Origin of the sequence: Micromonospora sp. NBC_00860, assembly GCF_045207375.1 — a bacterium.
Taxonomy (GTDB): Bacteria; Actinomycetota; Actinomycetes; order Mycobacteriales; family Micromonosporaceae; genus Micromonospora; species Micromonospora vinacea.
The window spans coordinates 4,229,549-4,286,651 of record NZ_CP108825.1; the positions used below are offsets into that span (position 1 = coordinate 4,229,549).

The 57,103-nt window shown below is 73.0% G+C and carries 50 protein-coding genes and 5 tRNA genes (2 of these 55 cut by a window edge); 33 read left to right on the forward strand and 22 right to left on the reverse strand.

Translation table 11 applies throughout. The features are described 5' to 3' along the window. From OH804_RS19350 to OH804_RS19370, 5 genes are all read left to right on the forward strand, one after another. A protein-coding gene (locus OH804_RS19350) for a carbohydrate ABC transporter permease (protein ID WP_196921816.1) crosses the window boundary here: on the forward strand, positions 1-9 show its 3' portion. It extends 873 nt beyond the left edge of the window; only the last 9 of its 882 coding nucleotides appear in the window; its start codon lies beyond the left edge, outside the window; its stop codon occupies positions 7-9. After that, positions 6-2,141 carry an alpha-galactosidase gene (locus tag OH804_RS19355; protein WP_406058625.1) on the forward strand — a complete coding sequence of 712 codons (2,136 nt, stop codon included), beginning with the start codon at positions 6-8 and terminating at the stop codon, positions 2,139-2,141. Before OH804_RS19350 ends, OH804_RS19355 begins: the two co-directional genes overlap by 4 nt. A 95-nt stretch (positions 2,142-2,236) precedes the next feature. Continuing rightward, the gene (locus OH804_RS19360) at positions 2,237-2,638 is read left to right on the forward strand and encodes a YciI family protein (protein ID WP_196921814.1); all 402 of its coding nucleotides are present in this window, start codon (positions 2,237-2,239) and stop codon (positions 2,636-2,638) included. Between the two features lie 4 nt (positions 2,639-2,642). Further along, positions 2,643-3,905, forward strand: coding sequence for an RNA polymerase sigma factor (locus tag OH804_RS19365; RefSeq protein ID WP_406066590.1), 1,263 nt, complete (start codon positions 2,643-2,645; stop codon positions 3,903-3,905). Between the two features lie 636 nt (positions 3,906-4,541). After that, a complete protein-coding gene (locus OH804_RS19370; protein ID WP_196921813.1) occupies positions 4,542-4,862 on the forward strand; it encodes a multidrug efflux SMR transporter in 321 nt (106 codons plus the stop codon). A 55-nt stretch (positions 4,863-4,917) separates the two neighbouring features. On the opposite strand, the gene OH804_RS19375 is transcribed toward OH804_RS19370, so the two are convergent. After that, positions 4,918-6,279, reverse strand: a complete 1,362-nt coding sequence (locus OH804_RS19375; protein WP_406058627.1) for a cellulase family glycosylhydrolase — start codon at positions 6,277-6,279, stop codon at positions 4,918-4,920. A gap of 375 nt (positions 6,280-6,654) precedes the next feature. Between OH804_RS19375 and OH804_RS19380 the strand changes: the two genes are divergently transcribed. From OH804_RS19380 to OH804_RS19390, 3 genes are read left to right on the forward strand one after another with little or no spacing between them, the layout of a single operon-like run. Then, positions 6,655-7,617 (forward strand): TIGR03557 family F420-dependent LLM class oxidoreductase, encoded by a 963-nt coding sequence (locus OH804_RS19380; RefSeq protein ID WP_406058629.1) that lies wholly within the window; start codon positions 6,655-6,657, stop codon positions 7,615-7,617. Then, positions 7,614-8,489 (forward strand): alpha/beta fold hydrolase, encoded by an 876-nt coding sequence (locus tag OH804_RS19385; RefSeq protein WP_406058631.1) that lies wholly within the window; start codon positions 7,614-7,616, stop codon positions 8,487-8,489. The genes OH804_RS19380 and OH804_RS19385 overlap by 4 nt, the downstream gene beginning before the upstream one ends. Further along, entirely contained in the window at positions 8,486-8,614 is a 129-nt protein-coding gene (locus tag OH804_RS19390) for a hypothetical protein (protein ID WP_256443305.1), read from the forward strand. Before OH804_RS19385 ends, OH804_RS19390 begins: the two co-directional genes overlap by 4 nt. A 12-nt stretch (positions 8,615-8,626) precedes the next feature. On the opposite strand, the gene OH804_RS19395 is transcribed toward OH804_RS19390, so the two are convergent. The 7 genes from OH804_RS19395 to OH804_RS19425 all read right to left on the reverse strand — a co-directional run bounded on the left by OH804_RS19395 (position 8,627) and on the right by OH804_RS19425 (position 14,806). Next, positions 8,627-9,454 (reverse strand): hypothetical protein, encoded by an 828-nt coding sequence (locus OH804_RS19395; RefSeq protein WP_406058633.1) that lies wholly within the window; start codon positions 9,452-9,454, stop codon positions 8,627-8,629. Between the two features lie 64 nt (positions 9,455-9,518). Next, positions 9,519-10,328 carry an endonuclease/exonuclease/phosphatase family protein gene (locus OH804_RS19400; protein WP_406058635.1) on the reverse strand — a complete coding sequence of 270 codons (810 nt, stop codon included), beginning with the start codon at positions 10,326-10,328 and terminating at the stop codon, positions 9,519-9,521. 11 nt (positions 10,329-10,339) lie between these two features. Beyond that, positions 10,340-11,830 carry a phosphatase PAP2 family protein gene (locus OH804_RS19405; RefSeq protein WP_406058636.1) on the reverse strand — a complete coding sequence of 497 codons (1,491 nt, stop codon included), beginning with the start codon at positions 11,828-11,830 and terminating at the stop codon, positions 10,340-10,342. A gap of 69 nt (positions 11,831-11,899) precedes the next feature. Beyond that, positions 11,900-12,901 (reverse strand): YihY/virulence factor BrkB family protein, encoded by a 1,002-nt coding sequence (locus tag OH804_RS19410; RefSeq protein WP_196921808.1) that lies wholly within the window; start codon positions 12,899-12,901, stop codon positions 11,900-11,902. Then, a complete protein-coding gene (locus OH804_RS19415; protein ID WP_406058638.1) occupies positions 12,894-13,898 on the reverse strand; it encodes a diacylglycerol/lipid kinase family protein in 1,005 nt (334 codons plus the stop codon). The genes OH804_RS19410 and OH804_RS19415 overlap by 8 nt, the downstream gene beginning before the upstream one ends. Positions 13,899-13,991: 93 nt before the next feature. After that, entirely contained in the window at positions 13,992-14,570 is a 579-nt protein-coding gene (locus tag OH804_RS19420; RefSeq protein ID WP_406058640.1) for a Clp protease N-terminal domain-containing protein, read from the reverse strand. After that, positions 14,570-14,806: an HTH domain-containing protein gene (locus OH804_RS19425; protein ID WP_030336062.1), complete on the reverse strand. Its 237-nt coding sequence runs from the start codon at positions 14,804-14,806 to the stop codon at positions 14,570-14,572. The genes OH804_RS19420 and OH804_RS19425 overlap by 1 nt, the downstream gene beginning before the upstream one ends. A gap of 144 nt (positions 14,807-14,950) precedes the next feature. On the opposite strand from OH804_RS19425, the gene OH804_RS19430 reads away from it, so the two are divergent. The 6 genes from OH804_RS19430 to OH804_RS19455 all read left to right on the forward strand — a co-directional run bounded on the left by OH804_RS19430 (position 14,951) and on the right by OH804_RS19455 (position 22,273). Then, positions 14,951-15,490 carry a PadR family transcriptional regulator gene (locus tag OH804_RS19430; protein WP_406058642.1) on the forward strand — a complete coding sequence of 180 codons (540 nt, stop codon included), beginning with the start codon at positions 14,951-14,953 and terminating at the stop codon, positions 15,488-15,490. A gap of 35 nt (positions 15,491-15,525) precedes the next feature. After that, entirely contained in the window at positions 15,526-16,215 is a 690-nt protein-coding gene (locus OH804_RS19435; RefSeq protein ID WP_406058644.1) for an ABC transporter ATP-binding protein, read from the forward strand. 1 nt (position 16,216) lies between these two features. Further along, positions 16,217-17,980 carry an FtsX-like permease family protein gene (locus OH804_RS19440; RefSeq protein WP_406058646.1) on the forward strand — a complete coding sequence of 588 codons (1,764 nt, stop codon included), beginning with the start codon at positions 16,217-16,219 and terminating at the stop codon, positions 17,978-17,980. Between the two features lie 102 nt (positions 17,981-18,082). Next, positions 18,083-18,943 carry a universal stress protein gene (locus OH804_RS19445; RefSeq protein WP_406058648.1) on the forward strand — a complete coding sequence of 287 codons (861 nt, stop codon included), beginning with the start codon at positions 18,083-18,085 and terminating at the stop codon, positions 18,941-18,943. Between the two features lie 67 nt (positions 18,944-19,010). Beyond that, the gene (locus tag OH804_RS19450; RefSeq protein WP_406066592.1) at positions 19,011-21,404 is read left to right on the forward strand and encodes a phosphoketolase; all 2,394 of its coding nucleotides are present in this window, start codon (positions 19,011-19,013) and stop codon (positions 21,402-21,404) included. Between the two features lie 11 nt (positions 21,405-21,415). Continuing rightward, complete coding sequence (locus OH804_RS19455; protein WP_406058650.1) at positions 21,416-22,273, forward strand: universal stress protein; 858 nt, start codon at positions 21,416-21,418, stop codon at positions 22,271-22,273. A 49-nt stretch (positions 22,274-22,322) separates the two neighbouring features. Here the strand turns inward: OH804_RS19455 and OH804_RS19460 are convergent, their stop codons facing one another. Then, entirely contained in the window at positions 22,323-24,668 is a 2,346-nt protein-coding gene (locus OH804_RS19460; protein ID WP_406058652.1) for a heavy metal translocating P-type ATPase, read from the reverse strand. A gap of 230 nt (positions 24,669-24,898) precedes the next feature. Here OH804_RS19460 and OH804_RS19465 point away from each other — a divergent pair, with 230 nt between their 5' ends. Beyond that, the gene (locus tag OH804_RS19465; protein WP_406058654.1) at positions 24,899-25,882 is read left to right on the forward strand and encodes an Acg family FMN-binding oxidoreductase; all 984 of its coding nucleotides are present in this window, start codon (positions 24,899-24,901) and stop codon (positions 25,880-25,882) included. A gap of 97 nt (positions 25,883-25,979) precedes the next feature. Beyond that, a complete protein-coding gene (locus OH804_RS19470) occupies positions 25,980-27,653 on the forward strand; it encodes a GAF domain-containing protein (RefSeq protein WP_406066594.1) in 1,674 nt (557 codons plus the stop codon). Between the two features lie 15 nt (positions 27,654-27,668). Here the strand turns inward: OH804_RS19470 and OH804_RS19475 are convergent, their stop codons facing one another. Then, positions 27,669-28,307 (reverse strand): response regulator transcription factor, encoded by a 639-nt coding sequence (locus OH804_RS19475; protein ID WP_196921800.1) that lies wholly within the window; start codon positions 28,305-28,307, stop codon positions 27,669-27,671. Positions 28,308-28,501: 194 nt separating this feature from the next. Between OH804_RS19475 and OH804_RS19480 the strand changes: the two genes are divergently transcribed. Next, positions 28,502-29,476, forward strand: a complete 975-nt coding sequence (locus OH804_RS19480) for an Acg family FMN-binding oxidoreductase (RefSeq protein WP_406058657.1) — start codon at positions 28,502-28,504, stop codon at positions 29,474-29,476. Positions 29,477-29,488: 12 nt separating this feature from the next. Here OH804_RS19480 and OH804_RS19485 read toward each other — a convergent pair whose 3' ends face one another. Beyond that, positions 29,489-30,481, reverse strand: a complete 993-nt coding sequence (locus OH804_RS19485) for an NAD-dependent epimerase/dehydratase family protein (RefSeq protein WP_406058659.1) — start codon at positions 30,479-30,481, stop codon at positions 29,489-29,491. Between the two features lie 156 nt (positions 30,482-30,637). Here OH804_RS19485 and OH804_RS19490 point away from each other — a divergent pair, with 156 nt between their 5' ends. Genes OH804_RS19490 through OH804_RS19505 form a run of 4 tightly spaced genes read left to right on the forward strand, consistent with a single transcriptional unit; the run spans position 30,638 to position 38,211 of the window. Next, positions 30,638-31,570, forward strand: coding sequence for an ABC transporter ATP-binding protein (locus OH804_RS19490; protein WP_196921797.1), 933 nt, complete (start codon positions 30,638-30,640; stop codon positions 31,568-31,570). Further along, positions 31,567-32,289, forward strand: coding sequence for an ABC transporter ATP-binding protein (locus OH804_RS19495; RefSeq protein ID WP_406058661.1), 723 nt, complete (start codon positions 31,567-31,569; stop codon positions 32,287-32,289). The genes OH804_RS19490 and OH804_RS19495 overlap by 4 nt, the downstream gene beginning before the upstream one ends. Before the next feature lie 7 nt (positions 32,290-32,296). Beyond that, entirely contained in the window at positions 32,297-35,461 is a 3,165-nt protein-coding gene (locus tag OH804_RS19500) for a permease (RefSeq protein ID WP_406058663.1), read from the forward strand. Then, positions 35,458-38,211, forward strand: coding sequence for an FtsX-like permease family protein (locus OH804_RS19505; protein ID WP_406058665.1), 2,754 nt, complete (start codon positions 35,458-35,460; stop codon positions 38,209-38,211). Before OH804_RS19500 ends, OH804_RS19505 begins: the two co-directional genes overlap by 4 nt. A gap of 112 nt (positions 38,212-38,323) precedes the next feature. On the opposite strand, the gene OH804_RS19510 is transcribed toward OH804_RS19505, so the two are convergent. Both OH804_RS19510 and OH804_RS19515 read right to left on the reverse strand, forming a co-directional pair. Beyond that, positions 38,324-38,398, reverse strand: a tRNA-Val gene (locus tag OH804_RS19510). Between the two features lie 26 nt (positions 38,399-38,424). Continuing rightward, positions 38,425-38,497 (reverse strand) — tRNA-Gly (locus OH804_RS19515). A 147-nt stretch (positions 38,498-38,644) separates the two neighbouring features. Here OH804_RS19515 and OH804_RS19520 point away from each other — a divergent pair. Then, the gene (locus OH804_RS19520) at positions 38,645-38,887 is read left to right on the forward strand and encodes a DUF6458 family protein (protein ID WP_091400768.1); all 243 of its coding nucleotides are present in this window, start codon (positions 38,645-38,647) and stop codon (positions 38,885-38,887) included. Between the two features lie 102 nt (positions 38,888-38,989). On the opposite strand, the gene OH804_RS19525 is transcribed toward OH804_RS19520, so the two are convergent. Continuing rightward, positions 38,990-39,805: an isocitrate lyase/phosphoenolpyruvate mutase family protein gene (locus OH804_RS19525; RefSeq protein ID WP_406058667.1), complete on the reverse strand. Its 816-nt coding sequence runs from the start codon at positions 39,803-39,805 to the stop codon at positions 38,990-38,992. A 70-nt stretch (positions 39,806-39,875) separates the two neighbouring features. On the opposite strand from OH804_RS19525, the gene OH804_RS19530 reads away from it, so the two are divergent. Further along, on the forward strand, positions 39,876-40,856 hold the full coding sequence (locus OH804_RS19530) for a DUF5937 family protein (protein ID WP_196921792.1): 981 nt from the start codon (positions 39,876-39,878) through the stop codon (positions 40,854-40,856). 52 nt (positions 40,857-40,908) lie between these two features. On the opposite strand, the gene OH804_RS19535 is transcribed toward OH804_RS19530, so the two are convergent. Together OH804_RS19535 and OH804_RS19540 are read right to left on the reverse strand one after the other, a co-directional pair. Continuing rightward, entirely contained in the window at positions 40,909-41,865 is a 957-nt protein-coding gene (locus OH804_RS19535) for an NADP-dependent oxidoreductase (RefSeq protein WP_196921791.1), read from the reverse strand. 47 nt (positions 41,866-41,912) lie between these two features. Next, positions 41,913-42,494: a TetR/AcrR family transcriptional regulator gene (locus OH804_RS19540; protein WP_406058670.1), complete on the reverse strand. Its 582-nt coding sequence runs from the start codon at positions 42,492-42,494 to the stop codon at positions 41,913-41,915. 117 nt (positions 42,495-42,611) lie between these two features. On the opposite strand from OH804_RS19540, the gene OH804_RS19545 reads away from it, so the two are divergent. Together OH804_RS19545 and OH804_RS19550 are read left to right on the forward strand one after the other, a co-directional pair. Further along, positions 42,612-43,346 (forward strand): GNAT family N-acetyltransferase, encoded by a 735-nt coding sequence (locus OH804_RS19545; protein ID WP_406058673.1) that lies wholly within the window; start codon positions 42,612-42,614, stop codon positions 43,344-43,346. Positions 43,347-43,506: 160 nt separating this feature from the next. Beyond that, on the forward strand, positions 43,507-43,989 hold the full coding sequence (locus OH804_RS19550) for a winged helix-turn-helix domain-containing protein (protein WP_406066596.1): 483 nt from the start codon (positions 43,507-43,509) through the stop codon (positions 43,987-43,989). A 64-nt stretch (positions 43,990-44,053) separates the two neighbouring features. On the opposite strand, the gene OH804_RS19555 is transcribed toward OH804_RS19550, so the two are convergent. From OH804_RS19555 to OH804_RS19565, 3 genes are all read right to left on the reverse strand, one after another. Then, positions 44,054-44,128 (reverse strand) — tRNA-Val (locus OH804_RS19555). Between the two features lie 13 nt (positions 44,129-44,141). Continuing rightward, positions 44,142-44,212: transfer RNA gene (locus OH804_RS19560), tRNA-Cys, on the reverse strand. A gap of 34 nt (positions 44,213-44,246) precedes the next feature. Beyond that, positions 44,247-44,319, reverse strand: a tRNA-Gly gene (locus tag OH804_RS19565). Positions 44,320-44,740: 421 nt separating this feature from the next. Here OH804_RS19565 and OH804_RS19570 point away from each other — a divergent pair. The 3 genes from OH804_RS19570 to OH804_RS19580 all read left to right on the forward strand — a co-directional run bounded on the left by OH804_RS19570 (position 44,741) and on the right by OH804_RS19580 (position 49,277). Then, positions 44,741-45,343, forward strand: a complete 603-nt coding sequence (locus OH804_RS19570; RefSeq protein WP_196921788.1) for a TetR/AcrR family transcriptional regulator — start codon at positions 44,741-44,743, stop codon at positions 45,341-45,343. A 101-nt stretch (positions 45,344-45,444) separates the two neighbouring features. Continuing rightward, a complete protein-coding gene (locus tag OH804_RS19575) occupies positions 45,445-46,026 on the forward strand; it encodes a TIGR03086 family metal-binding protein (protein WP_196921787.1) in 582 nt (193 codons plus the stop codon). Between the two features lie 320 nt (positions 46,027-46,346). Further along, entirely contained in the window at positions 46,347-49,277 is a 2,931-nt protein-coding gene (locus OH804_RS19580) for a M36 family metallopeptidase (RefSeq protein ID WP_406058676.1), read from the forward strand. A gap of 43 nt (positions 49,278-49,320) precedes the next feature. On the opposite strand, the gene OH804_RS19585 is transcribed toward OH804_RS19580, so the two are convergent. Beyond that, on the reverse strand, positions 49,321-50,214 hold the full coding sequence (locus OH804_RS19585) for a hypothetical protein (protein WP_406058678.1): 894 nt from the start codon (positions 50,212-50,214) through the stop codon (positions 49,321-49,323). 150 nt (positions 50,215-50,364) lie between these two features. On the opposite strand from OH804_RS19585, the gene OH804_RS19590 reads away from it, so the two are divergent. The 5 genes from OH804_RS19590 to OH804_RS19610 all read left to right on the forward strand — a co-directional run bounded on the left by OH804_RS19590 (position 50,365) and on the right by OH804_RS19610 (position 54,901). Beyond that, positions 50,365-51,033, forward strand: a complete 669-nt coding sequence (locus OH804_RS19590; RefSeq protein ID WP_406058680.1) for a class I SAM-dependent methyltransferase — start codon at positions 50,365-50,367, stop codon at positions 51,031-51,033. 9 nt (positions 51,034-51,042) lie between these two features. Continuing rightward, entirely contained in the window at positions 51,043-52,233 is a 1,191-nt protein-coding gene (locus OH804_RS19595) for a cytochrome P450 (RefSeq protein WP_406058682.1), read from the forward strand. Between the two features lie 24 nt (positions 52,234-52,257). Further along, positions 52,258-53,106 carry a polysaccharide deacetylase family protein gene (locus tag OH804_RS19600; protein WP_406058684.1) on the forward strand — a complete coding sequence of 283 codons (849 nt, stop codon included), beginning with the start codon at positions 52,258-52,260 and terminating at the stop codon, positions 53,104-53,106. Positions 53,107-53,195: 89 nt separating this feature from the next. Next, positions 53,196-54,128 carry an ABC transporter ATP-binding protein gene (locus tag OH804_RS19605; protein ID WP_406058686.1) on the forward strand — a complete coding sequence of 311 codons (933 nt, stop codon included), beginning with the start codon at positions 53,196-53,198 and terminating at the stop codon, positions 54,126-54,128. After that, a complete protein-coding gene (locus tag OH804_RS19610) occupies positions 54,125-54,901 on the forward strand; it encodes an ABC transporter permease subunit (protein ID WP_406058688.1) in 777 nt (258 codons plus the stop codon). Before OH804_RS19605 ends, OH804_RS19610 begins: the two co-directional genes overlap by 4 nt. Before the next feature lie 36 nt (positions 54,902-54,937). On the opposite strand, the gene OH804_RS19615 is transcribed toward OH804_RS19610, so the two are convergent. Next, on the reverse strand, positions 54,938-55,555 hold the full coding sequence (locus OH804_RS19615; protein WP_238658164.1) for a response regulator transcription factor: 618 nt from the start codon (positions 55,553-55,555) through the stop codon (positions 54,938-54,940). Between the two features lie 59 nt (positions 55,556-55,614). After that, positions 55,615-57,103 carry the 3' portion of a sensor histidine kinase gene (locus OH804_RS19620; RefSeq protein ID WP_406058690.1) on the reverse strand. The gene runs 83 nt beyond the window's last position, so 1,489 of the gene's 1,572 nt are visible here — the last part of the coding sequence; its start codon lies beyond the right edge, outside the window; the stop codon is at positions 55,615-55,617.

Consider the following 57,103-nt stretch of genomic DNA (forward strand, 5'->3'; position numbering starts at 1 on the left):
AAGGGATGACGATCCTGCACCTGCGCCGCGCGCGGACCAGCCTGGTGCTCGACGCGCGCGGCCCGGGGCTGCCCCGGGTCGTGCACTGGGGCGGCGACGTGGGCGCCCTCGACGACGACGGCCTGCGCCAGCTCACCGACGCGACAGTACCGCCGGTGGTGCCGAGCAGCTTTGACCAGCCGACAGTGCTGTCAGTGCTGCCGGAGGCGAGCGCCGGCTGGAGCGGACGGCCAGGCCTGGCCGGGCACCGCGACGGGACCGGCTGGTCCACCGCGTTCCGGTTGGACGGTCTCGACGTCGACCAGCCCGCCGACGGCCCGGCGCGGGTGACGGTGCGTGCGTCGGACCCGGCCGCCGGGCTGACAGTGACCATCGAGATCACGCTCGACCCGTACGGCCTGCTGACCGTTCGGCACCGGCTGCGCAACGACGGCGACGGCGCGTACGAGCTGCGGGAGCTGACGCCGGTGCTGCCGGTGCCGGCGGTCGCCACCGAACTGCTCGACCTGACCGGCCGGTGGTGTCGGGAACGGTCCCCGCAGCGGCACCCCTGGCAGCACGGCGCCTGGGTCCGCGAGGGCCGGCACGGCCGTACCGGGCACGACGCCACGCTGCTGCTGGTGGCCGGCACCACCGGGTTCGGCTTCGGCCACGGTGAGGTCTGGGCGGTGCACACCGCGTGGAGCGGCGACCACGTCACGTTCGCCGAGCGTCGCCCCACCGGCGAGTCGACCCTCGGTGGCGGCGAGCTGCTGGCACCCGGGGAGATCCGGCTCGACCCCGGCGAGTCGTACGAGACTCCCCTGCTCTACGCGGTCTGGTCCGATGCCGGGCTGGACGGGCTCAGCGACGTGCTGCACACCCACCTGCGGGCCCGCCCCGGGCACCCGCGCTCCCCGCGTCCGGTGACCCTGAACGTCTGGGAGGCGGTCTACTTCGACCACGACCTGGACCGGCTGCGAGCGCTCGCCGACCGGGCCGCGCAGATCGGCGTGGAGCGGTTCGTGCTCGACGACGGCTGGTTCCGGGGCCGGCGCGACGACACCGCCGGGCTCGGCGACTGGTACGTCGACGAGGGCGTCTGGCCGGACGGCCTGCAACCGCTGATCGACCACGTCACCGGTCGGGGCCTCCAGTTCGGCCTCTGGGTCGAGCCGGAGATGGTCAACCCCGACTCGGACCTGTTCCGCGCGCACCCCGACTGGGTGCTCGCCGTGCCGGGGCGGCTACCGCCGGCCTGGCGTCACCAGCAGGTGCTCGACCTGGGCCGCCCCGAGGCGTACGACCACGTGCTGGAACGTCTCGACACGCTGCTCACCGACCACCCTGGCATCCGGTACCTCAAGTGGGACCAGAACCGGGACCTCACCGAGGCCGGGCACCATGGCCGCCCCGGGGTGCACGGGCAGACCCTTGCCGTCTACCGGCTCTTCGACGAGTTGCGCGGTCGCCACCCGGGCGTGGAGATCGAGAGCTGCTCGTCCGGCGGGGCTCGGGTGGACCTGGCCATCCTGGCGCGTACCGACCGGGTCTGGGCCAGCGACTGCAACGACGCGCTGGAACGGCTCAGCATCCAGCGCTGGACGGGGCTGCTGCTGCCACCGGAGCTGATCGGCACCCACGTCGGCCCGGAACGCTCGCACACCACCAACCGCGTACACGACCTGGGTTTCCGGGCGGCGACGGCGCTCTTCGGTCACCACGGCATCGAGTGGGACATCGCCTCGATCAGCGCTGCCGAGCAGACCGAACTGGCCGCCTGGGTGGCGCTGCACAAGCGACTGCGCCCGCTGCTGCACGCTGGCCGGGTGGTCCGGGTCGATCACCCCGACCCGGCCGTCTGGGCGCACGGCGTGGTCGACCACGACAACACCCGGGCGGTGTACGCGGTGGCCCGGTTGGCCACCTCGGTGACGCAGGTGCCCGGCGCGGTGCGGCTGCCCGGCCTCGACCCGGGCCGGCGGTACCGGGTGCGACAGGTGTCGGGCGTACCGGCCCCGGCGACCATCGACCTGTCCGCGCCCACCTGGCTGGCGGCTGGTCTCACCCTCAGCGGGGCGGCGCTGGCCCGGGTGGGTGTGCAGCTGCCCGCCCTGCACCCGGAGCAAAGTCTGGTGCTGGAGGTCGACTCGGTCGGCTAGAAATTTCTTTGCTCGGGGTGTCGAGAACGGTGTCGGCGGCTTCTACCTCACTGTGAGAGCACCGACAATGGTGCGCGGTCGTGAGGAGCAAGACGATGAAGTACATGCTGCTGATGCAGTTCAGCGCCGCTGGCACCGACTTCCCGAGCATCGACACCTGGACCCAGGACGAGGTCCGGGCACACATCGCCTTCATGGGCGAGGTCAACGCCAAGCTGACCGCCGCCGGTGAGTGGGTCGACGCGCAGGGTCTCGGTGGCCCGCAGCAGGCACGGATCGTCCGGGCTGGCGAGGGCGGGACGCCGGTGGTCACCGAGGGTCCGTTCGCCGAGACGAAGGAGTTCCTGGCCGGCTACTGGATCGTCGACTGCGAGAGCCCGCAGCGGGCCGTGGAGTTGGCCGCGCACATCTCCACGGCGCCCGGCCCCGGCGGCCGGCCGCTGAACATGCCGGTCGAGGTGCACCCGGTGATGTCCGCCCCGGCACAGGAGCTGTGAGGGGCTGAACACCGATCCCCGCGTCGAGGACCTGCTGCGCGAGTTGGCGCCGCAGGTCCTCGGCGTGCTCAGCCGCCGCTTCGGTGACTTCGCCACGGCGGAGGACGCTGTGCAGGAGGCGCTGCTGGCCGCCGCCACCCAGTGGCCGACCGATGGACTGCCGGCGAACCCCCGTGGCTGGCTGATCCAGGTCGGTTACCGCCGGATGATCGAACTGGTCCGCGGTGAGCAGGCCCGACGCCGCCGGGAGGACCTGGTCGCCCGCCGGGATCCGGACGACCAGCGGTACGCGCCAGCCCCGGACGAGGAGTTGACCGCCGAGCGGGACGACACGCTGGTCCTGCTCTTCCTCTGCTGTCACCCGGCACTCGCCCCGACGACGGCGGTGGCGCTGACCCTGCGCGCCGTCGGTGGGTTGAGCACCGCCGAGATCGCCCGCGCGTTCCTGGTGCCCGAGGCGACGATGGCGCAGCGGATCAGCCGGGCCAAGCAGCGCATCCGGTCATCCGGGCTACCGTTCCGGATGCCCGAGCCGGCGGAGCGGGCGGACCGGTTGGTCGCCGTCCGACAGGTGCTCTACCTGGTCTTCACCGAGGGGCACACCAGCACCACCGGCCCGGACCTGCGCCGCATCGACCTCGCGGCGGAGGCGATCCGGCTGACCCGCGCGCTGCACACGCTGCTACCGAACGACAGCGAGTCGGCCGGGCTGCTGGCATTGATGCTGCTCACCGAGGCCCGTGGCCCGGCGCGGACCGGGCCGTCCGGCGAGCTGATCTCACTGGCCGATCAGGACCGTGGTCGCTGGGACGCGGCGGCGATCGCCGAGGGCGTCGCACTGGTCACCCGGGCCCTGCCGCGTGGGCCGGTCGGCCCGTACCAGGTACAGGCCGCCATCGCCGCCCTGCACGACGAGGCGCCGAGCACCGAGCAGACCGACTGGCCGCAGATCCTGGCGCTCTACGAGGTGCTGGAGCGCATGGCCGGTAGCCCGGTGGTGGCCCTCAACCGGGCCGTGGCGACGGCCATGGTGCACGGACCGGCCGCCGGCCTGGCCGCCCTCGACGCGTTGGCCCACGACCCGCAGATGGCCGGACACCACCGGCTGGCCGCCGCCCGCGCCCACCTGCACGAGATGGCCGGTGACCAGGCCCAGGCGATCGCCGACTACCGGACCGCCGCCGCCCGTACGAGCAGCCGCCCCGAACAGCTCTACCTGACGATGCGGGCAGCCCGACTGGCCGCCCAGCCCGTTGATCTCCCTTGAAGACAGAGATCAACTGATCCTCCGCGGCGAGAACCAGGCAGCTTCACCCGCCACAGCTGGCAATCTTGGACAGTTTCCGTTAGCGCGCCCGCGGAACGGAAACTGTCCAAGATCTACCCTGCGAGCCTCTCCCACGCCACTACCGGGGGCGACAGCGCGAGGAACGGCGGCGCGGCCCGCAGCGGCGGCGCGGCCCACAACAGCGGCGCTGGTGGGTGGGTTGTGCCGGACCGGCTTTGGAGCTGATGCCGTAAACGATTCATCCACTGGGCGGGTGCCGGGCGCAGGGTGCCGGGCACCGGACGCCGGGCCGGGCGCAGGGCCAATCTGATGGCGAAGTCTGATTCGTCAATGGGGTCTGATTCGTTGGCGAGGTCTGCTTCGTCGCCACAACCGATTCGTTTGTGACATCAGCTCCAAAGGCGTTCTGTGACAGGTGCCAAGGCCGCACGGACACCACCCGGCCCGCACGGACACCACGCGACGGGTCGGCCGCTGCTGTGGCCGCGGGCCAGATGAGCCGGCAGGGGATGCCCACGGATCGATTCGACGTCGACAGGTCGGGCGGGCGGGGACATCGCGGGCACTAGCCTGGGCGGCGACGGCTTCATCGACCACGAAGGACCAAGGGGACGCATGGCGTACGTGCTGCTGGGGATCGCCATCATCGCCGAGGTGGTGGCGACCAGCCTGATCAAGAGCACCGCCGGGTTCAGTCGGCTCTGGCCGACTGTGGCGTGCCTCGGCGGCTACGCGGTGGCGTTCCTCCTGCTGGCCCAGGCCGTCAAGGAGATCCCGGTGGGGGTGGCGTACGCCCTCTGGTCGGGTCTGGGCACCGCGGCCATCGTGGCGATCGGGGCGGTGTTCCTGGGTGAGTCGGTGGGGCTCGCCAAGCTCACCGGCATCGCGCTGATCATCGCCGGGGTGGTCATCGTGAACCTGGCCGGGGAGCACTGACCAGGACGGTTTCCGGTGGCCGGGTCCGACGCGGACCCGACCACCGGTCCGACGGTCAGCTCGCCGTGCAGCTCACCGCCGGCGGGCTGTTGGTGCCGGTCCAACTGCCGAGGAAGCCGAAGCTGGCGCTGGCCCCGGCGGCCAACCGTCCGTTGTAGTCCGTGTTGCGGGCGCTCACGGTGGTTCCGCTGCTGGTGAGGGCCACATTCCAGGACTGGGTGACGCGCTGGCCGTTGGCGAAGGTCCAACCGGCGGTCCAGCCGGTGATCGCCCTCGCGCCGGCGGTCACCCGCACCTCACCCTGGAAGCCGCCCTGCCACTGATTGGTCACCGTGTACGTCGCAGTGCAACCACCGGCGGGCGGGGGCGTCGTGGGTGGCGGCGTGGTGGGCGGGGGCGTCGTCGGGGGTGGGGTGGTCGGCGGAGGGGTGCCGCCGAAGACGCTGGCCTCACGGGCGGTCTGCCGAATGCCGTTGGCGCCGTTGAAGAGACGCTGACCCCAGTCGGTCAGGCTCGCCGGGTTGAAGTTGGTGGCCAGGTCGAGATACTCGACACCGCCACCGTTGCCGCTCCACGACCAGCCCAACCAGCCGATCCCGTTGGCCTGGCTGTACGCGAGGATGGCATCCTCGTCCGGGTTGCCGTCGGAGTGGTTGAAGCCGAACTCCCCGACCACGATCGGCAGCCCGGCGGTGCGGAACCGGCCCAGATAGTCGCTGATCTCCGCAGCGGTGTCGAACACCCCGTACATGTGGATGGAGAACACGGTGTTGCGGGCCGGGTCGGCGGCGAAGACCGACGCGGCGTTGTCGCGCATGGTGAACGACCAGTCCTGCCCCCAGTTCGGCGCGTCCACCATGATCGTGTGGGTCAACCCGCCGGCCCGCAGGCGCTTGATCGCATTCGCGTTGTCGGTGGCCCACGAGGCGTAGTTCTGGTTGCCGTACGGCTCGTTGCCGATGTTGACGATGACGTACCTCTCCTGGCCGGCGAGGACGTCGGCGAGGCTGAGCCAGTAGTCGACGGCGCGGTCGAGGGTGATCGCGCCGCTCTGCTCGCCGTACCCGGTGGTGTCGTGCACCTCCAGCACGCAGATCAGCCGGTTGGCCTTGCAGAGCGAGATGACGTTGGCGACGTCGGCGTTGGTGTTACGGGTCCACCGGTCACCACTGGAGAGCACCACCCGCACGGTGTTCGCGCCGAGCGCCTTGACGTCGGCGAACGAGCTGGTCTGCTGCGGGTACCAGGTGTGCGCGTGGTTGACACCGCGCATGATGAATTCGGTGCCGTTGGCGTCGTACAACTTGCCGCCGGCGACGGAGAAGCCAGCCGCGGCGTGCGCCGGCTGGCCGAACGCCAGCACGGTGACGAGCAACGCGAGCAGTGTCGCGCCGGCGGCGGAGAGTCGAGTCTTCATGGCCTTCCTCAGGGAGGACCCCCGGTGCCCGACAGGGGTGGGGACGTGACAGGGAAGGCGGCTGCAGCCCGGCAGCCGCGCCCGGCTCCCGGCGCAGGCATCAGCGTAGGACGATGGATTGGTCCTCGCAACCGGTTCAGTTGACGGGCCCGAAGCCCGGACAGCCGCAACGGCCCACGCAAGACGCGGGCCGTCACGGGGCGGTCATCCCCACCACAGGATGTGCGCCACACCCGGCTCTTAACCGGTTAAGAGCGACGGTAGGCAGGTGACCGCGATCCGTCAAGCACCCCGACAGCCGAACCGGACGAGAGGGTTGACCGCCGTGCACCGGGGTATCCCGGGAACGATCCGTCAGTGAGAGGGGATACCAGGATGGTCAGCGTCGGCTACACCCTGATGAGCGAGCAGGCCGGGCCCAAGCAGCTGGTGGACCATGCGGTACGGGCCGAGGCGGCTGGGTTCGACCAACTGGTCATGTCCGATCACTACTACCCCTGGCTGGACTCCCAGGGCCACTCCCCGTACGCCTGGTCGGTGCTCGGCGCGGTCGCCCACGCCACCACCCGGGCGCAGCTGATGTCCTTCGTGACCTGCCCGATCCGCCGTTACCACCCGGCAGTGGTCGCGCAGAAGGCCAGCACGATCGGGGCGCTCTCGGACGGCCGTTTCACCCTCGGCCTGGGCGCCGGGGAGAACCTGAACGAGCATGTGGTCGGCGGTTGGCCGCACGTCCAGCAGCGGCACGAGATGTTCGAGGAGGCGTTGCAGATCATCCGGCCGTTGCTCAACGGGGAGACGCTGACCTTCTCCGGCAACCACTTCGACGTGCCCGACGCCTACGTCTGGGACCGCCCGGACCAACCGGTGCCGATGGCCATCGCCGCGTCCGGTCGACAGTCCGCGACGCTGGCCGCCGAGTACGGCAACGGCCTCATCTCCACCGAACCCGACCGGCACATCATCGAGATGTACGACGACGCCGGGGGCGCCGGCCAACCCCGCTACGGCCAGGTGGCCATCTGCTACGGCCCCGACGAGGCGGAGTGCCGCAAGATCGTGCACGACCAGTTCCGCTGGTTCGGGATGGGGTGGAAGGTCAACGCCGACCTGCCCGGCCCGGAGTCCTTCGCCGCCGCCACCCAGTTCGTCCGCGAGGAGGACGTCGCCGAGGGCATCTCCTGCGGTCCGGACGTGGACGCGCACGTCGAGGCGTTCCGCAAGTTCGTCGACGCCGGCTTCACCCACGTGGCGATCATCCAGGTCGGTGGGGAGAGCCAGCCGATGTTCCTGGACTGGGCGCAGGAACAGCTGCTGCCCCGGTTGCGCGAGCTGTGAACCGAGGTGCGGCACCTCCGCCGCCCGGGTCGCCCCGCCGCAGCGCCGTCGGCCGGTTCGGGCCGGCCGAGCTGCGGCTCGCCATGGCCGCGCCCCGGGCTGCCGGCGGACTGACCAGCGAATGGCGGGTCGTCGACGGACTGCGCACCCACACCCGCCGCAGCGCCGACCCGGGGACCGGGGCGCCACCCGTGGTGCTGGTACACGGCCTGGCGGTCTCGCACCGGTATCTCACCCCGCTGGCCGTCGCGCTCTCCACCACCCATCAGGTGTACGTGCCGGACCTGCCCGGCTTCGGGCTGACCGAACACCCCCCGGGCGCGTACGACGTCCGCCGGCACGCCGACCACCTGGCCGCCTGGCTGGCCGCGTACCAGTTGCCGCCGGTCTGCCTGCTGGGGCACTCGTTCGGCGCGGAAGTGGCCGCCGCGGTCGCCGCGACCCACCCCGACGCGGTACGCGCGCTGGTGTTGGCCGGACCGACGAGTGACCCGGCGGCCCGGTCCCGACAAGCCCAGTTCGGTCGTTGGCTGGTGGACAGCCTGCGCGAGGCGCCGCTACAGGCCCCGATCCTGGTGCGGGACGTCTGGAACGCCCGGCCCTGGCGGGTCCTCGCCACCCTGTCGCACTCGGTGCGGAACGCGATCGAGGCGGACCTCGTCCGCGTCAGCGCGCCGACCGTCGTCGTGACGGGCGACCGTGACCCGGTCGTGCCGGAACGGTGGCGGGACGAGGCGACGCGGTTGGTGCCGGAGGCGGCCCTGGTGGTCGTCCCCGGTGCCGCGCACAACGTGGTCACGACCGCCCCGACTGCCGTCGCCGACACGATCCGGCACCTGCTCGCCCCTCGACCCGCACTCACGGACAGGTGACCATCATGCGCTTCGGCAACACGGAGATCCGCCCGCTCGGCGGGGGCCTCGGCTGCCTCCTGATGATCCTCTTCTCGATCGTGGCCTCGGTGGTGCTGACCGTCCTGCTGAATCTGGTGCTCTGAGCCCCGTACGCCTCAACGGCGCAGGCCCAGGGCGTTGAGCACCTCCCGGACGGCCAGCCGGGCCGGGGCGAGCACCGAACGGCGGGCCCAACGGGCCGCGGGCGCGACGGTGGCCCGCCACACCGCTCTGAGGCCCCGCGCCACCGGCACGACCGTCACCGACCAGACCCACCGGACTCCGGACAGCAGCGGGCGTACGGTGTGCCGCCACAGCCAGCGCAAACCTCGCCCGAGCGGGCGCAGCAGCAGTCGGTGCAGCAGTCGCAGCACCCGGCCGGCCGTCCGCCACGCGCCGACCACCGCGTCGACGACCAGCCGACCGACGGGCGTGAGCACCGCGCCCAACCATTGCAGCGGCCACAGGACCAGGTACGTGGCGAGCCAGACCAATACCCGCCCCAGGACCACGAGCACCGGGCGCAGCCCATGACGGGTCACCCAGAGCAGCGCGGGCCAGATCACCGTGCGGGCGACCCACACCAACGGGAGCCACAGCAGGTGCCGGGCGCACCAGACCAGCGGAAGCCAGACCAGCCGGTGCAGCACCCAGGCCAGCGGGGCCAGCAGCCAGCGGCGCAGGAACCGACCCACCGGGCGGAGCAGGTACCGGTGCAGCAGCCGGCCGGCAGCCGCGATCAGCTCCCAGAGCAGGCGTACCGGCAGCACCACGACCAGCGCCACACCGCGCGCGACGGCCGAGACGAGCGGAGGCGCGACGGCGGCCGGCCGCATGGTGCCCGAGGCCAGCGGGTCGCCGGCCGGACGCGCCCCTGTCGGCGTGGCCCGGTGATCGTTGGGCGGGCCGGGCAACGACGAGCGGAGGGTGCGGCGGTCGGTCACGGTGGCACGGTAATCGGCCCGCGCCACGCCGTGGGGGTGTCGGCAGCGCGGACGACGGGTGGCGTCAGCCGGGAGACAACTCGAGCGTGGCGAGCAGCGGATAGTGGTCGGAGGCGGTGGCCGCCGCGCCGTCGCGGATCACCCGACAGTCGTGCGCCCGCTGCGCCACCGCCGTGCTGCCCAGCAGGTAGTCCAGCCGCATCCCGGCGAACTCGGCACCGCCGAGTCGGGTGGGCACGGTGTGGCCGGCGGCCTCCGGTGCGTCGACGTTGCCCGACGGCCAGAGGTCGACCAGGCCGGCGGCGAGCAGGCGGGCGATCGCGCGGGTGTCCACGGCGCCGCCGGAGCGACGCAGGTGCCGCCGCCGGTAGAGGGCCGGCATGCCCGCCAGCCGGGCGGTGTGGTCGACGGTCGGGTCGAGCGAGTTGAGGTCACCGGCGACCAGCGTCAGCGGCCGCTGGTCGCGACGCATGGCGGCGGCCAACCAGTCGACCTCCATTCGCCGCCTACCCCCGGAGTACGGGTAGAGGTGGGTGCCCACCACTGTGAACGGACCGGCGGACGTGGCCACCACGACGCGGGCGGCGGCGTGGTGGAACGGGCGGCGCACCGACCCGGCATCGACCACCCGGTACGGCGGCCGGACCAGCACCGCCACCGGCTGTCCGAAGCAGGACCGGGCCAGGTGGGGCGTCATCCCCACCCGGCCCGCCACTGTGGCCATCAGCCCGTCCCGGTCGAAGCCGCGCAACTCCTGGAGGGCCAGCACGTCAGGTGCCTGCTCGTTGACGACCTGGACCACCTGATCCAGCCGGTCGGGGCCGCCGCGATCCCGTCCGCCGGTGCGGATGTTCCAGGTCATCACCCGCAGCACGACGGCGGCGCCTAGTCGGCTCGGCCGGCCCGCGCCAGCTCGTCGTCGAGGGTGTCCACGTCCTCCGACTCGATGGCCGGTTGGTTGCCTTCCTTCAGGTCCTCGTTCGGGCGGATCACCAGGTAGAGCAGACCGATCCAGAGCGCGGAGAGCAGGATCGCGCCCATGAAGTCGGTCGGGTGGTGCATGCCCCGGTACATCCGGGAGGTGGCCACCCCGACCGGCATGAGCACGGCCAGCGCCACGAAGATCCAACGCCACCACCGGTCGGTACGCGGGAACACGATGAGGGTGATCGCCAGCCAGACACAGATCGTTGCCGCGATGTGCCCGGACGGGAACGACGAGGTGGGCATCTGCCCGTCCAGGTTCTCCACCGGCGGACGCGGCCGGTCGACCGCGCGGGCCGACGCGAGGAAGAGGGTCAGCTCACCCACCATCGCCAGCGCCACGAAGAGCACCGGGCGCCAGCGCCGCCACACCGCCAGCACCAGCGGGCAGAACACCAGCGAGATCAGCAGGATGGCATGGGTGTCGCCGAACTTGCTCCACCACCAGCTGACCTCGGTCAGCACCTCGGTGTGCCGCTCGGCGAACCACCGCGGGACCTCGGTGTCGAGGGTGTCGAAGAAGGTGCCCTTGGCGTGGTAGCTGACGTACATACCGAAGCCGTACAGCGCGCCGAACACGATCACCCAGCCGACCAGCAGCTCAGCCACCGCCGACCGGGGGTGGGCCAACACGTGTTCCTCGGCCGGGGCGGGGGCGATGTCGTGCCCCGCCTCCGGCTCCAGGCCCTCGGTCAGCGGCGGCACCGGCCGGCCCCGCTCCCGCCGCCACAGTCGGAAGGCGTACGCGGTGACGCCCAGCCAGGCGGCCCCGAGGAGCCAGGCGGCCAGCACGTCGGAGACGAAGTGCACGCCCAGCGCGATCCGGGTCAGCCCGACCAGTGCCACCAGCACACCGACGCCGACGATGGCCGGCTTGCGCCAGCGGGGGGCCATCGCCGGCAGGAACACCAGCAGCAGCGCTCCGTACGCGACGAACGAGCCGAGCGCGTGCCCGCTCGGGAAGCTGTTGCCGGGCGCGCTGGCGATCGGCACGTCCACGACCGGGCGGAGCCGGCCGACAAGCGTCTTCAGCGACGGGTCGAGGATCAGACCACCGACCCCCGTGATGATCAGATAGACGGCGAGTCGGGGCTGCCGCCGGATCAGCAGCCCGACCACGGCGATGGTGACCAGCCAGATGAGGATCGGCCGACCGCCCAGGTCGGTCACCGCCTGGAGCACTGTGACTAGCGCGTGGTGCGGGGCGACGAGCCCGTTGAACCACTCGGCGAGCGCGTGGTCGGCATCCTGCAGCGGGCTCCAGCGCACCCGGACGAGCAACAACAGCAGCCCGAAGGCCACCCCGGCACCGGTGACGGCCACCAGGCCGGCAATGCTCCGTTCGGCGAAATGACCGATCGGACGGCGCGCCACCTCTTTGACCGCGGTCACCCCGCACCTCCCTTGTCTGTCTGGCGAGGCGCTTTACCCGATCCGCGTCCGTCGTACACGCCGGTGCCCCTAGAGCGCCGACATGTCACCGGTGTCGTACAGCTCGGCGCGGTCCGGGTCGGGCTCCCACAGGTCCGGTTGGGCGGGCTCCCGCGCACCGATGCGCAGCGCCTCCAGTTGGGCGGCGAAGGACAGCCCGCCGAAGAGCGCCATCCCGGTCAGGTTGGCCCAGAGCAGCAGCGCCATCATGCCGGTCAGGGCACCGTAGGTCTGCCCGAAACCGTCACTGAACCGCACGTACGCGGCGAGCAGCAGGCTGGCCAGCCACCACAGCGCGGTGGCGATGCCGGCCCCGAACAGCAGCCAGGACAGGCCGGGCTGGTTGCGGCGCGGCGCGTGTCGGAACAGCACGGCGACGGCGATGACGGTCAGCCCGAGGCTCAGCGGGAAGCGGATCACGTCCCAGATGCCGTGGGCGAGTTCGCCCCACTCGTAGTGTTCGCGGACCGAGTCGCCCATCGCGCCGCCGCCGACCAGGATGAGGAAGCCGGCGAGCGCGGGCAGGCCGGCGGTGACGGCCAGCACGGCGGCTCGCAGGTACTTGCGCAGCGCCGGGCGGTCCCGCTCGACGCCGTAGATGCGGTTGGCACCCCGCTCGATCTGGGCCATCGTGGTGGTGAGCGCGAACAGGCCGGTGAGCAGACCGAGGGTGAGCGCCAGCTCCCCCGCGTCCTCGACGCGTTCGCCCTCGCCGAGCAGCTCGGCGACCATCTGCGAACTCTGGCCGGGGGTGAGCGCCAGGACGGTGTCGGCGACCACCTGGCCGCCCTCCTCGACGCCCAGCTCGCTGATCAGGCCGGTGAGGGCGATCAGGAACGGCACCACGGCGAGGCAGAGTTGCAGCGCGAAGGCCCGGGAGTGGCTGAACCCGTCGCCGTAGCGGAACCGGATGAACGCGTCCCGCAGCAGGTGCCAGCCGCCCTGCCCGCGCAGTGTGTGCCAGGCGTCGTCGGCGGACAGCTCCTCGTCGGCCATCAGCCGGGTCTCCGGCACGATGCGGGTGCTACTCACGGCGTGCTTCCTCGATCAGCTGCTCGCCCCGCTCCCCGGCACCTTGCGCGTCGACGGCCAGGTCGGGGGCGCCCTCGGGCTGGGGGACGCAGAGCCAGAGCGCCTGGGGCCGGATCTCCGCCCGCAGTTGCCGGCCCGGGGTGATGAGGTCGCCGTCCAACTCCCGAGGCTGCGCCCGGTTGCTGGTGACCACCACTCGCCGACCCCGGAAGATCTCCAGCTGCGGCACCTGGCCGCTGCGGCGGATCACCGCCCAGCCGAGCGCGAGCCAGTGCCGCAGGTTGCGCGGGGTGAGCACGGCGACGTCGAGCCAGCCGTCGTCCGGCTCGGCTTCGGTCAGCAGGGTCACGCCGCCCTGTAGCCGGCCGACGTTGGCGATCAGGACCGAACGGGCCCGGCGGCGCACCGCGGGTCGGTCGTCGATGCGGATCTGCACCCGCATCGGCCGGTCCCGGAGGTGACGGGCGGCGCCCATCACGTACGCCGGCCAGCCGATGCGGGCCTTGGTGGTCTCGTTGGTGGCCTCGAGCATCTGGGCGTCGAAGCCCATCCCGGCCATCACTGTGAAGTACTTGTCCTCGACAGCGCCGACGTCGAGCAGCCGTCGGCCGCGCTCGACAGCGACCTGCAACCCGGCGGCCAGGTCGGTGGAGAGCCCCAGGTTGGCGGCGAGCAGGTTGCCGGTGCCCTGCGGCAGCACGGCGAGGGCGACGTCGGTGCCGACCAATCCGCTGACGCAGGACATCACCGTGCCGTCGCCCCCGCAGGCGAAGACCAGGTCGACGCCGGCCTTGACGGCCTGCTCGGTCTGGCCGCGGCCCGGGTCGTCGACTGTCGTCTCGTACCACTGCGGCGCGGGCCAACCGGCCGCGGTCAGGGCGTCGTCGACGGTACGGCGCAACTCGTCGAGATCGTCGACCTTGACCGGGTTGACCACCACCGCGGAGCGCAACCCGCCGTCGCCACCCGAGGGCCGTCTGTCCTGTCCAGCATCCACGGCGCCAGTGTGCAGCACCCGGACGGCTTCAGCGACCCGGCGAACGGCGCGCGTCGGAAGTGCCACAGACAGGTTTCAACCCGGCCCGGCCCGTCAGGCCGCGGCCCGCAGTGCCAGCTCCACCCGCCGGCGCAGATCGTCGAGGTCGACTCCGGACTCGGTGAGCACCAAAGCCCCCAGCCCGTTGCCCTCCCGGAGCACCCCGAGCAGGATGTGCTCGGTGCCGATGTGGCGGTGGCGCAGCCGGATGGCCTCGCGCAGGGACAGCTCCAGCGCCTTCTTCGAGCGGGGCGAGAACGGGCCTCCGAGGTAGCGCTTACGCCCCCAGCGGCGGCGCGGTGCCGGCACCGCCTCCCGTAGCGCGTCCGGGCCGAAGGACTGCTCGATGCGGGCCACGATCGCAGCGAGGTCGATGCCGATCTCCCGCAGCGCCGCCGCGTCCGCGTCGCCGAGGCCGACGCCGCCGCTGGCGGTGTGCCGTCGGACGCGTTCGCGCAGGTCGTCGGCGCGAACGCCGGCATCGGCGAGCACCCGACTGGCCAGCCCGGCGTCGTCGGCGAGCAGGGCGAGCAGCAGGTGCTCGGTGCCGACCGGCCGCTGGCCCTCGACCCGCGCCTCCTCCAGTGCCCGTTTCACCACGTCGCGTGCCCGGTCGGTGAACCGTTCGAACATCACGCCTCCCAGGATGAGTTGACCGCCGGTCGCCCGGCGTGCTTCTTGTGCACGGCCTGCCGGCTGACCTCGAGCGTGTCGGCGATCTCCTGCCAGGACCAGCCCTGTCGTCGGGCGTTGTCCACCTGGACCACCTCGAGCCGCTCGAGTAGCCGGCGTAGCGCGCGGACGGCGCGCAGCCCGACCCGGGGGTCGGTGCTGCCGGCTGCCGCCGCGAGTTCTGTCGCCTGACTCATGCCGTCAACATACGTTGACAACTCCTCCCGTGTCAACCTCGGTTGACGAACGCTTGCCCGTTCCGCCCGCCGCACCCCACCTCAGACTTGACAGCTCTATAGATAGCCGTTATCCATTAACGATCTAGACGGAGGACATATCTGGTGCAGGACGTGGTGCTGGCCATGCTGGCCAAGGAGCCAGCGCACGGATACGAGCTGCGCAGCCGGCTGCGGGCCGCGCTAGGCCCGTTGGGCGAGACGATGAACGCCGGGCAGATCTACGTGACGCTGACCCGCCTGGGCAAGGCCGGGATGGTGACCTCACAGCGGGCTGAGGGCCTGCCAGACCGGCCCGAACGCCGGGTGTACGCGCTCACCCCGGAGGGGCAGCAGCGAGTCGCCACCTGGCTGGCCGAAGTGAACTGGCCGAAGCCGGACCTCGCGGAGTTTCACCTCAAGTTGGTGGCTGCCGCGACAGCCCGGCTGGCCGATCCGGTGGCCCTGGTCGACGCGCAGCGGCGTGAGGTGCTGCGCCGGCTGCGCGACGCCCAACGGGCCGCGTTGGAGCGGTCGGTGGATCCGGTCGCCGGGCTGCTGTTGGAGGGGGTCGTGCTGCGGCTGCGGGCCGACCTGGAATGGCTGGAGGCGTGTGAACGCCTGTGGGTTGAACTTGATCCGACCGGACGGAAGGCGGGCGCGTGACCGGGTCGACGGTATTGCAGGCGCATGGCCTCAGCATGCTTTACGGCGACAGGCACGCGCTGGTCCGCGCGGTCGACGAGGTCGATCTGAACGTGCCGGCCGGGCAGTCGCTGGCGGTGATGGGGCCCAGCGGCTGCGGCAAGTCCACCCTGCTGTACCTGCTCGGCGGGCTGCAGCGCCCGACCGACGGCCAGGTCTGGCTGGCCGACCGTCGGATCGACACGATGAGCGAACGGGCGCTGGCCCGGCTGCGGCGTGACAGCCTCGGGTTCGTCTTCCAGTCGTTCCACCTCATGGACGAGCTCACCGCGGTGGAGAATGTGGAGCTGGCCGCACTGCTGGCCGGCCAGTCACCGGGGCGGGCCCGCAAGCGGGCGATGTACCTGCTGGACCGGGTGGGGCTTGCCGACCGCGCCACGCACCTGCCCGCGGCGCTGTCCGGTGGGCAGCGCCAGCGGGTCGCCATCGCCCGCGCGTTGAGCAACGAGCCACTGGTCGTGCTGGCCGACGAACCCACCGGCAACCTGGACAGCTCCGCCACCCTTGACGTGCTGCGGCTGTTCGAAGAGCTGCGCACCGCAGGACAGACCCTCGTGGTGGTTACCCATGACCCCCGCATCGCCGCGGTAGCCGACCGGGTGATCGCCATGCGTGACGGCGCGTTCGTCGACGACAGCCAACTTGCCGGCACCGCCAGTGGCACCCTCTACGACGGGCGGCGCTGACATGGCCGGCCGCCTCCTGCTCGTCTGCCGGCTGCTGATGCGGGACCTGCGCCGCCGCCGAACCGAAACCATCCTGCTGCTGACCGCAATCACCGCCGCCACCGCCACACTGACCATCGGCCTCACCCTCAACGAGATCGCCGACCGGCCGTACCAGCAGACCCGGACCGCCACCGCCGGCCCGGATGTGATCGTGACACCCCGGGCCACCGGCCAGGCCGCATTGGACGAGCTCGCATCGCTGACCACCGGGGCCGGCGTCACCGATCACAGTGGCCCCTTCCCGATCGCCTACCTAACGATGACGGCCCATGGGAAGTCCGCGCACACCGTCGTAGCGGGCCGGGACACCACACCCGCATCGATCGACCGGCCCGCCGTGACCGACGGCACCTGGGTACGCCGCGGCTGCGTGGTCGTCGAGCGCGCCTTCGCCGACGCCCTCGGCATCCGCATCGGCGACACGGTCAACATCGGCGGCCATCGGCTGCGCGTGATCGGCACCGCGGTCACCGCCGCGAGAGCGACGTACCCCTACGCCGGGTGGCACTACCCCGGCAGCGTCCTGGTCGAGCGCGGCGGCCTGGTCTGGGTCGACCACAGCGACATCGCCACGCTCGCGGGCAGCCAGCCGCTGTCGTACACCCTCAACCTCAAACTCGCCGACCCGGCGTCCAGCAGCGCGTACCCCATCGGTGACCAACTCACCACCTGGCAGGCGATCAGCTACCTCAACGGTCGGCTGTACAGCGACGCGCAGATCGCCCTGCTCGTCGGCAGCTGGCTACTCAACGGCCTTGCGCTGGCCGGCGTCGCCGGCATCGTCGCGGGTCGGATCATCGGCCAGCGTCGCCGGGTGGGGCTGCTCAAGGCCGTCGGCGCCGGACCGGCCATGATCGCCGCCGTCCACCTCGCCGAGTACCTCGCGATCGGGCTTGCCGCCGCCGCCACGGGCCTGGTCGCGGGCTGGCTCGCCGCACCCGCGCTGATCCGCCCCAGCGCCGGACTCATCGGCTCCGTCAACGCCCAGCCACCTGCGCTGCGCATGGTGTTCGCCGTCACGGTCCTTGCCCTCGCGATCGCTGTGGCGGCGACTCTGGTGCCGGTGTTGCGCGCCGCCGCCACCAGCACCGTTCACGCGCTGGCCGACGCCGCAACGCCACCGCGGCGCCGGCGGTGGCGCATCTGGCTGTCGCGGCGGCTGCCCACCGCCCTACTGATCGGGGTGCGTATCAACGCGCGCCGACCGCGCCGCGCCCGGCTGGTCACCGTGAACACCCTGATCACCACGACCACTCTCGTCGGCATTCTCATGGTCAACACCCAGGCGGTGCGCTTCGACCTCGGCTACACCGAACTCGCCAATCCCCGGGTGGAACGGGGCGAGCAGGCCACGCTCGTGCTCACCGTCGTGCTGTGCATTCTTGCGCTCATCAACGCCGTCGTGAGCGCCTGGACCGCAGTCCTCGACGCCCGGCAACCACTGGCTGTCGCGCGGACGCTCGGTGCGACGCCCGCGCAGGCCGGCCTGGGCCTGGCGGTGGCGCAACTGCTTCCAGCCATACCGGGCGTCGCCGTGGGGATCCCGGCCGGCGTCGGGCTTGTTACGTTCGTCAGCACCGGCGAGGTCCAGTACCCGCCCGATTCCTCGCTGCTCGCCACCGCGCTCGGAGTCCTGCTCGCCATCGCCGCGCTCACCGCCATCCCCGCGATGATTGCCACCCGGCGTCCGGTCGTGGACACACTCAGATCCGCACCGACCTGACCGCCGAGCCATCCGATCCCGCCCGCCGCGGTGCCCATCCGACTACCCTCGGTCAGGGACAGCTTGGTCGTGCCGGGCGCGACGCCCGGGAGGTGATATCGGATGGCCGCACCCGCCGACGCAGCGGTGCTGGTCGGCCTCGGGTCGGAACTCGACCTTCCGGTCGTCGAACAGGCCGCGCAGGAGGCCGCCGGACACGGCCGGCCACTGCACCTGCTGCACACCTTCGACTGGCGTGCGGCCTTCGCCGCGGACACCGTCGCCGCACCCCGCGACCAGGCCGAACACCTGATCACCCGCGCCGCCCAACTGGCCCACCAGACCGAGCCGGGGCTGACCGTACGCGGCGAGATCGTCGAGAGCTCGATGCTGCCCACCCTCATCCGCCGCTCGGAGGTCGCCTTCCTGCTGGCCGTCGGCGACAGCGGCATGGCGGGCAGCGGCCAGTGCGTACCGGCCGAGACGACAGCCGTGCAGTTGGCCGCACGCGCCGGCTGCCCCCTGCTGGTGGTTCGGCGTGAGCCGCCGCCACAGGGCCCGGTGCTGGTGGGCGTGGACGGCTCCCCCAGCTCACACCTCGCCCTCCAGTGGGCCGTGGAGTGCGCGGCCCGCCGGGGCGCCCGACTGCTGGCGCTGCGGGTGGTGGAGTACGACGAGGACACCGACGCGGTCGCCGAACAGCTCAGCGAAGCACTTGCCCGGCACACCGGCCGCGACAACACAGTGCCGACCGAGTGTCGCGTGGTACGCGGTGACCCCGCCGAGGTGCTGATCGACACGTCCCGCAACGCGCAGGTGGCGCTGGTCGCCGCCCGCGGCGACGAACCGGGCCGGGCCATGCTGGGTGCTGTCGCCCAGTCCCTGCTCTACCACTCGCCGGCCCCGGTGGTCGTCGTCCGCGGCCTGGCCGAGGCGCCGCTGACCGGGCCTGACGCCCGCCCGGAGCGGGACCAACGGCCCTGAACCCAGGGCGTCCGCAGCGGCCAGGCTGAACGCCGGGCGCCCCACTCCTACCGCGAGAGGCAGCATGATGGAGACCGCTCTCGACGTGCACCGCGCCCTCACCGACGACGAGCTGCGCCGGTTGGACGCCTACTGGCGCGCCGCGAACTACCTCACCGTCGGGCAGATCTACCTGCTGGACAATCCGCTGCTGCGGGAGCCGCTGACCCCCGACGACATCAAACCCCGACTGCTCGGGCACTGGGGCACCAGCCCCGGCCTCAACCTGATCTACGCCCACCTCAACCGGGTGATCGTGGCGCGCGACCTCGACGCCATGCTGGTCACCGGCCCCGGCCACGGCGGCCCGGCCATCGTGGCCAACACCTGGCTGGAGGGCACCTGGTCGGAGCGCTACCACGACGTGGCGCGCGACGAGGCCGGGATGGCCCGACTGTTCCGCCAGTTCTCCTTCCCGGGCGGCATCCCCAGCCATGTCGCGGCGGATGTTCCGGGTTCGATCCACGAGGGCGGCGAGCTGGGGTACGCCCTGAGCCACGCCTACGGCGCCGCGTTCGACCACCCGGACCTGCTGGTGACCTGCGTGATCGGCGACGGCGAGGCGGAGACCGGGCCACTGGCCGGGAGTTGGCTCTCCGACGTGTTCCTCAACCCGGCGCGCGACGGCGCCGTGTTGCCCATCCTGCACCTCAACGGTTACAAGATCGCCAACCCGACCGTGCTGTCCCGGATCCCGGAGACCGACCTGCTCGACCTCATGCGCGGATCGGGTTACCAGCCGTACGTGGTGGCCGGCGACGATCCCGCCCAGGTGCATCGGACCCTCGCCGCGACGCTGGACCGGGCGCTGGACGAGATCGCCGAGATCCAGCGGCGGGCCCGCTCCGGGGGTGTCGTCGAACGTCCCCGCTGGCCGATGATCATTCTGCGGACGCCGAAGGGTTGGACCGGCCCACGTGAGGTCGACGGCACCCAGGTGGAGGGCACCTACCGCGCCCACCAGGTGCCGCTGTCGGGTGTCCGCGACAACCCGGCGCACCTGGCCGAGCTGGAGCACTGGCTGCGCAGCTACCGGCCGGAGGAGCTGTTCGACGCCACCGGCGCGCCGGTGGACGAGCTGCTGACGCTGCCGCCGAGCGGCGACCGGCGGATGAGCGCCAACCCGGTCACCAACGGCGGCGTGGTGCTACGCGACCTGACCCTGCCGGACTTCCGCCACTACGGTGTGGAGGTTCCCGAACCGGGTACCCCGATCGCCGGCGCGACAGGGGTGCTCGGCCCGTGGATCCGCGACGTGATCAGCGCCAACCCGGAGACGTTCCGGCTGTTCGGCCCGGACGAGGTCGCGTCGAACCGGCTGGGTGCCGCCTTCGAGGTGACCGACCGGGCCTGGGTTGCCGCCACCGTGCCCGGCGACGACCACCTCTCCCCCGACGGGCGGGTCATGGAGGTGCTCTCCGAGCACCTGTGCCAGGGCTGGCTGGAGGGCTACCTGCTGACCGGCCGGCATGGCGTGTTCACCAGCTACGAGGCGTTCATCCACATCGTCGACTCGATGCTCAACCAGCACGCCAAGTGGCTGAAGGTGACCCGGGCCATCCCCTGGCGGCAGCCCATCGCCTCGCTGAACTACCTGCTGTCCAGCCACGTCTGGCGGCAGGACCACAACGGCTTCTCCCACCAGGACCCGGGCTTCATCGACCACGTCGTCAACAAGAAGGCCGAGGTGGTGCGGGTCTACCTGCCGCCGGACGCCAACACGCTGCTCGCCACGATGGACCACTGCCTGCGCAGCCGGCACTACATCAACGTGGTGGTGGCCGGTAAGCAGGCCGCCCCGAACTGGCTGACGATGACCGAGGCGATCCAGCACACCCGGCGTGGCCTGGGCATCTGGGAGTGGGCCAGCAACGACGGCGGCACCGAGCCGGACGTGGTGCTCGCCTGCTGCGGAGACGTGCCCACCCTGGAGACGTTGGCGGCCGTCGAGCTGTTGCGGCAGAACCTGCCGGCGTTGAAGGTGCGCCTGGTCAACGTGGTCGACCTGATGCGACTCCAGCCGGACACCGACCACCCACACGGCCTGACCGACAACGAGTTCGACACCATCTTCACCCAGGACCGGCCGATCATCTTCGCGTACCACGGTTATCCGTGGCTGATCCACCGACTCACCTACCGCCGCAGTAACCACGACAACCTGCACGTGCGCGGTTACAAGGAGGAGGGCACCACCACCACCCCGTTCGACATGGTGATGCTCAACGACCTGGACCGCTTCCACCTGGTCATCGACGTCATCGACCGGGTGCCCGGGCTGGCCGCCAGCGCCGCGCACCTGCGCCAACGGATGGTCGACGCCCGGCAGGCGGCCCGCGACTACACCCGCCAGTACGGCGAGGACGATCCCCAGGTCGCCGAATGGCGCTGGGTCCGCGAAACCGACCCGACCACCCCCTGAAGGAGGACGACGTGCGCGACGCGGAGATCCTGGTCGGCTACGACGGCTCCACCGACGCCTCGCTGGCCCTGGGCTGGGCCGTGGAGGAGGCCCGGCACAGCGGCCAGCCGGTGCGCCTGGCGTACGTCTTCGAATGGTTGACAGTGGCCAGCTGGGTCGGCCCGGGGGTGGCCCCCGGCGTGTGGCCCGACGACACCGCCCGTCGGCAGGTCGAGGACCTGGTCCGCAGGGCCGCGGCGGATGCCACCGCGGCGAACCCCGGCCTGGAGATCACCGGCGAGGTGTACGACGGGCCACCTGCGCTGGTGTTGCAGGAACGCTCGGCCGAGGCCGGGATGCTGGTGCTCGGCAGCCGGGGCCACGGCGGATTCGGCGGCCTGCTGGCCGGGTCGACGGCGGTGTCGGTAGCCGCGCACGCCCACTGCCCGGTCGTGGTGGTCCGGGACGGGGCCGGCAGCGCCGTTACCGACCCGTCGAGCGGACCGGTGGCGGTCGGGGTGGACGGCTCCGAACCGTCGCTGGTGGCGCTCGGCTTCGCGGCCGAACGGGCGGCGCAGCGGCAGCTGCCGCTGCGCGTCCTGCACGCCTGGACAGCGGGCCCCGGCGGGGCGGCCGGGGTGCCCGACGAGCGGGCCGCAGTGGAGCAGGCGCTGGAGCCGTGGCGGCGGACGTTCCCCGAGCTGGCGGTGACCGTCGACCTGGTGTCGACCAGCCCGGCGGCGATGCTGATCGAGGCGAGTCGGGGCGCGCGGTTGATCGTGGTCGGCAGTCGGGGACGGGGCGGGCTGGCCGGCATGCTGCTCGGCTCGGTCAGCCAACAACTCATCCAGCACGCCGCCTGCCCGGTCGCCGTGGTCCGCGAACGCTGACATCAGCCGGGCGGGGCCGCACCCGCGGGCACGGCGGCCCGGCCCGGGGTCACCGCCGCGCGGTCGTCGGGTCGGACGGGTCGAGGGAGAAGAACTCCTCCTCTTCCTGAGCCAGGTGCAGACGCAGCACCGCGTCCAACCCGTAGAGGGTGGCCAGCAGGTCGGGAACCTGGTCGGGGCGCAGCCGACCGTCGGCGGTCTGGGCGAGTTGGGCGCCGAGCAGGTCCACCTGGCGGCGGATCTCCACGTGTGCCCGGCTCATCGTCGACGTCGCCTCCCCGCTGCCCAGCGGGGAGGCCAGCGCGGGGTAGAGCTGTCGCTCCTCGGCAGCCTCGTGCGGCAGCACGTGTTCGGTCAACCGCCGGTGCGTCTCGCGTACCGCCGGCAGGCACCTCGGCGACGCCGGGTCGGTGGCGACCAGGTCGGCCGTGTCCCGCAACCCGGCCAGCACGTCGCGTACCACCTGGTGTTCCCCCGCGTAGTGGGCGAGCAACTCCCGGGTACGCGGCGGGACGTCGCGCCGGCGCAGCCCACCCCCCAGTGCCCGCAGCGCGTTGAGGATCACCAGCACGTCGATGCCCTCCTGCAGGAACGCGCCAGCGACCGGGGGCAGCCGTCCGACCGCCGCCACGAGCATCGCCAGCACAGCCAACCCCATCCCGACGGTGGCGCTCTGCACGGCGATCCGCCGGGCGTACCGGGCGATCTCCACCGCGTCGGCGAGCCGGTCCAGCCGGTCCACGGTGAGCACCGCGTCCGCCACGTCCGCTGAGGCGCTCGCGCCGGTCGCACCCATCGCGACGCCCACGTGCGCCTCAGCCAGCGCGGGAGCGTCGTTGACCCCGTCGCCGACCATCACCGTGACCGCCTGGTCGGCCTCCGCCCGGACCCGGGCCACCTTCTCCTGCGGCGCGCAGCGGGCAAGCACGTCGTCCACCCCGACCATCGCCGCGACCTGCGCGGCGGTGGTCGGTTGGTCGCCCGTGACCAGCACGATCCGCCGCAGCCCCGCCGCACGCAGCCGGCGTACAGTCCGGCGAGCGTCGGAGCGCACCGGATCCTCCAGCAGGATCGCGCCGAGCGGTCCACCCTCGTCGCTGACCCACACCGCGGACCAACCGGCCAGCTCGGTGCGGGCCCGCGCCCGATCTGCCCACTCGGGCAGCTTCCCGGTGACCTGACCGACCCGGACCACTCGGCCGTCGACCCGGCCGCTGACCCCCCGTCCCGGCTCCTCGGTGACGCCGGTCGGCTCGGTCAGTGTCAGCCCTCGATCGCGAGCCTGCCGGACCAGCGCGGCGGCCAGCACGTGCGGAGACAACTGCTCCACCGAGGCCGCGAGGCGCAACACCTCGTCACGATCACCACCCGGGGCGACGACCGTCTCGGCGGCGCGCGGGCGGCCGGCGGTCAGCGTGCCGGTCTTGTCCACCAGCAGTGTCCGAGCCCGGCCGAGCAGTTCCAGCGCTCCACCGTCGCGGACCAGGACCCCGCGCCGGGCCACCCGGGACAGGCCGGACACGATCGCGATCGGGGTGGCCAGCAGCAGCGGGCAGGGGGTGGCCACCACCAGCACCGCCACCGCCCGGACCACGTCGCCGGAGAGCAACCAGCCCAGCCCGGCCAGGACCAGCGTGAACGGCACGAACGCGGCGGCGTACCGGTCGGCCAGCCGCACCATCGGGGCCTTGCGGGCGGTCGCCTCCTGGGCCAGCCGGACGATCCCGGCGTACGTGCTCTGCGCCGCGTTCTTTGTCGCCCGCATGCCGAACCCCGCGCCGGCGTTGACCACACCACTGGCCACCGCCTCCCCGGCGGCCCGCTGGACCAGCCGCGACTCCCCGGTCACCACCGACTCGTCCAGCGTGGCCGCCTCCTCGACCGTCCCGTCGACCGGCACCACGTCCCCCGGGCCGACCAGCAACCGGTCCGCCACCGCCACCCGGTCAAGCGGCACCACCTCGATCGCGCCGCCAGGCCCACGCCGACGGGCGGTACGCGGAGCGCGCGCCAGCAACGCCCGCAGGTCGCGGGTCGCCCGGCGCTGGGCGTACGACTCCAACGACCGCCCGGTCGCCAGCATCACGGCGATGACCGCCCCGGCCAGGTACTCCCCGACGCCGAGCGCACCGGCCAGCGCCAGCACGGCGATCACGTCCACTCCGAAGTGCCGGCGCCACAACGAGCGCAGCATCGACCACGCCGCCGGCAGCAGCGCGGCCACCGTGACGGCCGCCCAGATCAGGTTGGCCGCATTCGGTCGGTCCGCGATCCGCAGCGCCACGCCGGCCAGCACCCCAAGGCCGAGCCCGAACAGCGGCGCCCACGCCCACCACCGCCGCACGCGTGCGCGGACCGGCTGCTCCGGTACGCACTCGCTCGGCTCGGCCCCCACCTGCGCATCGTCGCAGCCGGTGGGCGGCCAACGGCCGGACAATGGGCGTTTCGCCCGGTCGACGGAGGTCGTGACGGTGCCGGACCTGGTGCGGCGGGCGTAACGGCCCGGCGGGGTCGGGACCTGCGGCCCCTGCGCGCGCACCACTAGATGACCCAGGATGAGGCGGCAACCCCCGACGCGGCGACGCGGCGTACGGCACGATGAGCAGAGACGGAAAGGTCGTGACCATGAGTCAGGAAAGTCGACTGACCACCGCGCTGGCGGAGGCCGCCGCCACCGCCGGCCACGCTCCCTCGGTGCACAACACCCAGCCGTGGCGCTGGCGGGTGCTGCCCGACGCGTTGGAGTTGCGCTCGGTCGCCGACCGACAGCTCGCCGCCACCGACCCCGAGGGGCGACTGCTCGCGATCAGCTGCGGCACCGCCCTGCACCACGCCCGACTGGCGCTGGCCGCCGAGGGGTGGCGCGCCGTGGTGGAACGGCTGCCCGACCCCGCCGACAGCGAGCTGCTGGCCCGGCTGACCGACCTCAGCCACACCACTGCCGACCCGGCCGCCATGCGCCTGGTGCAGTGCATGCAGGTGCGACACACCGACCGGCGGCCGGTCAGCGACGAGCCGGTTCCGCCCACGGCGATCGAGGAGATCACCCGGGCGGTCAGCGCGGAAGGCTGCCGGTTGCAGATCCTCGACCGTGACCAGGTGCTGGAGCTGGCCGCGACCGCCGCGCACGCCGACACGGTCGAGGCCGAGGACCCGGAGCTGCGTACCGAGCTGGCGTACTGGACCAGCCGGGCCGGCTCGGGAACCGGCCTGCCGGCGGAGGTGCTGCCCGAGCAGCCCGCGCAGACCACAGTGCCGGGCCGCGACTTCGGCCGGCCCGGCAGCCTGCCGGTGGGCCCGGGCCACGACCGGATGGCGGTGTACGCGATGCTGCACGGCGACGAGGACGAACGGGACAGCTGGTTGCGCGCCGGCGAGGCGCTCTCCGCCGGTTGGCTGACCGCCACCCGCCTCGGCGTGTCAGTGGTGCCGCTCAGCGCGGTGGTGGAGGTGCCGGGCACCCGGCAGACCCTGCGGCAGCTGCTCTCCGGGATCGGCTTCCCGTACCTCGTGGTGCGTCTGGGCATCGCGGACCCGGCACACTCCGGTCCGCCGCACACGCCGCGGTTGACCACCGCGCAGGTGGTCGACACCTCCGCCGTCCGTTGACGGGTCTGGCGACGAGCGGCACCGGCGCTACCATCCCCCGGTGACCAGCAGCGCTCCGTCGCCCCGTCAGGAACCGTCCCCGACACCGTCGCTCGGGCTGAGCCCGCTGTCCCGGGTCCGTCTCGACGAACTGCTCCAGGAGATGCTGGTCCGGGTCGGCGAGGTGGTGACCAGCCGGGAGCGCCTGCGGGCCCTGCTCGACGCGGTGGTCGGCATCGGCACCAACCTGGACCTGCGCACCACCCTGCAACGCATCGTGCAGGCGGCCTGCGAGTTGGTCGGTGCCCGGTACGGCGCGCTCGGCGTGGTCGGCCCGGACCGGCTGCTGCACGACTTCATCGTCCACGGCATCACGCCCGAGCAGCATGAACAGATCGGCGACCTGCCGCACGGGCGGGGTGTGCTCGGCCTGCTCATCGACGAACCCCGGCCGCTGCGGATGCCCGACATCACCCAGCACCCCCGCTCCTACGGGTTCCCGGCCAACCACCCGCCCATGCACAGCTTCCTGGGCGTGCCGGTCCTCATCCGCGACCAGGTCTTCGGCAACCTCTACCTGGCGGAGAAGCAGGGCGGCGCGCAGTTCACCGAGGACGACGAGGAGATCGTCGTCGCGCTCGCCGCCGCCGCCGGCGTCGCCATCGAGAACGCCCGCCTGTACGCCCTGGCGCACCGGCGGGAACGCTGGCTCGCCGCCACCGCCGAAATCACCACGGTGCTACTCGGTGAGGTACGCCGTACCGACGCGTTGGCGTTGGTCGCCCGCCGAGCCCGCGAGGTCGCCGAGGCCGAGCTGGCGCTGGTGCTGCTCTACGACACCGACGCCGAGCAGTTCTCCGTGGAGGTGGTCAACGGCGCCGACGAGCAGGCCCACGCGCTCGTCGGTGCGGTTCTGCCCGCCGCCGACACCAGCTTCGGCGCGGCGGTCGCCGAGGGCCGGCACGACCAGGTGGACGACCTGGCGCACGCCGCGCCCTGGCCGGCGCTGCTGCACACCGGCCAAGCGATGATCTCGCCACTCACCACCGCCGAGACCCTGCACGGCGTGCTGATCGTGGCACATCGGCCGGAGCGCGGCGGTGGCGCCAGCGAGGAGGACCTGACGCTGCTGGGCAGCTTCGCCGGGCAGGCCGCGCTGGCGATGGAACGGGCGCGCGGCCAGGAGGAACGGGAACTGCTGGTGGTTCTCGAGGACCGCGAGCGGATCGCCCGCGACCTGCACGACGTGGTGATCCAGCGGCTCTTCGCCACCGGCCTGCAACTTCAGAGCGCCGCCCCGATGGCCCGCCCGGAGGTGGCCAAGCGGATCAACGCGGCCGTCGACGATCTGGACGCCACCATCCGCGACATCCGCCGGACCATCTTCGAGCTGCGTACGCCGATGTCCTCGGCGCTGCGCACCGAGATCCGTGAGGCGATCGAGGCCGCCGCCGAACCGCTGGGTTTCAGGCCGCACCTGGAGCTGACCGGGCCGGTGGACAGCGCCGTGCCGGACGCCATCCGCCCGGACCTCACCGCCGTGCTGCGCGAAGCCCTGTCGAACGTGGTCCGCCACGCGCGGAGCACCCGCGTCGACGTCGCCGTACGCGTCGACGCCGGCCAGGTCACGGTGACGGTCACCGACAACGGGGTGGGCTGTGACCCGGCCGCCGCCCGGGGTGGCCTGGTCAACCTGCGTGAACGCGCCAACCGCCTCGACGGCACCTTCACGATCACCGGGGTCGAGCCGCGCGGCACCGAGGTGCGTTGGGCCGTGCCGCTGCGCGACTGACTGCCGCGACCCCGGTCAGGGCGTCTTGCCGAGCAGACGCGTGGCCAGAACGGCGGCCTGTGTGCGGCGCTCCAGGCCCAGCTTGGCCAGCACGCTGGAGACGTAGTTCTTCACCGTCTTCTCCGCCAGGAACATCCGCCCGGCGATCTCCCGGTTGGTCAGCCCCTCGGCCACGTACTCCAGGATCCGCCGCTCCTGCTCGGTGAGCGACTTCAGCTCGCGCGGCTGTTCGACGCCGTTGCGGATGCGCTCCAGCACCCGGGTCGTGATCGCCGGATCGAGCAGTGACTGCCCGGCCGCGACGCGACGCACCGCGTCGACCAGGTCGGTGCCACGGATCTGCTTGAGCACGTACCCGGCGGCACCCGCCATGATCGCCGCGAACAGCGCCTCGTCGTCCTCGTACGAGGTGAGGATCAGTCCCTTGATGGACGAGTCGACGGCGCGGATGTCACGGCACACGTCGATGCCGTTGCCGTCGGGCAGCCGCGCGTCGAGGATCGCCACGTCGGGCCGCAACGCCGGGATGCGGCGGGCAGCCTCCTGCGCCGAGCCGGACTCGCCGACCACCTCGATGTCGCCGCTGCTCTGCAACAGGTCGGCCAGGCCACGGCGGACGACCTCATGGTCGTCGAGGAGGAACACACGGATCATTCCTCGTTTCTACAGGCTGCCGGTGGCCCACCGCACGGGCCGAAGGTCCCGACCGGCCCGCAGCGAGCGGGCGCTCGGACCCGGCTGGTCGGGACGTCCGGCCCTGCTCGGCGACCACCGAACGATGGACCGTGAACGTACGCCGGCCAGCGCGGCACCACCCGCCGCCGGCCCAGCCGGAGAGGAGCACCGCCATGGACATCGGCTACACCGCAGCCCAGCTACGGACCGCCGCCGTGGACGCGGTCCGGGCACCGTCGTTGCACAACACCCAACCGTGGCGGCTGCGGCTGCGCGACGGCGGCATCGAGGTGCTGGCCGACCCTTCCCGCCGGCTACCGGCGACCGACCCGAGCGGGTGGGGCGTCCGGATCGCCTGCGGCGCGGCGTTGTTCAACCTGCGGATCGCCCTGGCCGTGGCCGGCATCCCGGCCCGGGTACGGCTACGCCCCGACCCGGCCGAGCCGGACCTGCTGGCCCGGCTGGTACCGGACCTTCCGCGCCGACCCACCCCCACCGAGCAGAGCCTGTACGCGGCAATGCCACGCCGATTCAGCAACCGCCAGCCGTTCTGGCCGGACCCGGTGCCGGCCGACGCCCGGTGGCGCCTCGGCGAGGCGGCCCATGCCGAGCAGTGCTGGTTGGAGCTGCTGATCGGGGTGAGCGCGGTCTCCGCGTTCGGGGAGCTCGCCCGCAGCGCGCACCGGGTGCTGGAGCGCGACCCCGCGTACCGGGCCGAACGGGAACGGTGGCTGCGCCGGGAGCCGACCCCGGACGGCGTGCCCAGTTCGGCCGGAGGTCCGCAGGGCGAGCCGCAGGACGTCCTCCCCACCCGCGGCTATGGTGGGCGCGACCGCGCCCCGGGTCGGGACTTCGAGCCGGAACCCCTGGTGGGGGTGCTGGGCTCGGCGGGCAACACCGCCGTGGACCAGGTGATCGCCGGGCAGGCCCTGCAACGCCTGCTGCTCACCGCCACGGACGCCGGACTCAGCGTGTCGATGCTGTCCCAGCCGATCGAGGTGCCCGCGGCGCGGGAGCAACTGCGGCTGTCACTGGGACGGTTCGGCACACCTCAGATGGTGCTGCGGATCGGGTACGGCCAGCCGGGTCGGCCGACCCCGCGACGTGGCGTCGACGAGGTGGTGGACCTGCCGGTGGCGCAGACCTGAGCGGCCCAGGGCTCAGACGGCGAGCAGCGCCGCCTCCCGCTCGGGGTCAAGGCCCACCGGCTCCCGGGCCGGTCGACCGGCGCGCGGCGGCACCGACCCCACGGCGGTCAGCCAACGCCAGGTGTCGGCGACGGTGTCGGCCACCGGTCGGCAGGTCAACCCCGCGGCGTACGCCTTCTGCACGCCACGCTCCTGCAACCACCGGAACTCGTGACCGCGCGGTACCCAGATCGGCAGGTCGTTCCACGGGACCACGCCAGCGGCCAGGATCGGCTCCGGGTCGGTCCACCGCAGTCGGGCGTCGGAGCCGGTCACCGCGACGACCGAGTCCAGCAGCTCGCCCATGGTGGTGTGCCCCGGGTGGCTGATCACGTTGAACGCGCCGCCCGTTCCCTCGACGGCCCGGTCCAGCGTCCACCGGGCCAGGTCGCGCACGTCGACGTACTGCACGGGCAGGTCGGCCGGGCCCGGCGCGAGCACGTCACCGCCCCGGGACACCCGCCGCAGCCACCAGGGCAGGCGGCCGATGTCCTCCCCCGGCCCGAGGATCAGCCCGGCACGCACCAGCAACGCCCGCTCGCCGTAGACCTCCGTCGCGGCCAACTCCCCGCCCGCCTTCAACTGCGCGTAGTCCCCCTCGGTGGCGTCGGCGCGGGCCTCCACCGTGGACGCCTCCTCGCCGACGTTCGCCGGGACCGGCGGGGCGTAGACCGAGCCGCTGGAGACGTAGGCGTAGTGCGCGACCGCGCCGGCCAGCGTGCGGGCCGCGTCCCGTACCGCCCGTGGAGCGCCGTCCCAGGTGTCCACCACGACGTCCCACTCGCCTCCGGCCAGAGCCGCCAGGCCGTCCGGGGCGGTGCGATCACCACGCAACCGGTGTACGCCGGGCGGCACCATGCCGTGCAGCCCGCGGTTGAACACCGTCACCGACCAGCCACGGCGGACCGCCTCAGTGACCGTCGCCCCGCCCACGAAACCCGTACCGCCCAGCACCAGCAGTCTCATGCGCTCCACCCTGCCGGCCCGGGTCGGCGGAGGACACCCCTGTTCGCCGGCAGCGGATCTGCCCGTGGCAGAACCCCGAGGCGGTGCCGTCCAGCATGCAGGAAAGCCGCCCCGGGCATGGTCGACGAAGCCGCCGATTGCGAAACTGCTTCAATCATGTCCAGCTCACCGCTGTCCCTGCCGCAGCCATCCGCGCGGGCCCCCGAGTTCGGCCGGGACGCGCTCATCGTCTGCGAGAACCTGGTGCGGATCTACCAGACCGGTTCGATCGAGGTGCAGGCACTACAGGGGCTGGACCTGGCAGTGCAGAGCGGTGAGCTGGTCGCCGTCGTCGGCGCCTCCGGATCGGGCAAGTCGACGCTGCTCTCCATCCTGGCCGGCATCGACGCCCCCACCGCCGGGCGGGTCCGGGTCGACCGGTGGAATCTGCTGGCCATGTCCCGCGCCGACCGGGTGGACTACCGGCGGCACACCGTCGGGTTCGTACGGCAGCAGACGGCGAGCAACCTGATCCCCTACCTGACCGCACGGGAGATGGTGGACCTGCCGATGACGGCAGCCCGCACCGCTAAAAAGGAGCGCCGGGAGCGCGCGGCCGAACTGCTGGACAGCCTCGGTGTCGCCGACTGCGCCGATCGGCGCCCCGGGCAACTCTCCGGCGGGCAGCAGATGCGGGTCGCGATCGCTGTGGCGCTGGCCAACCAGCCGCGGGTCCTGCTCGCCGACGAGCCGACCGGCGAGCTGGACGCCGCCACGTCGGCTGAGGTCTTCGGCGTGCTGCGGGACGTCAACCGGCGCTACGGCGTCACAGTCGTCGTGGTGACCCACGATCCGGAGGTCAGCGGCCAGGTCGAACGGACCGTCGCGATCCGGGATGGGCGCACCAGCAGCGAGGTGCTGCGGCGCACCACCACCAACGCGGAGGGCGACACGCACATGACCGCCGAGGAGTACGCGGTGATGGACCGGGCCGGGCGGGTCCAGGTGCCCCGCGAGTTCCGCCAGGCGCTGGCGCTGACCCGACGGGTCCGGCTGGCCCTGGAACCCGACCACATCACGATCCACCCCGACTCGGGAAGCGGCGAATGAGCAACGAGCCGCTGCTCAGCGTGCGCGGTGTACACCGGCGCTTCCGCACCGGGCCGACAGTCGTCCACGCCCTGAACGGCGTGTCGTTCGACGTGGCCGCCGGTTCGATGGTGGCGCTCGTCGGCCGGTCCGGTTCGGGCAAGACCACCCTGCTCAACGTCATCGGCGGCCTGGACCGCGCGGACGCCGGCACCGTGCACGTCGACGGCACCGACGTCACAGCGCTCGACGAGGACGGCCTGTCCCGGCTGCGGCGCGAGAAGGTGTCGTACGTCTTCCAGAGCTTCGGGTTGATCCCGGTGCTGTCGGCCGCCGAGAACGTTGCGGCCCCGCTGCGGATGGCCCGCGTCGCCCCGGCCGAGCGCGAGCGGCGGGTCGAGTTGCTGCTGGAGCTGATCGGCCTGGCCGACCACGCCCGGCAGCGGCCGGCCGAGCTGTCCGGCGGCCAGCAGCAGCGGGTGGCGATCGCCCGCGCGCTGGCCGCCTCGCCCCAGCTTCTGCTCGCCGACGAGCCCACCGGGCAACTGGACGCCGAGACAGGCCTGTCGGTGATGGCCCTGCTGCGCGGGATAGTGGAATCCGAAGGCGTCACCGTCCTGGTGTCGACGCACGACGCGGTGATGATGGCCCTGGCCGACCGGGTGATCCGCATCCACGACGGGCACCTCGACGAGCAGGCGGCCGAGCAGCCGTACGCACCCGTGCCGGACGCCGGGTGACGCGACGATGAGGCTGGTCAGCCGGCGCGCCCGCGCGCAGTGGCCGTTGCTGGCAGCCCTCCTCGGGGTCGTCACGATCGGCGCGACAGTGCTGGGTACCTGCACCCTGCTGGTCACCCGCACCGCCGAGCGGGCGCTGGAGGTCGCCATGTCCCGCGCCGCCCCCGCCGCCGTCGACGTGACCGTCTACACCGGCGCCGTCGAGGGCCAGCACACGCCGTCCGTCGCCGCCGACACCCGCACCGTGGTGGCCTCCGCGCTCACACCGTTCCCGGCGACCACGACCGCACGGGCGTCCACGGTGCTGCGGGCGCTGCCGCCCGGGCTCGCCAAGGGCACCACTGTCCCGGCCCAGGCGTACCTGTCGGGGCTGGACGACCTGCCCACCCGCGGCGAGTTGGTCACCGGGCGCTGGCCACAGCACCCTGGCGACGCGGTGCTGCTGGAATCCACCGCACAACTGCTCGGCCTCACCCCCGGTCGCCGGGTGCGCCTCGGCGCCGAACTGGCCCACGCGCCCGTCCCGGCCATCGACGTGACAGTCGTCGGTGTCGTACGCCCCCTGCCGGGACGCGGCTGGGACCGCGACCCGCTCGCCGCGGCCGGCTCCGCCACCGGCTACCGGGACGGCCGCTTCATGCAGCCGGTCAACGCCTACGGCCCGTTCCTCGTCGACCTCGCCGACCTGGTCACCACCGGTGCCACAGTCGACCGGATGGAGGTCACCGCCCATCCGGACCTGTCCCAGCCCAACCGCCACGACCTGGAGACCGTGGCCGGGGCCATCCGCACCGCCGACCGCCGGCTGGCCGGCACCCTCGGCGACCGCGTCGGGCTCGCACGTGTCGCCTCCGACCTTCCGCTGACCCTGCGGTCCGCCGACGACCAACGGCAGGTCACCGCCGCCGTCGTGCTCGCCGTCGCCGTCCTCGGCGGTGTCCTGGCCGCGACGGCACTCGTCCTCGCCGGCCGGCTGACCACTGGCATACGCGCCGACGAGACCGCCCTGCGGTCCGCCCTGGGCACCAGCCGTCGCCAACTCGCCGCCACCGCGGCACTCGAGGCCGGGCTCGTCGCCGCCGTCGCCGCCGCGCTCGCGATACCGGCCTCGTCGGCTGTGCACGCCGGCTTGACCCACCTGCCGCCGATGGACGACGCCGGCCTGACCGTCCGGCCGGCCATCGCCGGTGCCCAGGTCCTCGCGGTCACCGTCGGCGCGCTGGTGCTCGCGGCTGTCCTCACCGTCCTGGCGATCCGGCCCGTCCCGGTCGCCGGCGACCAGCGCACCCGCCGCGAACTGCTGGCCCGATCCGGCGCCGACTTGATGCTCGCGGTGTTCGCCGCCGCCGGCTGGTGGCAGCTGTACGCGCAGCCCTCCACCGCCAGCCCACGCGCCGACACGGTTCGGGTGCTCGCGCCGGCGCTGCTGCTCACCGCGGGCGCCGCCCTGGCTCTCCGGGTGGTACTGCCGGCCCTTCGCGGCGCGGACCGGCTGGCGTACCGCGCCCGCGGGCTGGTCCTTCCGCTGGCGGTCTCCGAGACCGCCCGCCGGCCACAGGCGGTCGCCGCCGGGCTGCTCGTCGGACTGGCCTGCGCGGCCGGAACCTTCGGCCTCGCCTTCGACAACACGTGGCACCAGTCGCAACGCGACCAGGCCGCGCTCTCCGTCGGCACCGACCTGGCACTCACCCTCAGCACGGCGCCGGTGCCCGGAGAGGGCGCGCTCGTCGGCGCGGCCACCGCGGGGGCCGTGAGTCCGGTCCTCGACCGTGGTACCGCCGTCGGTCAGTGGCTCGGCGGCGCCGGCGATGCGCCGCGCCTGGTAGCCGTCGACACCACCCGCGCCGACGCGCTGCTGCGCGGGCGGCTGGACGGCGACCGCGGATGGGCGGACGTGGGCACCACGCTGGCGCCACGCACCCGGGTCACCGGCCTCGCCGTTCCGACCGGGGCCCCGCTCGTCCTGAGCGGGACAGCCGCCGGTGACACCCCGCTCGCCGTGACGCCCCGGCTGCTGCTGCAGGACACCACCGGTCTCCGGACGTCCTGCACCGGTCCCGCCGTACCGCTCGACGGTCAGGACTTTCGGCTGCCCGCCTGCGCGACGGCTGACGGGCAGCGCCTCGTCGCAGTCGCCCTGCCGATCACCTCCGACGCGGTCGGCCGACCCGTCGCCGTAGCCGTCACACTCACCGTGCCGTCCGCCGGGTCGGCGGAGAGGCCCACCGACGGATCGGATTGGACCGCCACGTCCGCGCCGCCGGTCCCGAGCAAGGTGAACGACCTGACCGTCACGGCGTCCGCCACGCCGACGGGAACCGCGCTGCGGATGGCCGCGACCGTCGACCTCGGCGGCGCCGACGACGCCGCCCGGACCCTCGTCGCCACCGCTTTCCCGGACCCGGGCCCGGTGCCCGTCGCCGTCTCCGCCCGCTTCGCCAGCGAGGTCGGCGCCCAGAGCGGCAGCCAGCTCAGCGTCACGGTCGGCACCACGCCCGTCCCGGTCGTCGTCGCCGAGGTCGTGCCGACCGTACCGTCCGCCCCGGGCGCCGTCGCCGTCCTGGCCGACCTGGACGCGCTGTCCCGGGCACGCGCCGTCATCGGCGACCTGACGTTCCCGGTCGACGCCTGGTGGGTCGGCCACCCAGCCGGTCCCGGTGCCGCCGAGCGGGCCACCGCCCTGCACCTGGGCACCGTCGCGACCCGCGAGGCGGAGACCGCCCGCCTCACCGGCGGCCCGCTGAGTGCCGGGGTGCCGGCCGCGCTCCGGCTCATCGTCCCGGCCGCGGCCCTGCTGCTGCTCGCCGGCGTCGTCCTGCACGTCACCGGTGATCTACAGGTCCGGGCCGTCGAGGTGACGCGGCTGCGCGGCCTGGGGATGTCCCGACGCGGCATCCGGGCCGTGCTGCTCGGCCAGCACGCCGGCGTTCTGCTGCCCCTGCTCGCGGCGGGCGCGGCCGTCGGCGCGCTCGCCACCCGCGTCGTCGCTCCCCTGCTCGTGCGCTCCGACACCGGCGCCGCGCCCGTTCCGGCCCCCCAGCCACACTGGCCGTGGCCAGCCGAGGCCGCACTGCTCGCCGTCCTGCTGGCCGGATGCATGCTGGCGGTCGCCGTCGTGGTCACCGTCCAGGTCCGCCGGGCCGACGCCGCGCACCTGAGGGTGTCGCCGTGAACAGGTGGCTGACCCGCCGGTGGCCGGCGCCGCACTGGCCCAGCATCCGCGGTCGAGGCCGTACCGACGCGGGGCCGCTGCTGCTCACCGCCGCCGTCATCGCGGCCGTCACGCTGCTCGCCGGGGCCGTGCCGGCGCTGCTCCGCGCCGCCGCCGACGACGCCGTCCAGGACACGGTCCGCCGCGCTGGCACCGACGCGAACGTCCTCGTCCATGCCAACTGGGAACGCGACGACGGGCCGACCGGCGGGCGGGTGCGGATGCCCGGCCTCGCCGAGGCCATAGACGACTTCCGCGCCCGGGCGACCGACGCGCTCGGGCCCGACCTGGACGCCGCGCTGCTCCCGCCCGTCGCCGCCGTCAACGGCCCGATCCTCAGCATCACCGGCGGCAGCGTGCCGCGTACCTTCCAGTTCACCTACCTGGCCGGTGACCTCGGCGGCCCGGACGTGACCTGGATCGCCGGCAGCCGGCCCGGCCCCGCCGTCTCCGACGAGTACGTCGAGACCCCCTACGACGGACCGCCCTGGCCGGTGCAGGTCGGCCTGTCCGAGGAGGACGCCACAGCACTCGACCTCGGCCCCGGCGACCGCATCCCGGTCAGCGACGGCCAGGGTCGCGACAAGGACGTCCGGATCAGCGGGATCTACCGACCCGCGGACAGCGCCGACCCAGCGTGGCGACTCGCCCCGGCGCTACTGCGCCCCGTACCCGGCGCCGACGGCGTGGGGACCACCCGGTTCGCCGGCCTGCTGTCGCGCGAGTCGTTACCGGACGCCCGGCTCGCCGTCGACGAGGACCAACTGCGGCGCACCGTCCACTTCGCACCCGTTCCCGACGCGCTCACCTGGGACGCCACCGCGGCGCTCGCCAGCCAGGTGGTCAAGCTCAAGGCGGCTTCCGGCTCATCAGGCGACCGCGAACAGTCCCTGCTGTGGGAGTCGCAACTCGACACCGCCCTGCGCGACGCCCGTACCCGGAACAGCGCCGCTTCCGCACAGGCCGCCGTCCTGCTCGCCGGGGTGCTGACCGCCACGGTACTGGTCCTGCTGCTCGCCGCCGACCTGCTGGTCCGCCGCCGTACCCCGGTGCTGAGCGCCGCCCGGCAGCGTGGGGCGGCGCTACCCGACCTCGGCGCGGAACTGATCATCGAGTCCACAGTGGTGTCCCTGTCGGCCGCCGCCGTCGGGCTCGCGCTCGCCCGCGCGGCCGCACCGGGCGTCTCCTGGACATGGGCCGTTCCCGTGGTCCTGGCCGGTGCCGTCGCCGGGCCGACGTTCGGCACCCTCACCGCCGCCCGCGCCAGCCGCGACCGGCGCCAACCCGCCAACCCGGCCGCTCGGCGCTGGATCCGGGCCACCGGCCAGTTGCGCCGCGCCGCCGTGGAGGCCGCTGTCCTGATCGCCGCGGTCGCCGCCTTCGTCACGCTGCACCAGCGCGGGCTCCTGCCCGTCGCCTCCGACGGCGACACCGGTGAGCTGACCGGAGACCTGATCCTGCCGATCAGCGCCCTCACTCTGGGCGCGCTCGTCGGCTCGCTCGTCCTGCTCCGGCTACTACCCCTCGGGGCACGGTTCGCGCTCCGACGGGCCCTGCGCTCGCGCCGCCCGCTGGCCGTGTTCAGTGCCGCCCAGGCGGCCACAACGGCCGGGCGCGCGCTGCCGCTGCTGGTTCTGGTCAGCACCACGGCGCTCGCGTCGTTCGCGCTCATCCTCGGCACCACAGTCACCCGGGGCCTGGCCGACGGCGCGTGGAGCACCGTCGGCGCCGACGCCCGCCTCGACGTCGGCGCCGACGCCGCCACGCCCGCACTCGCCGAACGCGTCGCCGCCGCACCGGGGGTAGAGCAGGTCGTCGTCGCGCAGGTCACCGACTCGGCACGCGTCTTCACCGAGTCGACACTGCTCACCCCACGGCTGGTCATCGTGGACACCGCCGCCTTCCAGCGCCTGCTGGCCAGCACTCCGCTGCCCGACGCGCCGGCGCTGGCCCGGCTCACGGCACCCGGTCCCGGCCCCGGGGACATCCCAGCGTTGGTCCGATCGAGCGACGGTGCTCTGCGGACCGGCACGCGGCTGCAACTACCCCGGGACGGCGCCCCGGCGATCCGTCTCGCCGCGGTCGGTACCGCTCCCTCCGTCGGCGGCGCCAACGACGTCGTCATGGTGGACGCCGCAGCCCTCGCCGAGGCCGGGCTGCCCGCCGTTCCGAACACCGTCTGGGTGACCGGTCCCGGCGCGGCGCGGGCCGTGTCGAACACCGGCGTCGCCGCCGACGTCGTGCTGCGCGCGGACGCCCTGCGGGCGCAGCGAGTGGCTCCGCTGACCGAAGGGCTACTACGACTGGCGTGGACGGCCGCCGCGGTGCTGCTGGCGCTGGGAGTGCTCGGCCTCACGCTCGCCGCAGCCGCCGGTGCGTCGGAGCGGTGGCAGACCCTGACCCGGCTGCGGACCCTCGGCCTGCGACCACGCGACGTCCGCTGGGTCGCTGCCGGAGAGCTGCTGCCGCCGGTCGTGGTCGCCGCGGTGTGCGGCCCGCTACTCGGGGCCCTGCTCGCGCGCCTGACGCTCGGCCCGCTCGACCTGCGGCTGCTCACCGGCCAGGGCGACGACCCGGCGACGGTCCTGCCGTGGTGGCTGCTGGGCCTGGCGAGCGTGGCGCTGCTGGCGGCGGCCGCCACCGTCGTACCTGTCGAGTCGGCGCTGCGGCGACGCGACCGGCTGAGCGAGGTACTCCGCGCCGGCGAGTGACGGGCCCGATGGCCAGGTGGCGCTCGACCGCATCGCCTCGGACGCCGAAGCAGAAAAGCCGAGGCCCGTTACCGGATATCCGGTAACGGGCCAGCCGATCAACTTGCATAGATGGTGGGCGATACTGGGTTTGAACCAGTGACCTCTTCCGTGTCAAGGAAGCGCGCTCCCACTGCGCCAATCGCCCGTGGCGGCCCCGTGGGGCGCATCGCGAGCGGACGACGGGATTCGAACCCGCGACCCTCACCTTGGCAAGGTGATGCGCTACCAGCTGCGCTACGTCCGCACGTCCCCGGCAAGCGCCGGCGACAGGTGAACTCTACCCGACGCCAAGATCGCTTGGCACGGCGCCCTCGTCGGTCGTGGTTGCGCTGGTCCCGGCCGGGGTACTGAAGGGTCCGACAGCGCACCACACCCCCTTAAGGAGGCTGTCGTGGGTATCGGCACCAGCATCTTCCTGATCGCGCTCGGCGCGATCCTCACCTTCGCACTGGACGCGAGCGTCGGCGGCATCAACCTCGACGTGGTCGGCTGGATCCTGATGGGCGCCGGCGTCCTCGGCCTGATCATGACCACGCTGATCTGGGGTCGCCGCCGCCAGGTGGTCACGACCACCGAGCAGCCGGTGGAGTACCGGCAGGTCGAGGAGCGGCGGGACATCGCGCCTCCGCTGTGACACGACCACTTCCATCGCTGGCGGAGCCGCCAGATCAACGTGATTCCGGGTCGGCCGCCTTCGGCGAGGCGGCCGACCCGTCTCACCCGCAGCCCGCACCGCTCACCGCATCAGCTCATTGAGCCTGCCGTAGTCGAGGGCGTCCGCCAACGCGCCGTACGTACCCGCGCCGAGCGCCTCGTCGGCCGCGCGGCGGGCAACCGCGTACGCGGCCTCGGCCACCGAGGAGCCGAGGCTCACCCGGGCCACCCCCAGCCGGGCCAACTCGTCCACCGTCGGCGCGCCCGGCCCGGCCAGCACGTTCAGCGGCGCCGGCACCGCCTGCACCAACACCCGGATGGTCACCGGGTCGACCACCCCCGGCACGAAGATGCCGTCTGCGCCAGCGGCGAGATAGGCGCGAGCCCGGGCCACGGTCTCGTCCACATCCCCGGCACCACTGAGAAACGTGTCGATCCGGGCGTTGACGAAGAGTGCCAGGCCCGCCGCGTCGGCCGCGCCCCGCACCGCGCCGATCCGGGCGCACTGGTCGGGCACGTCGCGCAGCGGCGGGCCGGCCCCCCGTCGGGCGTCCTCGACGTTCACTCCGACGGCGCCCGCGTCGATCACCGCTCGGGCGGTCACGCCCACCTCCGCCGGTGTCGCCCCGTACCCCGACTCGATGTCCGCGGTGACCGGCAGCGACACGGCGGCGGTGATCCGGCCGATCAGCTCGACGGCTACGTCGCGACCGAGGACGTCGCCGTCGGACGCCCCCAGGCTCCAGGCGACGCCAGCGCTTGTGGTGGCCACCGCGCGGACGCCGGCCGCCGCCACGATGCGGGCGCTCGCGGCATCCCAGGCGTTGACCAGGACCAGCGGCGACCCGGCGGTGTGCTGGGATCGGAACAGTTCAGCTCGGGTGTGGTGTTCGCTCACCCGGCAAGTCTCGGGTGACCCCGAGCCTGGCGATAATGTTTCAGTCCCAGCTAAATCCACCGGGGGTGCCGTGGTCGCCATCAGCCTGTCGGCGGGCGCTGTCGCCCGCGTCCGGTTCGCCGTCTCCTGCCTGTGGGAGGTGGTCGCGAGCGTCCGTGTGCTGCGCGACCCCGGCGACCATGCCGTCCATCTGCCCTGGGTACGCCGGGTCCGTCCACCGCTGCTGGACGCCGGGTTGGTCGGCCCGAACGGCGGGCTGCTCTGGCAGCTCGTTCCGGCCCCGCCCGGCTACCTGGCCGACTTCCTCACCCCGCCACACACCGGCCTCATCCCGGATCTGGCCGCCGAACTCGCCGCCCTGCGCGCCACCCCGGCCGCCACCGTGCGCGCGCACCTGGACCTGTACCCGGGTGAGCGCACTCCAGCGCTCGCCGCCCTGTACGCCGACCCGCCGGCCGGGCTGCGCCGGCTTTCCGAAGAGATCGAGGCGTACTGGCGGATCGCCCTGGCCCCGCACTGGCCCCGGCTGCGGCTGCTGCTCGACGCGGACGTCACTGCCCGCGCCCGCATCCTCGCCGAGGACGGCGCCGCGGTGCTCCTCAACGACCTGCATCGGCAGGTGCGGTGGGAGGATGACACCCTGCTCGTCGCCCAGCGGCACTGCCTGGCCCCGGACGTCACGGACGGCCCGGGCCTGGTGCTGGTTCCGTCCGTCTTCGTCTGGCCGTCGGTGCTGAGCGTGTCCGCCGGGGACGCGCCACAACTCGCCTATCCCGCCCGCGGGCTCGGCGCCGTCTGGGAGCGTCCGAACGGCGTGCCGGAAGCGTTGGCCGCCGTGATCGGTCGGGGGCGGGCACGGCTGCTCGCCGAGCTGACCTCGCCGGTCAGCACCACCGAGTTGGCCCGCCGTAGCGAGATGTCACCCGGCGGGGTCTCCCAACACCTCACCGCACTCCGCGCGGCCGGTCTGGTGGTGACCCACCGAAGGGGCCGGACGCTGCTCAGCGCCCGCACCGACCTCGCCGAGGCGCTGCTCTCCGCCAGCGGGTAGGCGTCGCGGCCGGCGAGTGGGCCAGCATGCCCCGGTGGTGCCGGCGGCGGAATCAGAACTCGATGACCAAACGGCCGCGCACCCCTCCGGCCTCCAGGAGCTGATGCGCCCGGGCCGCCTCCTCCGGCGGGAACCGGCCGGCGACCCGCAGGGTCAGCGCACCCTCCTCGGCAAGCCGCCGAAGCAGGTCGAGTTTGTCACGGCGGCCGTCGTACTCGTGCACGTACGCGGACACCATGTCGATCCTCCGCTGGTCGGCCTGCGCCCGCAGCACCGGATCCGGCCCGCCGCGCAGCAGCGCGACGGCACCACCCGCGCGCACCGCCGGCAGCAACGCCCCGCCGAGCAACGCGGCGTCGACAGCGGCGTCCACCCCGTCCGGGGCGTGCTCCCGGAAGCGGTCGGCGACATCGGGACCTCGGGTCACCGTCACGTCGGCGCCGAGCGCATTGACCAGTTCGATGTCGTCGGGCGCCGCGTCGGCCAACACCCGGTGCCCGGCGGCCTTGGCGAGCTGTACCGCGTACCCGCCGACGGCGCCGGCCGCTCCGGTCACCGCGAGGGTGCTGCCCGGTGGCAGCCGCAACTGGTCCAGGGCGTGCAGGGCGGTCAACCCGTTCAACGGCAGGGTGGCCGCCTCGGCGGGTGACACGCCCGCCGGCGCGGGCGCCACCCAGGTCTCCGGGAGCACTACCCACTCGGCGTACCCGCCGCCGGCCGCCCGGGTCGGATTGATCATGGCCATCACCGGGTCACCCGGGGCGAGAGCACCACTGGTCCCGGAACCCACCTCGTCGATGGTGCCGGCGATGTCCTGACCGGGCAGCAGCGGGTCGCCGCCGCGCAGTCGCACCGGCGTCATGCCGGCCCGGATCAGCGTGTCCGCGGGGTTGACCGCCGCGGCGCGTACCCGGATGCGGACCTCACCAGGGCCGGCGTGCGGCGTCGGAAGGTCGACCACCCGCAGCACCTCGGGCCCGCCGTAGCGCAGCAGTCCAACCGCTCTCATGCTCGACTCCTCATTCGGGGTGACCGGCCGACCACCGTGTCCGGCGGTCAGTCCAGGCAGGTGAGCGCGACTTCCGCGTAACGCGTCAGCGCTGCCCGGTCCGGGTTGATGGCACCCATCACCCGCAGACCCTGAAGACTGGTCACCAGGAAGCCGGCCAGGTCGGTGGCGCTGCGGTCGGTGGTGATCAGACCCCGCAACTGCGCCTCGGCGAGCAGGTCGTAGAGCGCCAACTCCAGGGACTGGGTGGTCGAGCGGAGCCGCTCGGCGACCCGCACATCCTGGTGCGCCCGTTCCATCGACGCTCCGACGATCAGGCAGGCGAGGTGCCGGCCGTCTCCGGTGATGTCGTCCACGGTGCCGATGAACACCTCACGGATGACCACTCGCGCGTCGTTGCCCGAGCGCAGCAGGTCGACCATCGGTGTGGCGTAGCGCTGCCGGTACAGGTCGAGCACCGCCAGGTAGAGGCCGTCCTTGCTGCCGAACGCGGCGTAGAGCGAGCCGCTGCCCAGGCCGGTCGCCTCGGAGAGGTCCCGCATGGAGGTGCCCTCGTACCCCTTGCTCCGGAACACGTCCATGGCAGCGTTGACCGCGGCGTCGAGGTCGAACTCACGGGTGCGGGCCATGGCTGAACGCTACCCGCTATCTGGAACGATCGACAAAGTACCGCCGGTCACAGCCGTCGAATCGAGCTGTTTCCGCTGGCCGAAGGGGTTGCCGGCCGCCGCGTTACGATCCAGATCATGGAGCCTCTCGACACGGTGCTGGCCGCGCACCGGGCGTACCTGCTCGGTTGGAACATCGGCGTCGCCGGGGGCCCGGACCTCCCGACCTACCGCAGTGAGGTGCCGCACGCACCCCTCAACGGCGTGCTGCGGGTCGCCGGGCGCACACCGCAGGACGCGCTCGCCGAGGCCCGAAAGCGCCTGCACGGCGTACCCCGAATCTGGTGGGTTGGCCCGGACAGTGACGCCGGCACCGCGGACGGCCTGGTCTCGCTCGGTGCGCTACAGGTCGCCCGGATGCCGATCATGACCGTGGGGGTCGGGGAGGTGTCCGATGCGCCGACTCCCGCCGGCGTGCGGATCGCCGAGACCGCCGATCTCGCCACGTTCGTCCCGGCGTATGCCCGGGTGTCCGGAATTCCGGCGGACGGCGTCGCGGCGACGATCGAACGGGAGAAGGCGTTCACCGGCGACGGCAGCGTGCTCCGGCTGGCCGGTCGCCTCGACGACGGCCGGGTCGTCGCAACGGCCGTCGCCTGGATCAGCCACGATGTGGTCACCCTCTACTTCGTCGGCACGCAGCCGGAGCAGCGACGCAGGGGAATCGGCGCGGCCATGACCAGGGCCGCCATCGAACTGGCCGGCGAACGGGGTGCCCGCACCGCCGCCCTCACCTCGTCGGCCGTCGGCGAGTCGGTCTACCGCGGCCTCGGCTTCCGGCCGGTGGGCGAGTTCCGCCTGTTGACCTTCTGAAGGCGATCGCGAGGCTGCCCGGCAACCAGACTGGATCACGGGTGACCACCCGACGGAAACCATTGACTACGGGGTTCAGACAGCGTTGTCTTTTACTGGCTCCTGGGGAGGTGCGACAGTGATCGACGATGTGTCCCTCGTGTTCTGCGTGACAGCTGACGTGTCGGTGCGCGAGCGGATGGTCCGGCGCCTGGACGGCCTCGGCACCCTGGTGATCTGCACCGACCTCGCGGAGTTGCAGGCGATGATCGGCGGACCGGTCATCAGCGGGCCGGCGCGACTCCCCTCCGCCGCCGCCTCCGCCCCCGCTCCGATCGCAGCCGCCCAGGCCGTCGGCGTCGCCGGCCAGATCAACCTCGGTGACCTCACCATCGACCCCCTCGACCACCGGGTGACGTGGCGCGGAGAACCGCTGGCCCTGACCCGACTCGAGCGCAACCTGCTCACCCAGCTCGCCACCGCACCGGTCGGCGTCTGGACGTACCAGAGGCTCTTCGAATCGGTCTGGGGATGCGCGTTCCTCGGCGACACGTCGATCCTGCACTCGGCCGTGAAGCGGTTACGTCGCAAACTGCATGCCGTCGACGACACCCTGCGCGTGCACACCGTCCGAGGCATCGGCTACCGGCTCAGCGTCGACTGACGACCGTCGCGCCACAAGCGAAACGGCTCGTCACCGGGTCTTCCGGTAACGAGCCGTTCTCCTCTGGTGGGCGATACTGGGTTTGAACCAGTGACCTCTTCCGTGTCAAGGAAGCGCGCTCCCACTGCGCCAATCGCCCGTGCTTGTTGCCGAGGTGGGGACGGGATTTGAACCCGCGTACACGGCTTTGCAGGCCGTTGCCTCGCCTCTCGGCCACCCCACCGAGGTTGCCCCCGTCATGCGTGGCGGCAGCTCCGAGCGGACGACGGGATTCGAACCCGCGACCCTCACCTTGGCAAGGTGATGCGCTACCAGCTGCGCTACGTCCGCACGCCCCCGGACGTTCCCGGGTGACGGATGAGAACTTTAGCCGAGCCGGTGTTTGACTGCCAACTCGGGGTCGCCTCGGCGCGTCCCCCGTGTTCGGCGGGACCGGAGCCGCCCCGGTCCGGCATGGCCGGAGCTGGGCCGGAGCCACTCCCGGCAGGCTTCCTAGGGGGCTGACCTGATATCCCGATCCAGCACGGACCGTCACACTCCGACATCACTAGGCAATGATCGTCATCACCGCGTCGCACGCCGGACCATCGACGCCTCCTCCCCCCGACACCGGGCGGCGGACCTCCACTAACAACCTTCGTGAAACGACCGAAGACACCCGAAGGAAGTGTCCGGCTTCCGACTGTCACCGCGCCGATCGGCGGGTGGCGGTAACTGTTCGTGTTCGGTCGGATGGGCTACGGTAACGGTCGTGACGAGACGTGCGGCCGAGATCCGCCTGGATGCCCTGCTGCGCACCGCCTGTGACGTGATCGTGGAGCGCGGTCTGGCCAACACCCGGACGGCGGACGTGGCGAATGCCGCGGGCGTGAGCCAGGCCTTGGTTTTCTACCACTTCGCCACCAAGGAGCGGTTGCTCGCACAAGCCTTCGCGTACGCGGTCGAGCAGGACCTGGCCCGACTGGACGTGGTGACCCGCTCCTCGGCCCCACCGCTGACCAAGCTCCGCCGAATCCTCAAGCTCTACACACCGGCCGGGCGGGCCACCTCCTGGTCGATGTGGATCGACGGCTGGTCCGAGTCGCTGCGTACTCCCGAGTTGGAGAAGGTCTCCCGCCGGCTCGACCTGCGCTGGCGGCAGGACCTGGCCGCGGTGATCACCGCCGGGGTGGCCGACGGCACCTTCCAGTGCGCCGACCCCGACGGGGCCGCCTGGCGGATCAGCGCGGTGATGGACGGCCTTGCCGTCCAACTCGCCGTGCACGACCGGGTGATCTCCCGCCGGCAGTTCGGCGAGTGGGTCCGGCTGGTCACCGCCCGAGAGCTCGGCCTGGACCCGGCCGACCTGGACTGAGCTGGGCCGAGTTGGGCCGAGCTGGGCAACCAGCACGATCCGCCGCACCAGGCCGGGCAAAACGGGCTCGGCCCGCCTCGCCGACCGGAACAATCGGCAGCATGGATCTACTGGAGGCGTACCGCCGGAGCCTGGCCGAGTTCATCGACCGGGTGGACCAGATCGAGCCCGGCCAGTGGTCCGACCCGACGCCCTGCTCGGACTGGGACGTCCGCACCCTGGTCAACCACGTGGTGACCGAGGACCGGTGGAGTGTGCCGCTGCTCGCCGGCCGGACCATCGACGAGGTCGGCGACCGGCTCGACGGTGACCAACTCGGCGCCGACCCGATCGCGACGGCGCGGGAAGCCGCCGCGCAGGCCGAGATCGCCGCCACCCACCCCGGCGCCATCGACCGAACCGTGCACCTCTCCAGCGGCGAAACCCCGGCCACCGAGTACCTCCGGCAACTCCTCGCCGAGCACCTCGTGCACGGGTGGGACGTGGCGGTGGCGATCGGCGCGCAGCCGCGGCTCGACCCGGACGCGGTGCACGCCGCCGCCCAGTGGTTCGCCGGCCAGATCGACGCCTACCAGCGCAACAACCTGGTCCACACCGGCGTACGGGTGCCCGACGACGCCGACGAGCAGGACCGCCTGCTGGCCTCGTTCGGCCGTGACCCCGACTGGGCGCCGAGCCACTGACCACGCACGGCGTGCCAAGCGACTGACCACACCGCGGCTGTCAGCTCCGCGCGGGTCCCGCCAGGCGGCCAGCTCGACGGGCCGATCGACATCGACGGCCACTGCCAACGTCCGCTCCAACATCCTGCGTCGACTCCGGCTGCCCTCCTGCTTTTACAAGCGTGGCTGTTTCGTAAAGTCGAGTTATCTCGATCTGTTGGTGTGGCGACGGCCCGGGACCTTGCCGCGACCTCGACGGACTGATATCCACAGATGCGCATGCGTCACCGCGCAGCGACGGTCGGCGATCGCCGGCCATCCCGCTCCCACGAGGAGGTCCCGTGCCACAACCGGAATGGTCACCCCCGATGAGCCGGCGTCGACGCCGGCTCATCGCCATCCTGGCGACAACGGCGACGGTCGCCGCGCTGCTCCCCACCGGCGTGAGCACCGCGGCCCCCACCGGTGGCGCGGCGTCCGCCGAGCGCCGGTCCGGGCCGTTCGCCGAGGGGCACGCACCCGCCGACGCCGACAACCGCACCGGTACGGCGGCACCTGACGCCCGCCAACGCGGCATGGCCCGCGCCGTCGACCCCGACGTCCGGTGGAATCGGCTCGGCACCCCACAGGCGCTCGGCCCCGGTCGCACCCCGCTGGCCAGCGGGCTGCCCGCCGACCCGGAGGCCGCGGCCCGCGCCTACCTGGCCGCCAACCGCGACCTGTTCGGCATGGACGCCGCCGCGGTGGCCAACATGGAACGAGTGCTGGTCCGGCCGATCGGCAGCGGCACAGTGGTCACCCTCCGGCAACGCTTCGGCGACCTGCCGGCCGGGCCGGACGGCCTCGTCACACTCGCGGTCGCCGACGGCGCGGTGCTCTCGGTCAGCTCCTCACTGGCCCGGAACACCGACGCACCAGCACCGGCCACCCGCACCGCCGAGCAGGCGTACGCCGCCGCGCTCGCCGACGCCAAGCTGACCGCCACCGCGGTGGCCAGCCACACCGTCCGGGCGGTGGCCGTGCCCACCCCGCTGGACGGGCCCCGCGCCGCCTACGAGGTGACAATGATCGGCGCGGACACCGAGCACCCGGCCGCGTTCACCAGCTACGTGGACGGCAGCACCGGGCAGGTGCTGGTCCGCGAGGACCTCGTCGACTACGACTCCGACAACCCGAGCTGGGCGGTCTTCCCGGCGACCCCGCCCCGCGACCTCGGCCCCGGGCAGGACCCCCGGGTGCGCTGGTGCGGTGACCCGGCCCCCGGCTGCCAGGCCGCCTTCCGCGACCCGGCCACCGGCCAACCCTGGGACGTCGACGCGGCCACCGGCACACCGACCTTCACCTCGCGCGGCAATTCGGCCAACACGGTGCTGTCCTGGGGCGCGAACACCCCGATCGTGCCGGCCCCCACCAGCCCGGAACGCCGTTACGAGTACCCCTTCACCGACCAGTGGCACCAGGCCCGGTGCAACCCGGGGGTGTTCACCTCCGCCCAGCGCAACGACGCGGACGCGTCGATCGCCAACCTCTTCGCCATGCACAACCGGATGCACGACTGGTCGTACCAGCTGGGCTTCACCGAGTCGTCGTGGAACCTCCAGGCGGTCAACCTCACCCCGTCCGGGCTGGGCGGGGACGCCGAGCAGGGCCGCGCCCAGCAGGGCGCGTTGAGCGGCAACCGGAACAACGCCAACCAGGGCACCCCGCGCGACGGGCTGCCGCCGACCACCAACATGTACCTCTGGCAGCCGCAGGCGGGCGGGCCGTACCCGCCGTGCGTGGACGGCGACTACGACATGACGGTGATCGGCCACGAGTACACCCACGCGATCACCAACCGGATGATCGCCGGCCCGGACAGCGGGATCGGCGGCCACCAGGGCGGAGCGATGGGTGAGTCGTGGGGCGACCTGCTCGCCGCCGAGTACCTCTTTCAGCACGGGCTGCGGGCTCCCGGCGAGACGCCCTTCATCACCGGCGGCTACGTCACCGGCAACCTGGTCAGCGGCATCCGCAACTACGACCTGAGCCGCAGCCCACTCAACTACTCCGACATCGGCTACAACACGGCCGGCCCGGCCGTGCACGCCGACGGGGAGATCTGGGGCGCCACCAACTTCCGGGTCCGCTCCGCCCTGGTCAAGCGGTACGGCCTCGGCACACCGCAACGGCAGCTCGACTGCGCACTGGGCAAGGTCGCGGCCGATCAGTGCCCGGGCAACCGGCGCTGGTCGCAGCTGGTCTTCGACTCGTTCCTGCTACAGGCCGCCAGTCAGGTCAGCATGCTCGACATGCGGGACAACATGCTCACCGCCGACCTGCTCCGCTTCGGCGGCGCGAACCAGGACCTGATCTGGGCCGAGTTCGCCCGCTCCGGCATGGGCCGGGACGCCGCCACCAACGGTGCCGGCGACACCGACCCGACGCCCAGTTTCGCCTCACCGAGTGGCGGCAACGCGACGCTGACCCTGCGCCCGCGCGGGGACAGCGCCGAAGCGCCGATCCGGGTGTACGTGGGGGCGTACGAGGCGCGGGCCGTGCCGGTGGCGGACACCGACCCGGCGACGCCGATCCCGGACACCGTGGAGATGGTGGCCGGCACGTACGACCTGCTCGCCGTGGCTCCCGGCTTCGGGCACCAGCGGCTCAGCGTGGTCGCCAAGGCCGGTCAGGACGGTTACGTCGACCTGCGGATGAGCCGCAACCTCGCCTCCACCGCGTCCGGCGCCACCATCACCGGCGACGGGGTCAACCTGGACCGGGTCGCCGACGACACCGAGGCGACGAACTGGGCCTCCCTGGACGGGGTCGCCGGCCGGCAGCTCACGGTGGCGCTGCCGGGGGACGCCCCGCAGACGGTCAAGCGGGTGAACGTCAGCGCGATGCTGCGCCCGGCGATCACCGGCGACGCCGACACCGGCGCCCAGAACGCGCTCAGTGCCCTGCGCTCGTTCGCGGTGTCCGCCTGCAACGCGACGACCACCGACTGCGCGGACCCGGCGCGCTGGCAGCGCATCTACACCAGCGCGGGGGACGCGTTCCCGGGCGGGGCGTACCGGGCGTACAGCCGGGACATCAACCTCCGGACGTTCGCGGTACCCACCACCCTCGCCACCCACCTGCGACTCGAGGTGCTGGCGAGCCAGTGCACCGGCGGCCCGCACTACGCGGGCGAGCAGGACGACGACCCGGCCACGACGACGGACTGTGCGACCGCCAGCCCGGCCCGGAGCCAGGTCAGGATCGCCGAGTTCCAGGCGTTCGCGAAGTGACACAGTGGGGCCGGCGGGTGTCCGCCGGCCCCACTGTCCTCGATCAGCGGTGCGCCCGGCGCCAGGGGTCGGCGGCGGCGGGACGCTCCCAGCGCCGGTCCACCGGGGGGTCGTGGTCAGCCTCGTCGGCGTCCCCGGCCGCGGCCCGGGTCAGCTGCCGCAGCCGCAGCAGCAGCCCCACCCCGAGGAAGAGCAGCAGCCCGCCGAGCAGGAACGCCGCCTGCACCACGCCGAACGCGCCGGACTGCGAGACCGGACGGTTGGCCGCCGGTGGCGCCGCGTCGGCCGGGTACTCCTCGACCGGCTCCTCGGTCGCCGCGCTCTCGTCCTCGGCGGGCGCACTCGCCGATTCGGTGGGCTCCGGTGGGGTCGCCGTCGGCTTCGGCGTACCGGTCGGCACGCCGCCCACCCCCACCACGGAGCGGGTGGCGGTCTGCCGGGCCAGCAGGCGCAGGTTGGCGTCGTACGCCTCGGCGGCGAGGGTGACCCGCCCCTCGGTGACGTCCTCGGCGAAGGCCACCCGGTAGCGGGCCGTGACCGTGCGGCCCGGGCAGAGCGTGCCCGGGTCGAGTTGCCGGTCGGTCAACCGGGCCACGTCACCCTCGGCACGGATCTCCAGCGGAAAGTCGCCGGTCTCCTCCACCCGGTCCATCTTCACCTGGTCGAGCCGGAGGCCCTGCACGCTGAGCACCATCGACCAGCGCACCTTCGCGCACCTGGCGCGTCGATCCGTCTGGGAGACCACCGCGGAGATCGTCCGCACCTGCTCGCCGGCCGTGAACCGTCCCGGCAGGCCGCTCATCTCGGTGGTGAAGGCCGCCTGTGCCGGGGCGGCCACCGCCAGCTCCACCCCGCTCAGACAGGCCAGCACCACCCCTGCCCTCAGCGCATACCGCCACACCGTCACCACCGCCGTCCTCCGTTCGGTCGCCTCCACCCCGCAACGCTAGAAGCGGGGCACCGGCCCGACCAGACGGGTGTGTTCGCACCGGACGGCAAGGACGGGGTGGGTTTTCACCGACCGTGGTGAACCGGTCACCGCTCCCCCGCGACACGCCGGGAGTCGGGCCGCTGGGAGAATCACGCCGTGTCCGAGCTCTCCAGCACCTTCGTCCGGCTGCACGCCCGGCTCGCCCCGGTCCCTTTCGTGCCCGAGGTACGGCTGCACCAGGCGGACGAGCCGATCGGGCTGTGGGAGCTGACCGAGGGCGAGTTCTCCAGCGACCGGCCGCCGCCGTTCTGGGCGTTCGCCTGGGCCGGTGGGCAGGCCCTCGCCCGCTACGTGACCGACCACCCGGAGCTGGTCGCCGGCCGCCGGGTGCTCGACCTGGCCTCCGGCTCCGGTCTGGTCGCCATCGCCGCCGCCCGCGCCGGCGCGGCGTCGGTGCGGGCCGTCGAGGTGGACGAGCTGGCGGTGGCGGCGGTCGCCCTCAACGCCGAGGCCAACGGGGTACGCGTCGACGCCGAGTTCGGCGACATCCTCGACGGCGACGCCGGGGACGCCGAGGTGGTGCTCGCCGGGGACGTCTTCTACAGCGATGCGATGGCCCGCCGGGTCCTGCGGTTCCTGCTGCGCGCCACCCGGGCCGGCGCGCCGGCGCTGGTCGGTGACCCCGGCCGGGCGTTCCTGCCCCGGGACCGCTTCGACGAGGTGGCCTCGTACGACGTGCCGGTGCCGGAGGCGCTGGAGAGCGTGCGGGTGAAGCGCACCACCGTCTGGCGGCTGCGGGCCGGGCTGCCGGGGGCCTCCGGCTAGCGTGTCCGGGTGCTGTTCCGCAGCTGGGCGCAGGTGGCTGACCCCGCATGGCCGGACGTGGCCCGGGTGCCGGACCACGTCGGCGGCACCCACCTGGTCGTGACCCGGCACGCGCTGGTCCGCCAGGTCCTCGCCGACCCGGTCACCTACCGGCCGGACAACGCGCTGGACGCGGTGACGCCGATGCCGGTGACCGCGCTGCGGGTCCTCGCCGGGCACCGGTTCCGGCTGCCGCCGACCCTGGCGAACAACTCGGGTGTCAGCCATCCGCAGATCCGGGCGATCGTGGCGGAGGCGTTGCACCCGGCCCGGGTCGCCGCGCAGCGGCAGTGGCTCACCGCGCTGGTCCGGGACCGGGTGGCCCGCATCGGCGCCGCGCTCGACGCCGGCGAACCGGTCGACCTGTACGCGGACCTCGCCGCCGACCTGCCGCTGCTGGTGCTGGCCCGGCTGGTCGAGCTGCCGGACGCGCCGGTCGGCGCGGTCAAGGAGTTCGCCCGCGCCGCGCTGGAGTTGTTCTGGGCGCCACTGGACGCCGACCGGCAGGTGGCGCTCGCCGCCGAGGTGGGCCGGTTCCACCGGGTACTGCGTGACTTCGCGGCCGTCGGTGGCGGGTTGGCCGCCGAACTGCGCGCGGCCGGGCACCCGCCGGACGTGGTGGTCGGCGCGCTCTTCTTCCTGTTGGTCGCCGGGCAGGAGACCACCTCGCAGTTCCTCACCCTGCTGCTGCACCGGCTGGCCGGCGAGCCCGCGGTACGGGCCGGGTTGCGCACCGGCGAGGTCGCGGTGGCTGACGTGGTGGAGGAGGGGTTGCGGCTGGAACCACCGATCGTCACCTGGCGGCGGGTGGCGACGACGGAGAGCACGCTGGGCGGCACGGCGGTGCCGGCGGGCAGCAGCCTGGTGCTGTGGTTGGGCCGCGCCGGCCGGGACCCGGCGGTCGTGGAGTCACCCGACGAGTTCCGTCCGGGCCAGCGTGGATCACGCCGACACCTGGCGTTCGGGGCGGGCGCGCACCGCTGCGTCGGTGACGTGCTGGCCCGGATGGAGGCGGCCGTGGTGGTGGCCGAGACCGCGCCGCTGCTGGACGGGGTGACAGTGGTCCGCCCGCCGTGGTGCCCGGACAATCTCACCTTCCGGATGCCGGACGCGTTCGTGGTCCGCCGCTCCCCCGGGGTCACCGGGCTGACCGGATCCTGACATCCGCTCGGTATGTTTCCGGGCGTGTCAGCCATCCCCACCCGCCGGATCCCTGCTGCCGTAACGCTTCTGGCCCTGCTGGCGTTGACTGCCTGCACAGTCGGTCCCAGCCATGCGGCCCACGCCCGGCAGGTCACCGCGGCTCAGCCGAGTCCGTCCGCCCCGGCGTCCACACCTTCGGCCGCGCCGTCCGCGACGGCGAAACCGGCGTTCAAGAGCCTGGCCTGGTACGTGTCGCAGGTGCCGACGTTTCCCGAGGCACCGCCGCCGCAGCCGATTCCGCTGACCGCTACCGGTTCGGCGGCGTTCTGGCACCGCCTGCCGACCGACCAGAAGGTCGCCTTCATCACCATCGACGACGGTGGGTTGGCCCGGCCTCCGGGGGTGATCGACTTCATCTGGGAGGCGCGTATCCCGGTCACCATGTTCCTCAACTCGCCGGCGGCGGCGGAGCACACCGACTACTTCCGGCAGATCGAGGCAGTGGGCGGGGTCGTGGAGAACCACACCATCAGCCACAACTCGCTGGCCGGCCGGTCGTACGACTACCAGAAGCAGGAGATCTGCGGTGCCGCGGACAAGCTGGAGGGGCTGTTCGGCAAGCGGCCCACCCTGTTCCGGCCACCGTTCGGCGAGCACGACAGCACCACGTTGCGGGCCGCGCACGACTGCGGCGCGAAGGCGGTCTTCCACTGGACCGAGACCGTCCACGAGGGGAAGGTGCGCTACCAGACCCCGGAGAAGGTGGTCCAACCCGGCGACGTGCTGCTGATGCACTTCCGACCGGCACTGATGGACGACCTGCTCGCGGCGTTGAAGGCGATCCACCGGGCCGGGCTCACCCCGGCACTGCTGGAGCAGTACGTACGGTGACCAGTCCGCCACCGGCCTGACGAAAGTCAGGGGTGGCTGGTGCCGTTCGGGCGCGGCGGGGCGGCAGGTCGCTCGCCTAGCGTCAGCGCATGATCACATTACGTGGGTTGACGAAACGGTTCGGGTCGACAGTCGCTGTCGACGCGTTGACAGTCGACATCGCGCCCGGCCGGGTCACCGGCTTCCTCGGCCCCAACGGCGCCGGCAAGTCCACCACCATGCGGATGATCCTCGGGCTGGACCGTCCCACCGCCGGGCAGGCCCTGGTCGGCGGGCGCGCGTACCGGGAGCTGCGCCGGCCGCTGCACGAGGTGGGCGCACTGCTCGACGCCCGGGCCATCCACCCGGCCCGGTCCGGCCGGGCGCACCTGCGTGCCATGGCGCACAGCAACGGCATCCCCACCCGCCGGGTCGACGAGGTGCTGGACACCGTCGGGCTGGACGGACGGGCCGCCGGTAAGCCGGGGCGGACGCTCTCCCTCGGCATGGGCCAACGGCTCGGCATCGCCGGCGCGCTGCTCGGCGACCCGCCGGTGCTGATGTTCGACGAGCCGGTGAACGGTCTCGACCCGGACGGGGTGCGCTGGGTGCGGCAGCTGATGCGCTCGCTGGCCGACGAGGGACGGACGGTCTTCGTCTCCAGCCACCTGATGAGCGAGATGCAGCTCACCGCCGACCAACTCGTGGTGATCGGTCGGGGACGGCTGCTCGCCGACTCGCCGATCGGCGAGGTGATCGCCCGCGGCACTGTCGCGGTCCGGGTCCGCAGCCCGCACCCGGACGGGCTGGCCGCCCTCGCGGCGCGCCTCACCGCCTCCGGTGCGAGCGTCGAGGCGGCCGACCGCAACGAGCTGACCGTCACCGGCGCCACCGCCGACCAGGTCGGCGACCTGGCCCACGAACTGGGGGTACGACTGCACGAGCTGAGTGCGCACGCCGCGTCGTTGGAGCAGGCGTTCATGGAGCTGACCGCCGACAGCGTCGAGTACGCCGGCGGCCCGACCGGAGGTGGGGCACGATGAGCGTCAGCACCCGCACCCGCAATGGTGCCGTGGCCGCCGAGTGGACCAAGCTCTCCTCGGTGCGGAGCACCTGGTGGACGGCGCTGGCCGGGCTGCTGGTGATGGCCGCGAGCGCCGGCCAGCTGGCCATCTACGCCGCTAACGACAACACCAACGACGACCCGACCGACGACCGGGGGATCGTCACCGTCGGCAGCGTGCTGATCGACTCGGTCGAGCTGACCCAGTACGTGGTGCTGGCGCTGGGCCTGCTCGCGATCACCGCCGAGTTCACCAGTGGCACCATCCGGACGACGTTGCAGTGCACCCCGTCCCGCGGTCGCGTACTGCTGGCCAAGGCCGCCGTCACCGGCGCTGTCACCTTCGCGCTCGGGCTGCTGCTCGGCGGCGTCGGCGCCCTGGTGGCCCGGCCGGTGCTCGGCGAGTGGGGCAGCGCCCCGGCCGCCGACACCGTCGGCGACATCGTGGCGGTGGCGGTCTACCTGGCGCTGATCGGCGTGCTCGCCCTGGGCCTCGGTGCCGCGCTGCGCAGCGCGGTGCTCACCCTCACAGTGCTCCTCGCCACCCTGATGATCGTGCCGCTGTCGTTGCAGGAGCCAAACATCGACGTGCTGAACCGGATCGCCGACGTGTTCCCCGGCGTGGCCGGCGGGCACTTCCTGGCCGGCGACACCGAGCCCTATCCGCCGCTGGTCGGGCTGCTCCTACTCGCCGGGTGGGCCGCCGCCGCACTGCTGCTGGGCCGAGCCGCACTGCGCCGCCGCGACGCGTAGGGCCGGCGAGTTGGGCGGGGGCCGACTGGCCCCCGCTCAGCCGTCGACCAGGCCCGCCTCGTACGCGAGGATCGCCGCCTGCACCCGGTTGCGCACATCCAGCCGGGTGAAGATGCTGGTCAGGTAGCTCTTCACGGTGCCCTCCACGAGGTGCAGCCGGCGGGCGATCTCGGCATTGGAGAGACCCGCGCCGACCAGGGCCAGCACCTCCCGTTCCCGTTCGGTCAGCCCTGCCGTCCGGTCCCGGGCGGCGGGTCGGCGGGCCAACCGGCCAGCCCCCAGCTCGATCACCCGGCGGGCCACCCTCGGCGACAGGTACGCCCCACCGTCGGCCACCGCGTGCACACCGGCGATCAGCTCACGCGGGTCGCCGGCCTTGAGCAGGAAACCGCTGGCGCCGTGCCCGAGCGCGCGGGCCACGTGGTCGTCCTCGCCGAACGTGGTCAGCATGATCGTCGCGGTGTCCGGCACGACCCGGCGGATCTCGGCGGCGGCGGCCAACCCGTCCAGCCGCGGCATCCGGATGTCCAGCAACGCCACCCGGGGTCGGTGGGCACGGACCAGCTCCACCGCCGCGTGCCCGTCGCCGGCCTCGGCGACCACCTCGATGCCGGGGTCGCTGGCGAGGATGGCCCGGACGCCGGCCCGGATCATCGCCTCGTCGTCGGCCAGCACCACCCGGATCGGCGGTGCCCCCGTCGTGTCGGTGTCCACTAGGCGATCCACTCCTTGCTGACCAGCCGGCCATCGGTGAAACAGAGCCGCCAGGTCGGCGCGGCGAGGGGAAAGTTGCCGTCGGTGTAGTACTCGCAGCCGGCCCGGTCGACCGGCGTCGGGCGTTCCAACTGCCGCCGGGGCAGCCCGACCAGCTCCGACCGGGTCGCGCCGACGCGCAACTGGTCGAAGGTGGCCCGGTCCAGCACCGTCCCAGCGGTCGCCACCGGGTAGTAGACGAACGAGAGCACCAGAGCGAAACCGACAGGTGCGACGAGCGCCACCAGCAGGCTGCGCCGAACCCGCCGCCGGGCGTCGAGCAGCCGCCGCTCGGCGTCCACCGGCCCCTCCGCCGGACCCTGTCGCTCGTCGGACCACGCCGTCGGCCCGACCTCCGCCGCCGACCCGATCGCCTCCGGCGACGGCGCGGTGGCCGGCAACACCGCCCGTACCGCGAACCCGCCGTCGGCCCGGTGGCCGGCGTCGAGCGTCCCGCCGGCGAGGCGGACCCGCTCGGCGAGGGCGAGCAGCCCACTGCCCTGCGAGGGCGAGGCGGGCAGTGGCCCGGCCGGTGGGGGGTCGTTGACGACTGTCACCTCGACCCGGTCACCGTCGCGGGTGAGGCGTACGTCGACCGGTGCGCCCGGCGCGTACCGGGCCGCGTTGGTCAGCGACTCCCGGACGATCCGGTGCGCCGCGTGACCGGTCATCGCCGGTAGCTCCGTGACCGCCGGGGCGGCGTCCAGCCGTACCTCCATGCCGGCCTCCCGCGCACCGTCGACAAGGTCGGCGACGGTCTCCCCGCTCGGGCGCAGTGACGCGCCCGCCTCCTCGCGGAGCACCCCGATGATCTCGTGCAGTCGCTCCGTGGCGGCGGAGACGCTGGCCCGCAACTCCCCCGCCGCGGCCCGGTGCCGGTCGTCCAGGTCGGCGGCGACCTCCAGGGCTGCGGCGCGCAACGCGATCAGGCTGAGGTCGTGACCGAGCGAGTCGTGCATCTCCCCGGCGATCCGGGCCCGCTCCCGCAGCCGGATCCGCTCGGCGGCGCCCCGCTGCTCGCGGGTCAGCGCGTCGACGTGCCGGCGACCGGCGTCGGCCAACTCCTGCTGCTGGCGGCGGTATCGACCGACCAACCAGGGGAACACGGCGGCGAAGAGCAGCACCGAGGCGAGCAGGAACCAGGTGGCCGCGCCGGTGCCGAGCAACCCCAGGTTGAGCGCCGTGCCGCCGCCCGTGATCAGCACGAAGACCATGATCGCCGGTCCCACTGTGGCGCTGCGCCGCCCGGCGAGATAGCTGAAGACCGGAATGGCGAACACGAAGTTGCCATCGATCAACGACCCGAGCACCACCAACACCAGGGAGACCAACGGCTGACGTCGACTCGCCGCCACCGCCACACCGAGCAGCAGCAGCTTGCCGACCAACAGCGGCACCGTGTACCGCGTGTAGGGCGGGCTGACCTCGGCGTAGCCGACCGGGGCGGCC

What these genes read in the sequence shown, in the direction of transcription:
- OH804_RS19355 (WP_406058625.1), top strand. Translation starts at nt 6, where the DNA reads ATGACGATCCTGCACCTGCGCCGCGCGCGGACCAGCCTGGTGCTCGAC.
- OH804_RS19360 (WP_196921814.1), top strand. Translation starts at nt 2,237, where the DNA reads ATGAAGTACATGCTGCTGATGCAGTTCAGCGCCGCTGGCACCGACTTC.
- OH804_RS19370 (WP_196921813.1), top strand. Translation starts at nt 4,542, where the DNA reads ATGGCGTACGTGCTGCTGGGGATCGCCATCATCGCCGAGGTGGTGGCG.
- OH804_RS19375 (WP_406058627.1), bottom strand. Translation starts at nt 6,279, where the DNA reads ATGAAGACTCGACTCTCCGCCGCCGGCGCGACACTGCTCGCGTTGCTC.
- OH804_RS19380 (WP_406058629.1), top strand. Translation starts at nt 6,655, where the DNA reads ATGGTCAGCGTCGGCTACACCCTGATGAGCGAGCAGGCCGGGCCCAAG.
- OH804_RS19420 (WP_406058640.1), bottom strand. Translation starts at nt 14,570, where the DNA reads ATGTTCGAACGGTTCACCGACCGGGCACGCGACGTGGTGAAACGGGCA.
- OH804_RS19425 (WP_030336062.1), bottom strand. Translation starts at nt 14,806, where the DNA reads ATGAGTCAGGCGACAGAACTCGCGGCGGCAGCCGGCAGCACCGACCCC.
- OH804_RS19435 (WP_406058644.1), top strand. Translation starts at nt 15,526, where the DNA reads ATGCTTTACGGCGACAGGCACGCGCTGGTCCGCGCGGTCGACGAGGTC.
- OH804_RS19440 (WP_406058646.1), top strand. Translation starts at nt 16,217, where the DNA reads ATGGCCGGCCGCCTCCTGCTCGTCTGCCGGCTGCTGATGCGGGACCTG.
- OH804_RS19445 (WP_406058648.1), top strand. Translation starts at nt 18,083, where the DNA reads ATGGCCGCACCCGCCGACGCAGCGGTGCTGGTCGGCCTCGGGTCGGAA.
- OH804_RS19450 (WP_406066592.1), top strand. Translation starts at nt 19,011, where the DNA reads ATGGAGACCGCTCTCGACGTGCACCGCGCCCTCACCGACGACGAGCTG.
- OH804_RS19465 (WP_406058654.1), top strand. Translation starts at nt 24,899, where the DNA reads ATGAGTCAGGAAAGTCGACTGACCACCGCGCTGGCGGAGGCCGCCGCC.
- OH804_RS19475 (WP_196921800.1), bottom strand. Translation starts at nt 28,307, where the DNA reads ATGATCCGTGTGTTCCTCCTCGACGACCATGAGGTCGTCCGCCGTGGC.
- OH804_RS19480 (WP_406058657.1), top strand. Translation starts at nt 28,502, where the DNA reads ATGGACATCGGCTACACCGCAGCCCAGCTACGGACCGCCGCCGTGGAC.
- OH804_RS19485 (WP_406058659.1), bottom strand. Translation starts at nt 30,481, where the DNA reads ATGAGACTGCTGGTGCTGGGCGGTACGGGTTTCGTGGGCGGGGCGACG.
- OH804_RS19490 (WP_196921797.1), top strand. Translation starts at nt 30,638, where the DNA reads ATGTCCAGCTCACCGCTGTCCCTGCCGCAGCCATCCGCGCGGGCCCCC.
- OH804_RS19495 (WP_406058661.1), top strand. Translation starts at nt 31,567, where the DNA reads ATGAGCAACGAGCCGCTGCTCAGCGTGCGCGGTGTACACCGGCGCTTC.
- OH804_RS19500 (WP_406058663.1), top strand. Translation starts at nt 32,297, where the DNA reads ATGAGGCTGGTCAGCCGGCGCGCCCGCGCGCAGTGGCCGTTGCTGGCA.
- OH804_RS19535 (WP_196921791.1), bottom strand. Translation starts at nt 41,865, where the DNA reads ATGAGAGCGGTTGGACTGCTGCGCTACGGCGGGCCCGAGGTGCTGCGG.
- OH804_RS19540 (WP_406058670.1), bottom strand. Translation starts at nt 42,494, where the DNA reads ATGGCCCGCACCCGTGAGTTCGACCTCGACGCCGCGGTCAACGCTGCC.
- OH804_RS19545 (WP_406058673.1), top strand. Translation starts at nt 42,612, where the DNA reads ATGGAGCCTCTCGACACGGTGCTGGCCGCGCACCGGGCGTACCTGCTC.
- OH804_RS19575 (WP_196921787.1), top strand. Translation starts at nt 45,445, where the DNA reads ATGGATCTACTGGAGGCGTACCGCCGGAGCCTGGCCGAGTTCATCGAC.
- OH804_RS19605 (WP_406058686.1), top strand. Translation starts at nt 53,196, where the DNA reads ATGATCACATTACGTGGGTTGACGAAACGGTTCGGGTCGACAGTCGCT.
- OH804_RS19610 (WP_406058688.1), top strand. Translation starts at nt 54,125, where the DNA reads ATGAGCGTCAGCACCCGCACCCGCAATGGTGCCGTGGCCGCCGAGTGG.
- OH804_RS19615 (WP_238658164.1), bottom strand. Translation starts at nt 55,555, where the DNA reads ATGATCCGGGCCGGCGTCCGGGCCATCCTCGCCAGCGACCCCGGCATC.